General features: G+C 39.3%; 69 protein-coding genes and 2 tRNA genes (1 of these 71 only partly in view). 24 read left to right on the top strand and 47 right to left on the bottom strand.

Going from position 1 to position 54933, the window contains the following annotated elements; genetic code table 11:
* The 7 genes from recG to VMY36_03990 all read left to right on the top strand — a co-directional run.
* Positions 1-1980: ATP-dependent DNA helicase RecG (gene recG, locus VMY36_03960; protein HUV43024.1), on the top strand; the 1980-nt coding region annotated here is incomplete at its 5' end.
* Between the two features lie 15 nt (positions 1981-1995).
* Positions 1996-2199, top strand: coding sequence for a 50S ribosomal protein L32 (rpmF, locus tag VMY36_03965; protein ID HUV43025.1), 204 nt, complete (start codon positions 1996-1998; stop codon positions 2197-2199).
* 10 nt (positions 2200-2209) lie between these two features.
* A complete protein-coding gene (nusB, locus tag VMY36_03970; GenBank protein ID HUV43026.1) occupies positions 2210-2614 on the top strand; it encodes a transcription antitermination factor NusB in 405 nt (134 codons plus the stop codon).
* Entirely contained in the window at positions 2611-2847 is a 237-nt protein-coding gene (locus tag VMY36_03975) for a DUF1493 family protein (GenBank protein HUV43027.1), read from the top strand. Before nusB ends, VMY36_03975 begins: the two co-directional genes overlap by 4 nt.
* Entirely contained in the window at positions 2844-3542 is a 699-nt protein-coding gene (gene rnc, locus VMY36_03980) for a ribonuclease III (protein ID HUV43028.1), read from the top strand. The genes VMY36_03975 and rnc overlap by 4 nt, the downstream gene beginning before the upstream one ends.
* Positions 3543-3554: 12 nt before the next feature.
* Positions 3555-3782 carry a 30S ribosomal protein S16 gene (gene rpsP / locus VMY36_03985; protein ID HUV43029.1) on the top strand — a complete coding sequence of 76 codons (228 nt, stop codon included), beginning with the start codon at positions 3555-3557 and terminating at the stop codon, positions 3780-3782.
* Positions 3783-3789: 7 nt separating this feature from the next.
* A complete protein-coding gene (locus VMY36_03990) occupies positions 3790-4026 on the top strand; it encodes a KH domain-containing protein (protein HUV43030.1) in 237 nt (78 codons plus the stop codon).
* On the opposite strand, the gene pilO is transcribed toward VMY36_03990, so the two are convergent.
* From pilO to VMY36_04080, 18 genes are all read right to left on the bottom strand, one after another.
* Positions 4020-4748: a type 4a pilus biogenesis protein PilO gene (gene pilO, locus VMY36_03995; protein HUV43031.1), complete on the bottom strand. Its 729-nt coding sequence runs from the start codon at positions 4746-4748 to the stop codon at positions 4020-4022. The genes VMY36_03990 and pilO overlap by 7 nt on opposite strands.
* 6 nt (positions 4749-4754) lie before the next feature.
* Positions 4755-5297 carry a hypothetical protein gene (locus VMY36_04000; protein HUV43032.1) on the bottom strand — a complete coding sequence of 181 codons (543 nt, stop codon included), beginning with the start codon at positions 5295-5297 and terminating at the stop codon, positions 4755-4757.
* A 3-nt stretch (positions 5298-5300) separates the two neighbouring features.
* Positions 5301-6320, bottom strand: a complete 1020-nt coding sequence (gene pilM / locus VMY36_04005) for a type IV pilus assembly protein PilM (protein HUV43033.1) — start codon at positions 6318-6320, stop codon at positions 5301-5303.
* 7 nt (positions 6321-6327) lie between these two features.
* Positions 6328-7170 (bottom strand): pilus assembly PilX N-terminal domain-containing protein, encoded by an 843-nt coding sequence (locus VMY36_04010; protein HUV43034.1) that lies wholly within the window; start codon positions 7168-7170, stop codon positions 6328-6330.
* Positions 7171-7211: 41 nt separating this feature from the next.
* The gene (locus tag VMY36_04015) at positions 7212-7718 is read right to left on the bottom strand and encodes a type II secretion system protein (GenBank protein HUV43035.1); all 507 of its coding nucleotides are present in this window, start codon (positions 7716-7718) and stop codon (positions 7212-7214) included.
* Positions 7712-8083, bottom strand: coding sequence for a hypothetical protein (locus VMY36_04020; GenBank protein HUV43036.1), 372 nt, complete (start codon positions 8081-8083; stop codon positions 7712-7714). Before VMY36_04020 ends, VMY36_04015 begins: the two co-directional genes overlap by 7 nt.
* Positions 8084-8563 carry a type II secretion system protein gene (locus tag VMY36_04025; protein HUV43037.1) on the bottom strand — a complete coding sequence of 160 codons (480 nt, stop codon included), beginning with the start codon at positions 8561-8563 and terminating at the stop codon, positions 8084-8086.
* A gap of 12 nt (positions 8564-8575) precedes the next feature.
* A complete protein-coding gene (locus VMY36_04030; GenBank protein ID HUV43038.1) occupies positions 8576-9421 on the bottom strand; it encodes a hypothetical protein in 846 nt (281 codons plus the stop codon).
* Between the two features lie 3 nt (positions 9422-9424).
* Positions 9425-9817: a prepilin-type N-terminal cleavage/methylation domain-containing protein gene (locus VMY36_04035; protein HUV43039.1), complete on the bottom strand. Its 393-nt coding sequence runs from the start codon at positions 9815-9817 to the stop codon at positions 9425-9427.
* The gene (locus tag VMY36_04040) at positions 9814-10248 is read right to left on the bottom strand and encodes a type II secretion system protein (GenBank protein HUV43040.1); all 435 of its coding nucleotides are present in this window, start codon (positions 10246-10248) and stop codon (positions 9814-9816) included. The genes VMY36_04035 and VMY36_04040 overlap by 4 nt, the downstream gene beginning before the upstream one ends.
* Before the next feature lie 23 nt (positions 10249-10271).
* A complete protein-coding gene (locus tag VMY36_04045) occupies positions 10272-10748 on the bottom strand; it encodes a type II secretion system protein (GenBank protein HUV43041.1) in 477 nt (158 codons plus the stop codon).
* A complete protein-coding gene (locus VMY36_04050; GenBank protein ID HUV43042.1) occupies positions 10745-11188 on the bottom strand; it encodes a prepilin-type N-terminal cleavage/methylation domain-containing protein in 444 nt (147 codons plus the stop codon). The genes VMY36_04045 and VMY36_04050 overlap by 4 nt, the downstream gene beginning before the upstream one ends.
* Positions 11189-11190: 2 nt before the next feature.
* The gene (locus VMY36_04055) at positions 11191-12006 is read right to left on the bottom strand and encodes a prepilin-type N-terminal cleavage/methylation domain-containing protein (GenBank protein ID HUV43043.1); all 816 of its coding nucleotides are present in this window, start codon (positions 12004-12006) and stop codon (positions 11191-11193) included.
* Positions 11973-12734, bottom strand: a complete 762-nt coding sequence (locus tag VMY36_04060; GenBank protein HUV43044.1) for a prepilin peptidase — start codon at positions 12732-12734, stop codon at positions 11973-11975. The genes VMY36_04055 and VMY36_04060 overlap by 34 nt, the downstream gene beginning before the upstream one ends.
* Before the next feature lie 67 nt (positions 12735-12801).
* On the bottom strand, positions 12802-13401 hold the full coding sequence (locus VMY36_04065; protein ID HUV43045.1) for a type II secretion system protein: 600 nt from the start codon (positions 13399-13401) through the stop codon (positions 12802-12804).
* Between the two features lie 64 nt (positions 13402-13465).
* Positions 13466-14668 carry a type II secretion system F family protein gene (locus VMY36_04070; protein HUV43046.1) on the bottom strand — a complete coding sequence of 401 codons (1203 nt, stop codon included), beginning with the start codon at positions 14666-14668 and terminating at the stop codon, positions 13466-13468.
* Positions 14668-15726 carry a type IV pilus twitching motility protein PilT gene (locus VMY36_04075; GenBank protein HUV43047.1) on the bottom strand — a complete coding sequence of 353 codons (1059 nt, stop codon included), beginning with the start codon at positions 15724-15726 and terminating at the stop codon, positions 14668-14670. Before VMY36_04075 ends, VMY36_04070 begins: the two co-directional genes overlap by 1 nt.
* Positions 15727-15733: 7 nt before the next feature.
* Entirely contained in the window at positions 15734-17485 is a 1752-nt protein-coding gene (locus VMY36_04080; protein ID HUV43048.1) for a GspE/PulE family protein, read from the bottom strand.
* Positions 17486-17531: 46 nt separating this feature from the next.
* On the opposite strand from VMY36_04080, the gene VMY36_04085 reads away from it, so the two are divergent.
* From VMY36_04085 to VMY36_04110, 6 genes are all read left to right on the top strand, one after another.
* Positions 17532-18260 (top strand): hypothetical protein, encoded by a 729-nt coding sequence (locus tag VMY36_04085; GenBank protein HUV43049.1) that lies wholly within the window; start codon positions 17532-17534, stop codon positions 18258-18260.
* 118 nt (positions 18261-18378) lie between these two features.
* Positions 18379-20310, top strand: a complete 1932-nt coding sequence (locus VMY36_04090; GenBank protein HUV43050.1) for a DNA gyrase subunit B — start codon at positions 18379-18381, stop codon at positions 20308-20310.
* A 36-nt stretch (positions 20311-20346) separates the two neighbouring features.
* Positions 20347-20898: an inorganic diphosphatase gene (locus VMY36_04095; protein ID HUV43051.1), complete on the top strand. Its 552-nt coding sequence runs from the start codon at positions 20347-20349 to the stop codon at positions 20896-20898.
* Positions 20899-20918: 20 nt separating this feature from the next.
* On the top strand, positions 20919-23528 hold the full coding sequence (locus VMY36_04100; protein HUV43052.1) for a DNA gyrase subunit A: 2610 nt from the start codon (positions 20919-20921) through the stop codon (positions 23526-23528).
* Positions 23529-23579: 51 nt separating this feature from the next.
* Positions 23580-24368, top strand: coding sequence for an SIMPL domain-containing protein (locus VMY36_04105; protein HUV43053.1), 789 nt, complete (start codon positions 23580-23582; stop codon positions 24366-24368).
* 49 nt (positions 24369-24417) lie between these two features.
* Entirely contained in the window at positions 24418-25179 is a 762-nt protein-coding gene (locus tag VMY36_04110; GenBank protein ID HUV43054.1) for a LuxR C-terminal-related transcriptional regulator, read from the top strand.
* Here the strand turns inward: VMY36_04110 and xerA are convergent.
* The 5 genes from xerA to VMY36_04135 all read right to left on the bottom strand — a co-directional run bounded on the left by xerA (position 25124) and on the right by VMY36_04135 (position 29890).
* Positions 25124-26083, bottom strand: coding sequence for a site-specific tyrosine recombinase/integron integrase (gene xerA / locus VMY36_04115; GenBank protein ID HUV43055.1), 960 nt, complete (start codon positions 26081-26083; stop codon positions 25124-25126). The genes VMY36_04110 and xerA overlap by 56 nt on opposite strands.
* A gap of 10 nt (positions 26084-26093) precedes the next feature.
* Positions 26094-26888 (bottom strand): hypothetical protein, encoded by a 795-nt coding sequence (locus VMY36_04120; GenBank protein ID HUV43056.1) that lies wholly within the window; start codon positions 26886-26888, stop codon positions 26094-26096.
* Between the two features lie 933 nt (positions 26889-27821).
* Positions 27822-28316 carry a hypothetical protein gene (locus VMY36_04125; protein HUV43057.1) on the bottom strand — a complete coding sequence of 165 codons (495 nt, stop codon included), beginning with the start codon at positions 28314-28316 and terminating at the stop codon, positions 27822-27824.
* Position 28317: 1 nt separating this feature from the next.
* The gene (locus VMY36_04130; GenBank protein ID HUV43058.1) at positions 28318-29154 is read right to left on the bottom strand and encodes a hypothetical protein; all 837 of its coding nucleotides are present in this window, start codon (positions 29152-29154) and stop codon (positions 28318-28320) included.
* Positions 29144-29890: a YebC/PmpR family DNA-binding transcriptional regulator gene (locus tag VMY36_04135; GenBank protein HUV43059.1), complete on the bottom strand. Its 747-nt coding sequence runs from the start codon at positions 29888-29890 to the stop codon at positions 29144-29146. Before VMY36_04135 ends, VMY36_04130 begins: the two co-directional genes overlap by 11 nt.
* Before the next feature lie 79 nt (positions 29891-29969).
* Between VMY36_04135 and VMY36_04140 the strand changes: the two genes are divergently transcribed.
* Complete coding sequence (locus VMY36_04140; GenBank protein ID HUV43060.1) at positions 29970-30668, top strand: tetratricopeptide repeat protein; 699 nt, start codon at positions 29970-29972, stop codon at positions 30666-30668.
* Here the strand turns inward: VMY36_04140 and VMY36_04145 are convergent.
* From VMY36_04145 to VMY36_04165, 5 genes are read right to left on the bottom strand one after another with little or no spacing between them, the layout of a single operon-like run.
* A complete protein-coding gene (locus VMY36_04145; GenBank protein HUV43061.1) occupies positions 30665-31636 on the bottom strand; it encodes a hypothetical protein in 972 nt (323 codons plus the stop codon). The genes VMY36_04140 and VMY36_04145 overlap by 4 nt on opposite strands.
* Positions 31633-33351 carry a cation:proton antiporter gene (locus VMY36_04150; GenBank protein ID HUV43062.1) on the bottom strand — a complete coding sequence of 573 codons (1719 nt, stop codon included), beginning with the start codon at positions 33349-33351 and terminating at the stop codon, positions 31633-31635. The genes VMY36_04145 and VMY36_04150 overlap by 4 nt, the downstream gene beginning before the upstream one ends.
* Before the next feature lie 47 nt (positions 33352-33398).
* Positions 33399-34100, bottom strand: coding sequence for an RluA family pseudouridine synthase (locus VMY36_04155; protein ID HUV43063.1), 702 nt, complete (start codon positions 34098-34100; stop codon positions 33399-33401).
* Positions 34100-34513: a TraR/DksA C4-type zinc finger protein gene (locus VMY36_04160; protein ID HUV43064.1), complete on the bottom strand. Its 414-nt coding sequence runs from the start codon at positions 34511-34513 to the stop codon at positions 34100-34102. Before VMY36_04160 ends, VMY36_04155 begins: the two co-directional genes overlap by 1 nt.
* On the bottom strand, positions 34485-35267 hold the full coding sequence (locus tag VMY36_04165; GenBank protein ID HUV43065.1) for a prolipoprotein diacylglyceryl transferase family protein: 783 nt from the start codon (positions 35265-35267) through the stop codon (positions 34485-34487). The genes VMY36_04160 and VMY36_04165 overlap by 29 nt, the downstream gene beginning before the upstream one ends.
* A 48-nt stretch (positions 35268-35315) precedes the next feature.
* Here VMY36_04165 and VMY36_04170 point away from each other — a divergent pair, with 48 nt between their 5' ends.
* Positions 35316-35765 (top strand): hypothetical protein, encoded by a 450-nt coding sequence (locus VMY36_04170; GenBank protein HUV43066.1) that lies wholly within the window; start codon positions 35316-35318, stop codon positions 35763-35765.
* Here the strand turns inward: VMY36_04170 and efp are convergent.
* The 5 genes from efp to VMY36_04195 form a co-directional block, all read right to left on the bottom strand.
* Positions 35758-36318, bottom strand: a complete 561-nt coding sequence (gene efp / locus VMY36_04175; protein HUV43067.1) for an elongation factor P — start codon at positions 36316-36318, stop codon at positions 35758-35760. The genes VMY36_04170 and efp overlap by 8 nt on opposite strands.
* Positions 36319-36321: 3 nt before the next feature.
* Positions 36322-36407: transfer RNA gene (locus VMY36_04180), tRNA-Leu, on the bottom strand.
* A 39-nt stretch (positions 36408-36446) separates the two neighbouring features.
* Positions 36447-36578: a hypothetical protein gene (locus tag VMY36_04185; GenBank protein HUV43068.1), complete on the bottom strand. Its 132-nt coding sequence runs from the start codon at positions 36576-36578 to the stop codon at positions 36447-36449.
* Positions 36579-36812: 234 nt separating this feature from the next.
* Positions 36813-38135 carry a replicative DNA helicase gene (dnaB, locus tag VMY36_04190; GenBank protein ID HUV43069.1) on the bottom strand — a complete coding sequence of 441 codons (1323 nt, stop codon included), beginning with the start codon at positions 38133-38135 and terminating at the stop codon, positions 36813-36815.
* A 16-nt stretch (positions 38136-38151) separates the two neighbouring features.
* Positions 38152-38814 (bottom strand): MBL fold metallo-hydrolase, encoded by a 663-nt coding sequence (locus VMY36_04195; protein ID HUV43070.1) that lies wholly within the window; start codon positions 38812-38814, stop codon positions 38152-38154.
* Between the two features lie 79 nt (positions 38815-38893).
* Here VMY36_04195 and VMY36_04200 point away from each other — a divergent pair, with 79 nt between their 5' ends.
* From VMY36_04200 to VMY36_04225, 6 genes are all read left to right on the top strand, one after another.
* Positions 38894-39322: a hypothetical protein gene (locus tag VMY36_04200; GenBank protein HUV43071.1), complete on the top strand. Its 429-nt coding sequence runs from the start codon at positions 38894-38896 to the stop codon at positions 39320-39322.
* An 18-nt stretch (positions 39323-39340) separates the two neighbouring features.
* Positions 39341-40024, top strand: coding sequence for a hypothetical protein (locus VMY36_04205; GenBank protein ID HUV43072.1), 684 nt, complete (start codon positions 39341-39343; stop codon positions 40022-40024).
* Positions 40025-40237: 213 nt separating this feature from the next.
* Positions 40238-40309 (top strand) — tRNA-His (locus VMY36_04210).
* Between the two features lie 42 nt (positions 40310-40351).
* Positions 40352-41602, top strand: a complete 1251-nt coding sequence (hisS, locus tag VMY36_04215; GenBank protein HUV43073.1) for a histidine--tRNA ligase — start codon at positions 40352-40354, stop codon at positions 41600-41602.
* 18 nt (positions 41603-41620) lie between these two features.
* Positions 41621-41911 carry a 50S ribosomal protein L31 gene (gene rpmE / locus VMY36_04220; GenBank protein HUV43074.1) on the top strand — a complete coding sequence of 97 codons (291 nt, stop codon included), beginning with the start codon at positions 41621-41623 and terminating at the stop codon, positions 41909-41911.
* A gap of 6 nt (positions 41912-41917) precedes the next feature.
* Positions 41918-42610, top strand: a complete 693-nt coding sequence (locus VMY36_04225) for a peptide chain release factor-like protein (GenBank protein HUV43075.1) — start codon at positions 41918-41920, stop codon at positions 42608-42610.
* 6 nt (positions 42611-42616) lie between these two features.
* Here the strand turns inward: VMY36_04225 and VMY36_04230 are convergent, their stop codons facing one another.
* The 12 genes from VMY36_04230 to VMY36_04285 all read right to left on the bottom strand — a co-directional run bounded on the left by VMY36_04230 (position 42617) and on the right by VMY36_04285 (position 51972).
* The gene (locus VMY36_04230) at positions 42617-43810 is read right to left on the bottom strand and encodes a trypsin-like peptidase domain-containing protein (protein ID HUV43076.1); all 1194 of its coding nucleotides are present in this window, start codon (positions 43808-43810) and stop codon (positions 42617-42619) included.
* Positions 43770-45005 (bottom strand): S41 family peptidase, encoded by a 1236-nt coding sequence (locus VMY36_04235; GenBank protein HUV43077.1) that lies wholly within the window; start codon positions 45003-45005, stop codon positions 43770-43772. Before VMY36_04235 ends, VMY36_04230 begins: the two co-directional genes overlap by 41 nt.
* Positions 45006-45009: 4 nt before the next feature.
* Positions 45010-45813 (bottom strand): hypothetical protein, encoded by an 804-nt coding sequence (locus VMY36_04240; protein ID HUV43078.1) that lies wholly within the window; start codon positions 45811-45813, stop codon positions 45010-45012.
* A 4-nt stretch (positions 45814-45817) separates the two neighbouring features.
* On the bottom strand, positions 45818-46048 hold the full coding sequence (gene rpsR, locus VMY36_04245) for a 30S ribosomal protein S18 (GenBank protein HUV43079.1): 231 nt from the start codon (positions 46046-46048) through the stop codon (positions 45818-45820).
* Between the two features lie 32 nt (positions 46049-46080).
* Complete coding sequence (locus VMY36_04250; protein ID HUV43080.1) at positions 46081-46635, bottom strand: single-stranded DNA-binding protein; 555 nt, start codon at positions 46633-46635, stop codon at positions 46081-46083.
* A gap of 16 nt (positions 46636-46651) precedes the next feature.
* Positions 46652-46936, bottom strand: a complete 285-nt coding sequence (rpsF, locus tag VMY36_04255) for a 30S ribosomal protein S6 (GenBank protein HUV43081.1) — start codon at positions 46934-46936, stop codon at positions 46652-46654.
* A 57-nt stretch (positions 46937-46993) separates the two neighbouring features.
* Positions 46994-47800, bottom strand: a complete 807-nt coding sequence (locus VMY36_04260; GenBank protein ID HUV43082.1) for a DUF933 domain-containing protein — start codon at positions 47798-47800, stop codon at positions 46994-46996.
* 15 nt (positions 47801-47815) lie between these two features.
* On the bottom strand, positions 47816-48616 hold the full coding sequence (locus tag VMY36_04265) for a class I SAM-dependent methyltransferase (GenBank protein ID HUV43083.1): 801 nt from the start codon (positions 48614-48616) through the stop codon (positions 47816-47818).
* A 189-nt stretch (positions 48617-48805) separates the two neighbouring features.
* Positions 48806-49456 (bottom strand): hypothetical protein, encoded by a 651-nt coding sequence (locus tag VMY36_04270; protein ID HUV43084.1) that lies wholly within the window; start codon positions 49454-49456, stop codon positions 48806-48808.
* Positions 49457-50131: a hypothetical protein gene (locus VMY36_04275; protein ID HUV43085.1), complete on the bottom strand. Its 675-nt coding sequence runs from the start codon at positions 50129-50131 to the stop codon at positions 49457-49459.
* Between the two features lie 7 nt (positions 50132-50138).
* Complete coding sequence (gene cysS, locus VMY36_04280; GenBank protein ID HUV43086.1) at positions 50139-51515, bottom strand: cysteine--tRNA ligase; 1377 nt, start codon at positions 51513-51515, stop codon at positions 50139-50141.
* 1 nt (position 51516) lies between these two features.
* The gene (locus VMY36_04285) at positions 51517-51972 is read right to left on the bottom strand and encodes a hypothetical protein (protein ID HUV43087.1); all 456 of its coding nucleotides are present in this window, start codon (positions 51970-51972) and stop codon (positions 51517-51519) included.
* Between the two features lie 89 nt (positions 51973-52061).
* On the opposite strand from VMY36_04285, the gene VMY36_04290 reads away from it, so the two are divergent.
* Together VMY36_04290 and VMY36_04295 are read left to right on the top strand one after the other, a co-directional pair.
* Positions 52062-53414 (top strand): hypothetical protein, encoded by a 1353-nt coding sequence (locus VMY36_04290; GenBank protein HUV43088.1) that lies wholly within the window; start codon positions 52062-52064, stop codon positions 53412-53414.
* Between the two features lie 70 nt (positions 53415-53484).
* Positions 53485-53664 (top strand): hypothetical protein, encoded by a 180-nt coding sequence (locus VMY36_04295; protein HUV43089.1) that lies wholly within the window; start codon positions 53485-53487, stop codon positions 53662-53664.
* A 3-nt stretch (positions 53665-53667) separates the two neighbouring features.
* On the opposite strand, the gene recR is transcribed toward VMY36_04295, so the two are convergent.
* Positions 53668-54264 (bottom strand): recombination mediator RecR, encoded by a 597-nt coding sequence (gene recR / locus VMY36_04300; GenBank protein ID HUV43090.1) that lies wholly within the window; start codon positions 54262-54264, stop codon positions 53668-53670.
* Between the two features lie 127 nt (positions 54265-54391).
* Here recR and VMY36_04305 point away from each other — a divergent pair, with 127 nt between their 5' ends.
* On the top strand, positions 54392-54673 hold the full coding sequence (locus tag VMY36_04305) for a hypothetical protein (GenBank protein ID HUV43091.1): 282 nt from the start codon (positions 54392-54394) through the stop codon (positions 54671-54673).
* 145 nt (positions 54674-54818) lie between these two features.
* Here VMY36_04305 and VMY36_04310 read toward each other — a convergent pair whose 3' ends face one another.
* Positions 54819-54933, bottom strand: the end of a protein-coding gene (locus VMY36_04310; protein ID HUV43092.1) for a YbaB/EbfC family nucleoid-associated protein. The gene runs 170 nt beyond the window's last position; the window shows 115 of its 285 coding nt (coding positions 171-285); the start codon falls outside the window, past its right edge; it ends in the stop codon at positions 54819-54821.

Genomic DNA, 54933 nt, shown 5'->3' on the forward strand with positions numbered 1-54933 from the left:
AAAAAATTAAGTAAATTAAACATTAAAACTTTTGAAGATCTTCTCTATCATTTTCCCTTTCGTTATGTTGATTATTCTTTGATCTCACCCATAGGTCGAATCCAAGCTGGAGAAATTGTCAGTATTCAAGGAAAAATTATCTCAATTAAAAACGAATATACCCGTCAGGGTAAAAAAATTCAAAAAGCGGTGGTGGCTGATGCCAGTGGCGAAATCCAAGCCGTTTGGTTTAACCAACCTTTTCTCGTCAAAATCATCATTCCAGGCCAAACAATTGGTTTATCAGGTAAAGCCGATTGGTTCGGTCCCAATCTAGTTTTAGTTTCACCCGAATATGAAATTATCAAGGAAGGCTTAAGAGAAAAAAAAGAAACAGTCCATACTGGCAGATTGGTCCCCATTTATCATGAAACTTATAGTCTCTCTTCCAAATGGCTTCGCTCCCGGATAGCTCCGCTGATGAAAAAATTTGTTCCAGGTTTAAAAGAATTCTTACCTGTCAAAATTAGCAAAAAATATAAGTTAGTTAAATTCAATCAGGCTCTGCAAAAAATTCATTTTCCGGCCAATCAAAAAGAGGCCCAAGAAGCAAGAAAGCGCTTTGCTTTTGAAGAATTTTTTCTTCTTCAATTAGCCGCCTTGCAAAGAAAAAAGGCCTGGCAAAAATATCAACTAGCTTACAAATTCTATCTCGATCAAGAAAAAATTCTTGAATTTACCAATAGTTTACCCTTTACCTTAACCCAGGCTCAAAAAAAGGCCTTTAGGGAAATCTTTACTGATCTTGAGAAGGATAAGCCCATGAATCGCCTTCTTGAGGGTGATGTTGGCAGTGGTAAAACCGTGGTTGCCGCTGCCGCTATTTATCTTGCTTTTCTTAATAAAAACCAAGCCGCCCTGATGGCGCCAACTCAAATCCTTGCCAACCAACATTACCAAACTCTCAGTCAAATCCTTTCTCCTTTAGGCGTCAAAGTCGCCTTGCTGACGGCTTCCCAAAAGAAAACAGTAGGAAATTTTGATTGTCTTATCGGTACTCATGCCCTTATTTATCAAAGGGCTCAATTCAAGCAATTGGGTTTAGTTGTCATTGACGAACAGCACCGATTTGGTGTCGAACAAAGAGGTAAGTTGATTAAAAAAAACAAAGTACCCCACCTCCTAACCATGACCGCCACTCCCATTCCTCGAACCGTGGCTCTGACTCTTTACGGCGATTTAGATCTTTCTGTTTTAGACGAAATGCCTCCAGGCAGACAAAAAATTAAAACCTGGGTTGTCCCTCCCTATAAACGAGCTGCGGCCTACCAATGGCTCAGAGAGCAAATTAAGGATAAAGAAGATCAAGCCTTTATTGTCTGTCCTTTAATCGAAGAATCGGCTCATGAAACCATGCAATCAGTGAAAGCGGTCACCAGTGAAAAAGAAAGATTGGCCAAAGAAGTTTTTCCGGACCTGAGAATAGGCCTTCTCCATGGCCGACTCAAAAGTAAAGAAAAAGATAAAGTTTTTGAGAAATTTAGACAAGGAAAAATAGATATCCTTGTTTCCACGCCCGTGGTTGAAGTCGGAATTGACATTCCCACAGCCATAATTATGCTGGTTGAAGCCGCCGAGCGCTTTGGTTTGGCTCAACTTCACCAGTTAAGAGGTCGGGTGGGTCGGAGCGGTCAACAAGCTTACTGTCTCCTCTTCAGTGCAACGCCTAGTGAAAAATCTCTTAAAAGACTCAAAGCCTTAGAAAGAATTACAACCGGATCAGAGTTGGCCGAAATAGACCTAAAATTACGGGGACCAGGGGAAATCTATGGTACTCAACAACACGGTTTTTTTAATCTTCGCGTGGCCTCTTTTTCAGATCTAAAAATGATTAAAGAAACCCGCCAGGCAGCCGAAAAGATTATTAAAGAAATCAAGTACTATCCCTCCTTGCAAGCCAGGCTCAAAAAAGATACAATTAAAGCCGTTGAACCAAATTAAAGAAAATAAATAAACATGGGAGCCTTACCAAAAAGAAGAATTTCAACCGCCAGAAAGGGGAAAAGAAGAGCGGCGATTAAATTAAAAAGGTCGCAACTCATTAATTGTCCTAACTGTAGTCAGCCAAAAAAACCTCATCAAGTTTGCCCGGCTTGTGGCTATTATAAGGGAAAAGAAGTGGTTAAACCTAAAGTTAAAAAAGGAAAGAAATCAACCTAGAGTAAAGGTTATGAAAACGCCCTATGACCCCAGGCACATCAGAAGACAAAAAGCAATTAAAAACTTATTTCGTTGGAGTTTTCGATCTGATCAAAAGATTAAAAATGAATTGGCTAAGAAAATCCTTGTTAACAGCAAGAAGATTAACGAAATTATTGTTCAATCGGCCCCAGATTGGCCAATTGAACAAATTAATCGAGTTGATTTAGCCATTCTTCGATTAGCCATCTATGAGCTGGTAATTGTTAAAAAAGAGCCACCAAAAGTCATTATCGACGAAGCGGTTGAATTAGCCAAGCGTTATGGCAGCGAAAAAAGCTCTAGTTTTGTTAATGGGGTTTTGGGAACGGTTTTAAAAAAAGTCGAAAAAAAGGAAAAAGATAAAAAGACTGTTTCCCGGAAAAAATCAAAATGACCAAAGTTGAAGAAAAAATCATTAGTTTAATCTCGGAAAACCTAGGCGCCACTAAGGAAGAAATCACACCTAAATCAAGTCTTAGAAAAGATTTGGGTGCAGAAACTTTAATGATTTCTGATTTATTAGCCAAGATTCAGGAAACTTTTAATATCGACCTTGAAGAGATTGAGCCTGAAAAAGTCAAGTTTGTCGATCAATTGATTAATTTAGTGACTGCCGAAATCGAATGAAAAAAAATTTAGATATTCTTCAGCAAAATTTAGGAATAAAATTTAATCAGCCTCAATTACTGGCTCAGGCAATGGTCCACCGTTCTTATCTCAACGAAACAACCGGAGCTGATTTAGAATCCAACGAAAGACTGGAATTTTTAGGAGACGTCGTTCTTTCTTTTATTATTTCCAATTGGCTTTATCAGGAATTTCCCAATTATAAAGAGGGTCAGTTAACCAATCTTCGTTCTAATCTCGTCAGAACAACCACCCTGGCAAAAATTGCTGATCAACTAAAAATTGGCCAAAACCTCCTGATGAGTCGAGGCGAAAAAAGCTCTGGGGGAGAAAAAAACCCTTCTCTCCTAGCTAATAGTCTCGAAGCGGTGATTGGGGCCATTTTTTTTGACCAGGGTCTTGCTAAAACAGAAGCCTTTGTCAAAAAGCAATTTAAATCATTTTTAGAAAAAATTGTTGCCAAAGGAGAATTTAAAGACAGCAAAAGCCTCCTTCAGGAAAAACTCCAAGAAGAATTTAAAGAAACACCAATTTATAAGACCCTTAAAGAAGAAGGACCAGATCATGCTAAAATTTTTACGGTTGGTGTTTATAGTCAAGGTGATCTTTTAACTCAGGAAAAAGGAAAAAGCAAACAAGAGGCCGAAGAAAAAGCGGCCAAAGCTGCCCTTGAAAAAATAGAAGATAACCGTTAAAATTCTAGCATTATGGTTAAAATTAGACTAACTCGAACCGGCAAAAGAAACGCTCCCTCTTACCGAATTGTGGTTATGGATTCCCGGACTAAGCGAAATGGACGGGTAATTGAAAATCTTGGTTTTTATGATCCCAAAACTAAACCCACTACCATTAAATTCGATCGAAAAAGAGTTGATTATTGGCTTTCTCAAGGAGCCCAAATGACGGAAGTGGTCAAAAAACTATTAAAAAAATAGAGGATTCATGAAACAACTCCTAGAATTCTTAATCAAGTCAATTGTTGAAAAGCCTCAAGCAGTTAAAATTAAAGAAGAAGAAAAAGAAAACTTCGCTGAATATTCGATCAAGGTTGACCCTGAAGATATAAAAATTGTCATTGGTAAAAACGGTCAAACCATCCGCGCGATTCGCACCTTAGCCAAAACCAAAGCCATTAAACAAGGCAAAAAGATTAATCTTAAATTAGAAGAAAATCAGTAAGTAAAGGGATTTTCCTTGCCGCTCGTTATTAAGGGTAGACTCGTTTGGCTCAAAACCGTCAGGTAGCCTTTAATTTTCTGATAGACCTCTTCCTCTTCCGAACTGATGGGAATAATCGTCCGATCAGCTTTGCCGATAAATTCAGGTGAGGCAAGATAGTAAGTCTCCAATTCAAGCTTGCTTTCAAAAATATCTTCCTCTTGATTAAGACTGATTTGCCTAATCCGCATTAAGGGCGAGATTGACTCGACAGACTTAAAGAATTCATATAAATCTCCACGATCACCACTAACACTTAAACTAATTGTCAACGAAGGAAAACTTTCTTTGTTCCCCTTGGTTTGAATTTTTCCCGACTCAGTTGATATCTCGCCGATTTGAACATCCAGACCATGAATCTCTAAATCATTTTCACTAGCTAAACTTCTTAAGCTAGCAAAGATGAGGGGTCCGTTTTTATCAATAGGCAAAACTTTGACTATCTGATTAGCTCTTGCCTCTAGCTCACTTCGATCATAGCCTTGTAAAATGGCCATCTTCTGCGATAATTGAGCTAATTCATCCTTTTGTTTACCCAGTTCTCCTCTTACCTTTAAAATCTCACCAAGTTTTGGCTTGACTACCAAAACGCCTGACAAAACGATTAGAACAATGACAATCAGAGGGAAAAGAAATTCCCGAAACTTGGACAAACCTGGTAATTTATTGATTCCTATCTTCATTTTTATTTAATCAACCAAAACTTCAAAATTAAAATTATAGATACCGTCTTCTTGTCGGCCAGCGGAAACCAGAGTACTGCTGGTGACGTCACCATCATCAACCGCTTCTTTTAAACTCTTTAAAAAAGACGACAAGGCTGGCGCATTATCGGCTAAGCCTGAAAAAATTATTTCTCCATTAGAATTCCACTTTACACTTTCCAAGGCGATTCCTTGAATCATTAAATCATCTAAGTAATTAAGCCAATGCTCAGGTTGGGGAGTCTCAGTTCCCACTAATCTGGATAAGACTGAAAGACGCTGCTTAACCAGAAACTGCAATGACTCCATTTCTTCTAGACTGACTAACTCCGCCTTTTTTACGGCAATCTTTTTAGTCACTACTTGGGATTCGCGAGTGATTACTAGTCCGTATGAGAAAACTACAGCTACCAACAAACAATAAAGGACAATTAAAAAAATCGTGCCTATCTTCAAAAGGAAACTTTTTCTTTTTTCTGTGGGAGAAAGTTTATCTGCTTGGAGAAGATTAATTTCTTTTGCCGCCATTAATTAAACCTCTTTCATTGCTAAACCAATCGCGGTTGCATAAAGGAATGTTTGAACTTGACTAAGCTGTTTTCTCAAAGTTTCATCCATCTTAATCTGATTAAAAGCATCACCAACTTGAATCTCTAGGCTTAACTTTGAAGCCATAACACTGACTGCTTCCGGCAAGCCAGCCGTACCACCACTAAGGATAACCCGTTTGATTGTTTTTTGGGTTTCGGAACGAAAATATTCAATTGTTTTCTCAATCTCGTTAACAATAACATCAAGAATTGGACCAATGGCCCCCTTAACTTTACCTTCTAACTTCTTCGGGTCAACACCATAAGCCTTTTTGTAAGCCTCTGCCTGACTCGGATCTAGTCCCAAGCTGGTAGCAATTGCTCTCGTCAAGGCTTCACCACCAGTGCTGACGGAACGAGAAAAAACAACCAAGCCTTTTTCAACCACGGCCATGTCAGTCGCCTTAGCTCCTAAATCCACCACCAAAGCCGCTTCTCCTTCTGGCCCAACCAAACCCCTGGCCAGAGCAACAATTTCTGTCTCTAAACTGACCGGATTTAAACCAGCTGTCTTAAGAACCTTTAAAGTTTTTTCAACAAGTCTCGTTGGCGCCGCCACAATCAAAACTTGAATTTTCTCTTGATTATTAACATTAATTCGCCCCACTACTTGATGAGCTAAAGTCGCTTCCTCTAAAGGAATGGGTACGTATTGCTCTGCCTCCCACTTAATGGCTGATTTTAACTCCTCTTCAGACAAGGGTGGTAAATTAATCGTCCGGGTAAAAACCTGATCTTGAGGAAGGGCTGTGTTCACGTTATTAGTGGAAATCTTAGCTTCGCTTTGAAGTTTTTTAATTGCCTCGGCTAGGGCGGTCAGATCAGTATCCGCCTCTGAAGCCAGTCCTTTTTGAGTTGAGGGACTTGAACCAAAAGCCACTAAACGATACTCCTTGCCGCTTTTAGCTAGCTGGACAACTTTAAGATTATAGGAACCAATATCTAAACCAAAAAATTCCATGGGCAGATTATGATTTTATCAAATCCTCTTCGCTAAATAAGACGTAATCAAAAATGGCTGGCGGCGCTTCAAAGAGCTGACATTGTTCTACCTTTCGGCTAATACCCGCGCCTACATCCGAGGCGGTTACTTGGTAGCATTGACCTTGAAGAGGCAAGTCGGCATCGCCTCTAATCGCTAAAGCTTGTTCTACATCATTATAAATGAGTTTTAGTCTCAAGGCATAACTGCCACTAGGGATACTTACTGTAGCTTTAAAGGGAAAAGTAAAAGTCTGGTCATCAATAGTAAGCGATTCACCTGAACTAGCCAGCGTAAAATTGTTACTTGTCGTTCTGTTTGAATCAGGGTCAAAAGCAGATTTAGTCGTCTTAAACTCACCATCATTATAAATAATGGTTGCTTCTAAAGCTGGAGTGGTAGGTTCATTAGCTACTTGATCTTCATTACCCCAGAAAATTTCGATTGTCCCGCCATCCTGGTAAAAACCTGAAGAGGGGTTAAGGTCACCAGTAGTTTCATCGTGATCAATTAACCAAATTGTCTGAGTTTTACCAGCATCAATCTCTTTAGGAAACCGAAAACTGTTTTTACCACTTCCACCTAAAGAAATTGTTTCAGCAGCAATCGTAAAGTCTTCTGCTGAAAAATCCGGTAAGTCCTGACCAGCTAAAAGGCTTTCTAAACCCGCTTCGGCTACTGAAAAAGCCCTGGCTGATTCTTCTTGCTCTTGAGAAAGACGAATATCAGTCACTGAACGGGAAACAACTGACAGACCAATTGTCAAAGCTACGGCCATAATTAATAAAATTACTAATAAAGCTTGGCCTGAATTAGTTTTTTTCTTCATCTCTTCCATTCTAATGAGATAACTAGCTCTCTGTCAAATAATTACTCGGGAATATTCCTCAAACTGATCGTTGTTTTAAAATCAATCACCGCTCCTTCTTCTGGATGACCCACACTGGCACCGCTTAAGAGAGTGAAACTAATCGCCACCACATCGGGATCAAGATCCCCATCTTCCCGACAATCAAAAGCACAACTGCTAAGTGTCAGTCCGCCACTAATTAATTCGCCTGAGTTTGAACTGATGGTACTGCTATCACAACTAAATTCAGTTGAACCACCATCAGGATTTTTAATTTTTATCCTGGTCATCCCTAACTCACATGTCTGTTCATTACTGTTTTCTTCAAGATAACGGGCGTTTCTAATCATTCTTTCCATCACCCCTAGGGCATAATCACCGTTTTGTTTAACTGCACTGACGGTTTTTGATTTGGTTGAGCCCCTTAATAAACTAAAAAAGCTACCTGAACCAATAACCGCAATAATGCCAAAAAGACTAACCACCACCAAGATTTCAATTAAAGTAAAACCCTTTTTCTTTACCATCTGGTTAAATAAGTTTCTAAGTTTGACTTATGCGTCCCCTTAGCATCTACCCAGGTAACAGTCACAATGACCCTGACGCGATCAACAACATTAGACTCACAAGTCACTGTTCTGGTAAAACCCTCAATCTCCTCGAATGACGGACAGCTACCAGCAAAAAAAGAATCAGGATCGCTATCTCTAAAGGCTCTGACTTCTTCAATTGCCTCTCGGGCGTATTGAGTAGCCAGAGATTGTTTGCTAGCAAAAGTCATATTTCGAACAGAAATGGTCGTCGCCGTAACCAAAGCAAGAATCACCAAAACGGTCACGGCTATCGCCGCTAAAACCTCAATTAAAGACTGGCCTGATTCTTGTTTTTTCATTTATTCAGAGATTAAATCAATCTTACCATCAGGATAAACTTCTAAATTCTTTGTTGTCCCATAACCTGATAAAGTAATGGTAGCGCCTGATTCTTCTTGAATATCCGTTCCACCAGTAATCGGTTTAAACAAAATACCATCTTCCGGACTTTCTGTGATTTTTACTCCTGATGACAACTGAGTATCGCTAATAAGTTTCAAATCCAGACCACCACCACAACTTGAATAAAGAACGTAGTTACCCGGACTAAAGTCAACTAAAACACCATCAAAAACTCCTTCAGTACATTCTTTTTTACCTGACAAAGCCTTGCTTCGAGCATCAGTTAAATCAGTTTTCAATTCTAAAATTGCTTGTTCCAAGATTTGCTGACGATTAAACTTCATGTACTGAGCCAAACCAAGAGAGAACAAAATGGCCATCACTGAAACAACTACCAAAATTTCAATGAGAGTAAAACCTGACTTTTTCTTTATCATCAAAAAAGATTATCAGAACATTGATAGACAATAACACATCTCCGGTCCACCACAATTAGAATCATAATAAAGACACTGGCCCTCTTTTTCTGTAAAACATCTAAGAGCATCAAAACAATAACCGCCAGTAGGAACATATGGTCGACATTCACCCGAGTAACAATATCCGTCATAATTTCCGTAATCACAATCCTCATAGTTGTCAACATTCTCACGTTGACAACTACCAGCGACACAACTATCGATGGTACATTCTTCTTCATCATCATTACAATCAAGACACAAAGCCCCTCCGGTGCCACATTCTTCAAGCGTTGTCCCTGCTTCACAAACAGAACCAGACCAGCAACCAGAACAAGGAGTAGGGGAGGGCGAAACAATTTCTAATTTTCCAGCAGGAGTAACGAGCACCCCCGCCGTATTACCAGCTCCACCACTACCAGCCACTAAAACAATTGTTTCATCTTCAGATAAATCAGTGCCACCGGTAAAACTTTTAAAAAGAATTTCATCAGGATAACTACCTAAACTAACCTGTTCTATCTTGTAAGTAGTAATCAAAATTAAAGCCGTTTTGTTGTTGCAGCTTGAATAGAGACTGTATTCTGCGTCCCCAAATCTGACTAAAATTCCATCAAAGACACCTTCACAATCTTTTTTACCAGAAAGAGCCATTTCTCGAGCATAAGCCAGATTGTTTTTAAGGCCTAAAACAGCCTGACCTAAAACCTGTTGACGATTAAACTTCATGTACTGAGCCAAGCCAATCGAGAAGAGAATCGCTAAAATAGAAATCATAACTAAGAGCTCAACCAAAGTGAAACCAAAAACCGAAGATTTTGAGCAGGCTCTCTTCATGTTCTAAGGGGGGCCTACTTTATAATTACATGCTGCACTTCCACATGAATCAGCAACACCACAAAGATCAGAGCCAGGATTTTCTAAAGCGGTACATAATTCATAACTATTAGCGCTACCACTGTAATAGTAACTTCGGCCATCAATCGGATCTTCAGGCATCGGCGATAAATAATCAGAACAGTCTGAAGTCGGATCTGATCCTACTGGATAAGAACCAACATCATTCCGGCACATCTCTAAACCACTCCTAATCTGCTCCAGGTCAGACTTTCTTTTCCCATCCCGGGCTGATTGCCTGGCTCCCTGATAAGAAACCAAAGCCAAACCAGAGAGAACAGCGATAATCGTCACTGCCACTAAAAGTTCAATTAGAGTAAAGCCTTTTTTGTTCATGGACATGTTGCAAACGTTGGTTCAGTGTCATCGTCAGTGGTGTCTGATTTGCCACTTGAACAAACATACCACCAGCCAGCTGTTTCCAAATCAGCATATAAAATATAAGCTGTTCCTTGTAAATCCGAGATGTAATAATATTTTTTTCCAGTAGTCGGGTCAGTAGGACAATCGGAAATAAACTCATCCAAATCAGCCCCACTTCCACAAAAACCAGCCACATCATACTTGCTGGTATGAACAGGATAAAGACCATTATTACTAGCCGCATAATTTTCCAAACCATTCCGATATTGGGATAAATCCGACCTTCTTTGGGTATCTCTGGTCTGTTTTTGGGCACCAGAATAACTGACAAAAGTCAGAGAAGCCAAAATACCAATAATCGAGATAACGACCAATAATTCAATGAGAGTAAAACCTTTTTTCATTTTCACCTCCTTTTCCTTAAAAGCTAATCAGCACAAACGACATACTGAGTTTCATCACAATCTTCTTCATTTTCGAAAATCCCACAATGAATCTGAGACTCGCAAATATCGCTATCAGATTTATTTTCTAGGTCCGCCCAAAGTAAAAAATCCTGTTCAGTCGCCTGGGCATAACTGTAACTAGCGTCAGGATCAGGATCTTCAGGTAAAGTCTTCATATAAACCATGTCGCCACAAGCAAATTGAGAACCCCAGTCAAAAGTCTTGCTTTCGGTCCCTTCACAAGCAACTATCTGATCACCACTTGCTTCTGGATATCCATCATAATCATTGTAATATAATCTCAAGGCCTTTTTGACTTGATCCAAATCAGACTTTCGCTGAACATCCCTAGCTCTAGCTCGAGCCGAATTGAAATTGACCATCACCAAAGCCGCTAAAACGCCAATAATCGAAACGACGACTAATAATTCAATTAGAGTAAAACCTTTTTTATTCATGGCGCTACATTAGCACTAGAAACACCATAATTACATTCCTCACCGCCACAACTTGTTCCTGAATAAGAACCTGAATCGGGTATAGCTGCATCCTTCACATTTTCTAATCTAGCATAAATTCGGTAGGAAGTTCCATCCGCAGAATAATAAGCGTAATTACCAAATTTAGGATCTTTAGGAATCTCTTTCATATATAGAGTCTCATGCTCATCACTCCAAGAACCACCCCCACCAGGAAAATCTGCGGTTAAAGGATATCCGCCCTTATCATTGTAATAAGCTTCTAGAGCCCGTTGAATTTGACCCAAATCATGTTTGCGCTGAGCGTCTCGGCTTTTGATTTGGGAACTCCGAAAACTCGCCAAGCCAATCGTGGACAAAAAGCCCAAGATGGCGATGACAATCAAAAGTTCAATTAAGGTAAAACCTTTTTTGCTCACTATTAATCAGCCTTACAAGCTAAATCTAAAATACACTTATCATCTTCTGGTCCCGGACTATCTCCTTTGTCACAAAAATAGTAATAAGGACTATAAGTATCAGGACAACAAGATCGACAAATTTCTTTCCAGCACCAAGGTGTTCCTTCTACTGTTTTACAGGTTGGTATTGCCTCTAAAGGTATTTCTGGGGGAAATTCACCAGGTGGCGGCTCTTCAGATGGTTCTTCTCCAGGAGGTGTTTCACCAGGTGGCGGTTCTTCTCCAGGAATATAGACCCAAAATTCGCCTGGCAAACGAGCTACTTCGGTGACATTAGGACTACTTACCCAGTAATTATAATTGCAGCCTGGCCCGCAACCGCCACTGGGGCAGTCAACATTACTATCACAACCTACTTTAGCAATAATCGGATCATTTTCATTCTCTAGTTTGGTATAAATTTTATACCATTTATTGCAACCACTCCCTTCCTCAAAGGTATACATATAATTGTAGTAGACATTATTAAGGGGATCACAAGGAATTTCGGAAAGATAACCCTCAAAGAATTCACCCTGGGTTGGACCACAAACCACCATCCCTTCAGGATAGCAAACACTATCATTAGCGTAATCTTCAAGTAAATTCTGCCAAGTCGCTAAATCAGCTTTGCGCCGTGCGTCCCGGCCTTTCAGTAATTGAAGTCGATAAGCCCAAAGAGCGATTAATAAAAAAATAGCAATAATCGCCACCACAATCATAATCTCAATCAGAGTAAAACCCTTAACTGTCTTCTTTCTTCTTAAATTAAGAATTTTCCGAGATAAAGCTCCCATATTTTTTGACCCCAAAACCAGCTCAACCAAGCCGTACTGGCTAAAAAGGGCCCAAAGGCAAGATGTTCCCCTAAGCGCTTTTTACCCACTAAAATTAGTATGACACCAAAAACAGCCCCAGTCAAGAAAGCCAAAAATAACGCTACCAAAATCTGGGGAAAACCCAAAAAAAGACCTAAAAATCCAACTAATTTAACATCACCCATCCCCATACCTTTCCCCCGAGTCGCCACCGCCAGTAAAAGAAAAAATAAACTCGCTCCTAAACCACTCAAAATTGAGGTTAAATCATGGCTCACCAGAAAAGAATAAGAAAGAGCTAAAACAATGCCAAAATAAACAGCTTCATCAGGAATCGTCTGATAAAGAAAATCAGAAGCGGCAATGACAATCAAAGCATAAGAAACTAATAAAAGATAAAGAATATTAACCAAAGGCAAGGAAAAATAAAAGACAATTAAAAAAGTGACCAAACCAGTGGCTAGTTCAACCAACGGATACTGCCAACTAATAGGGGAGTGGCAAGAACGACAACGACCTTTAAGAAGAAGAAAAGAAAGTAAAGGCAGATTATCTTGCCAAAGAATCTTTTTCTTACACTTAGGACAAAAAGAACGCCCCCGTAAAGGCGATAATTGATGATTCAGGCGATAAACAACGACGTTCAGAAAACTACCAAGACACAGTCCTAAAAGAAAAACGATTATTCCAACCACTAAACCTGCCATAAGTCCACTATAACACATACCTAAATATGTTTTAAACAACTCTCTTCCCTTTAATTTTTAAACCGGCTTATGGCAGGCATTGATAACAAGCCGTTGCCAAATTTGAACTTGCTGCGCCTTTACAATCAGCATCAGGACAAGCTTCAGTCTCTGGAAAATCAGGTGGTATAGTACCATAATCAGGATCGGCAACACAACGCTTATAAGCTTCCGTCCTAAAAGATGATGATTTAGGAATGAAACAAATATAAGTGCTATAGCCACCACCCGTCATTTTGTAAATAGACAGTAAATTAGCACTCGCTGCTACGATTCTATTAACAAAAGTTAACTTTAGCTCTTCTGTTCCTGCAGCTGAAAGATTTTCCAACATCGGTTGTGCATCGGTGCCAATTCCTTGATCAATTGCTATTATTTGTGTGAAATCGACAAAATCGTTATCACTACTTGCATTTAACATCCAAGGATAATAACCCTTAGAAGCATAATAACGATCAATCGCACTAATCAACTGCTCTGAATCTGATCGAGTACCGGTATCCCGACCTCGGTTGATTTGTTCAATCGGGTTAATGGCCGCCAAAACGGCTACAGCCAAAATACCCAAAACAGCAATAACAATTAACAACTCGATCATCGTAAAACCTCTAGGTAGATATTTTTTCATCTTTTCTCACCTCCTTTCTTTTAAAAGATAATTAATAATGCTTAAACTTAACAATCTTGCTGATTTAAAATTGAGAAGCAAGATTGTAAATCGGCATGATAACGGCAATAATCAAAAAGCCGACACCCACTCCTAATACAATCATGATAAGAGGCTCAATTGCGGCTGTCAATCCCTTAATTGCCATCTCGGCCTCTTGTTCGAAATAAGTAGAAACTTTTGTTAAAACCTCATCAATTTTGCCTGTCTCTTCACCCACAGCCACCATCTGAGATAAGATCGGGGGAAAGATTTCTTCTTGACTCAAAGCACTGGCCAAAGAAATTCCTTTTTCCACTTTTTCCGTTACTTTTTCTAATGAATGCTGATAAAGAGGGCTAGAAAAAGCCTTCATCGTAATCTTTAGAGCATCAACAATTAAAACACCGGCTCCCACTAACAAGCTTAAAGTCCGGGTAAATTCAGTTAACATGGTTTCCTGTCTCAACTTGCCGATAATCGGCAAACGAAAGGTAAGATTATCAATCATTCCTCTAAATTGAGGGTAACGATTAAGGATTCTCAAACCAAAAACAGAACCAGCCAAAAGAGCCAAAGCTAAATACCAAAATTTAGTAAAAAAAGTAGAGATGTTTAACAATATCTTGGTGGCGATTGGCAAATCAGCCTGAAATTCTTCATAGATCGTCATCATTCTTGGCAAGACAAAGATAATCATAATCATCCCAACACCACCCATAGCTAGAATAATAATCGCCGGATAGATCATCGCGTTTTTAATCTTACCCTGAAATTCTCTTTTCTTTTCTAAGTTATCAGCTAAACGCGCCAAAACCTTGTCCAAAGAGCCAACCGCCTCACCAGCGTTAATCAGGGCCACGTAAACCTGATCAAAAACCTGGGGATGTTTCCCCATGGCCTTAGCCAAAGTACCACCACTCTCTACTTCCCGCCTAATCTCCGCTACCACTTTAGCCATTGACGGCTTTGCCTGTTTCTCCAGAATGTCAAGAGCAACCGTTAATTGGAGTCCAGCGGTGGCCATTGTCGACAACTGACGGGTAAAATTCACTAAATCCGTGATGCTTATTCGACTAAAGAGAGGACCCGCTTGAGCGGTTAAACTTTTGCGAAAAGGAGCAATTGAAATAACGAGAAAGCCTTTTTCTTGAAGAATTTTGGCAGCCTGTCGTTCATCCCTCGCCTCAACAACGCCACTAACTTCTTTATCTTCTTTGTTTTTGGCCCGGTAATTAAACTTTTTCATCAACGTCCTTTGACCGATTTCATTAGCTCTTCTGGACGAAAGGCGTAATTCCTGGCAACATCAAGACTAATTTTGCCTTCTTTAACCAGCCTTGACAAATCCATTTCCAACACCTTCATCCCAACTTCGACTGAAGTCTGAATAATATTATCAATCATATGAGTTTTGCCTTCTCTAATCACGGTTCTGATAGCCGGTGTGGCCACTAGCACCTCGGTCGCCGGAATTCTGCCTCCTTCTAAAGAAGGCAGTAATCTTTGAGAAACGATCGCCTCAAGGGTCGCTGAAAGCTGCATCCTAACTTGTTCTTGTTGATGCTCGGGAAAAACATCAATGATTCGGTCAATTGATTGGGCGGCTGAATTAGTATGAAGAGTTGAGAAAACCAAATGACCGGTCTCGGCAATGGTCAAAGCCATACCCATCGTCTCTAAGTCTCTCATTTCGCCAATCATAACTACATTAGGATCTTCTCGTAAACAAGAACGCAAGGCGATTGACCAGGAATGAGTATCATCTCTCAATTCTCTTTGAGAAACAATCGACTTCTGATGTTTAAAAACATATTCAATCGGATCCTCAATCGTAATAATATGTTCACTCCGATTAAGATTAATCTCCTCAATAATCGAAGCTAAGGTGGTTGATTTACCATGACCCGTCGGGCCAACTACCAGGATAAAACCTTGCTTTAACTTGGTAAAAGCATGACAAATATCAGGAAGGTTAAGTTCATCGATGGTCGGAACTTCCATCGAAATAAGACGAAGAGCGGCGGCCAATTCACCTTTTTGATAGTAGGCATTAACTCGAAAACGACCCCGGTCACCAAAAGCAAAAGAAAAGTCTAGTTCTTTGTTAACTAATAAAATCTCCTTTTGTTCTTCGCTAACCAAACTGAAAATTAACTGCTCGGCCACTTCCTTACTTAACGGTTCTAAGCCAGTAATCGGCGACAAAACACCATGAATCCTAAGCATCGGCGGCACCTTGGTAATCAGATGGAGATCCGAAGCTCCCTTATTAAACGTAATTTCTAATAGCTTTTCAATTTCCATAAATAATTTAATCCTCAGCGACCCTGAGAACCTCTTCTATCGTAGTAATTCCCTCTAAGACTTTCAAGTAGCCATCTTGTTTCATGGTAATCATTTCTTCTTGAATAGCCTGTTTTTCAATATCCGAAGCTGAAGCCTTTTCCATCGTCAGTCTGCCAATTTTCTCAGTTACTGGCATCACCTCAAAAATCCCAACCCTACCTAGATAACCAGTATTATTACACTTAGGGCATTTTTTACCCCGATATAATTTAGGATTATCACCAGATTGATAAAGATTGCCTAGTATCGTTTTAAAATCAGCTATCACTTCGGCTGGCGCTGGATATTCTTCTTGACAATCAGGACAAATTTTCCTAACCACTCGCTGAGCTACCACACAAGTCATGGCTGAAGCCAATAAAAATGGTTCAGCTCCCAGATCAATTAATCGAGGAATAGCACCAGCCGAATCATTAGTATGGAGAGTCGAAAAGACGAGATGACCAGTTAAGGCAGCTTGAACAGCCAAACCAGTTGTTTCTTTATCTCGAATCTCACCGACCATAATAATGTCCGGATCTTGACGAACAAAAGATCGCAAGCCATTAGCAAAAGTCAAACCAGCGGCGGGATTAACTTGAACCTGATTAACTCCTGGGATTTCATATTCAACCGGATCTTCTAAAGTAATGATGTTAACCTTAGACGTATTGATTTTAGATATAGCGGAATAAAGAGTGGTGGTTTTGCCTGAACCAGTTGGACCACAAACAACAATAATTCCATGAGGTCGAAGAACGGCCTCTTGAAGACTTTTTAAAGCCATTCCCCTTAAACCTAATTCGGTTAAACTAAGAGCTCCACCGCTCTTTTTTAACAACCGCATGACAATCTTTTCCCCATGAACCGTCGGTAAACAGGAAACTCGAAGATCAACTTCCTGACCATTGGCTTTAAAAGAAAAACGACCGTCCTGGGGTAAACGCTTCTCATCAATCTTCATGCCACAAAGGATTTTAATTCGAGAAATTAAACCCTCATGAACGTTTTTTGGTAAAACTAGTTTTTCGTGCATAATACCGTCAATTCGATATCTAATTCTGGTTTTTTCTTCTTCTGGCTCAATGTGAATATCAGAAGCTCTGCCTTTGACCGCGAATTCCAAAAGAGTAGAAACAATCTTGGCAATTGGCGCTTCTCGAATAATTTCGCCTAATTTAGTCAAATCAACTGGGACGCTTTTAACCGGCGCACCTGTTTCCTTAAGAGCTGCTTTGACTTCAGTTGACAAACTCTCCTTGTAATTAATGGCAATCGCCTTGTTAATTTCTTCAGACGTTGACATATAGGGCTTAACTTTGGCTTTTGATTTCCGGGCCACAAATTCAATGGCCTGAAGATCCATGGGGTCAGCCATGGCCAAGGAAAGCTGATTATTAACAGTATCGTAAGCAAAAGGCAAAACCGAATAACGCTCGGCGACGGCCCGGGGGAGCCTACCTAAGGCTTCTGGCGAAGCGGCCGTTTCATCTAAATTAACAAAGGGAATATTGCGAACTTGAGCTTCAGCTTTGGCAACTTGTTCTAAGGAAGCATAATTAGTTTCTAAAAGCAGCTCTTTAATCGCTTTGCCGGTATTAGCCTGTTCGATTTTTATTTTCTCTACTTGTTCTGAAGAAAGAATCTTTTGGCTAAGCAAAACATCTAAAAAACCAGAACCATCTTCTTCTTGAGGATCAGTTTGGACACTCTGTTGCTGTTGGGCAGGTTCAGCCATGCTTCTATGTTATCTTGTTTTCTGCTAAAATGTCAAACTAACAAGCATGTTTGTTTCTCAATTAATCGCGGGCGGGCTTTTGGAAGAAAGAATCAAAAAGGTTCAGCAATTGCTTCAGCCCCATTTCAACCAGCCAATTGATTTAGATAAACCCCCTTTTGACCTGTTGGTGATTAGACCAGTCGATTCGATTGGTATCGACGAAATAAGAAAATTAAAAAGATTTCTTAGCCGCCGGCCTTATCAAGCCGAAATTAAAGCTGGTTTGATTACCGAAGCCGAGAAATTAACCTTACCAGCCCAAAATTCCCTTTTAAAAACTCTTGAAGAACCACCAGAAAATTCTTTGGTTATTCTTCTGGCTAGTCAGCCAGCTAATCTTTTGCCAACCATTATTTCGCGAGTGAAAATCACTCGTCTTCCCACTAAAAGTCAAATTAGTCTTTCTCCAGAAGAAATTAACCAATTGACGGAAACTTTAAAGCAAATCTTAAACCTTGAAATAGGGGAGAGGCTTAAGCTAAGTTTGACTTTAGTCAAGAATAAAGATCAAGCTCTCCAATTAACAGAAAATTTTCTTTTCCTTTGGCGCCAGATTTTAAGAGATAAGGCAGGTTTAAATCAAAAACAAACCAAATCTTTAAACCAGCTAAACTTAAAACAAATTGAAAAGGCCTTAAAAAACACAGAGCAAGTCAGAAAAATGCTGGTCGCCAATGTTAATTTTCACCTGGCAATTGAGAGTCTTTTTCTCTCTTATCCCCGTTTAAACTAAGGCTTAATTTTGTCCAAATTAGGTTTGCATCAACCTCTGAAAACTGATAAAATAGAGTTATTAAGGTAGGGGTTACAAACTTCCTTTTCTCCCTGCCAATTTTATGTCTATCAGACAAATGCTAAAGTCAAAAACTAAAGCCAAAAACAATAATATTCTTTCCACCTATACTTCGGCCCAAATCAAAGTCCTTGAGGGTTTAGAACCAGTCAGAAAGCGCCCAGGGATGTATATTGGCTCGACTGACAAAAAAGGCTTTCATCATCTGATCACCGAAGTCGTCGACAACTCGATTGATGAATCTCTAGTTGGTTTTGCCAAGAACATTAAAGTTGTTTTAAAGAAAGACGGTAGTGCTCAAATCCGAGATGACGGCCGGGGGATTCCGGTTGATAAACACAAATCAGGTCTTTCCGGTTTGGAAGTAGCCATGACCAAACTCCATGCTGGGGCCAAATTTGACGAAGGGGTTTATAAAGCCTCGGGTGGTCTCCATGGTGTCGGTGTCTCCGTGGTTAACGCTCTTTCTCAATGGCTTAAAGTTGAGGTTCACCGTGACGGCCACGCCTATGCTCAAGAATATAAACGAGGCAAACCGACTACCCGACTAGAGAAAATAGGTAAAGCCAAAGATACAGGAACAATCACCACCTTTATCCCTGATAAAAAAGTTTTTAAAGACATTGAATTTGATTATCAGTTAATTGAGCAGACTATTAGAGAAAGAGCTTATCTGATTCCTGGAATTAAATTCCATTTAGAAGATGAACGACAAAATATCAAGAAAGATTTTTACTTTGAAGGTGGAATTAGCTCCCTGGTTAAACACCTTAATCATAGTAAAAAAACAATTCATAACGTCATTTTTATTAAAGGCGAAGATGATGGTATGGCTATGGAAGCGGCGATTCAGTACAACGATGGTTATTCTGAAAACATCCAGTCTTTTGTTAATGTCATCAACACTCGAGATGGCGGCACTCACCTGACCGGTTTCAAAATGGCTTTAACTAGAGCCATTAACGATTACGCCAAGAAAATTGGAGCTATCAAAGAAAACAACGGCTTTATCGGTAATGACACCCTTGAAGGCTTAACCGCCGTTGTTGCTGTCAAAATTTCGATCAACAAAATTCAATTTGAATCCCAAACTAAAGCCAAACTCAATAACCCTGAAGCCCAGGGTTTAGTCGCCACCTTTATCAAAGGAGGCCTGGATACTTTTTTCGAAGAACATCCGGCTGATGGTCGGAGGATCATTGAAAAGATCGCCCTGGCGGCCCGAGCCAGATTAGCGGCCAGAGCCGCTAAAGAAGCGGTGATCAAAAAAGGCGAGTTAACCGGCTTAGGTTTACCCGGTAAACTAGCTGATTGTCAAGAAAGAGATCCCAGTCATTCTGAACTCTACATTGTTGAGGGTCCTTCAGCTGGTGGTTCGGCCAAGCAGGGGAGAGACCGACGCTTTCAGGCGATTCTACCTTTAGGGGGAAAAATCCTTAATACCGAAAGAGCTCATTTAGACAAAATTATTAAATTTGAAGAGCTTAAAGATTTAATTATTGCCCTCGGCATGGGAATAGGCGAAACGATTGACATTAAAAAGATTCGTTACCAAAGAATCATTATTATGTGTGATGCTGATGTTGACGGCCAACACATTGCTACCCTTCTTCTGACTTTCTTTTTCCGCCACCTGCCTTCAATCATTGAAAAAGGTTATCTTTACATTGCCATGCCGCCTTTGTATCGCGTCCAGATTGGCAAAGAGTCTTTCTATGTTTATAATGAAGAGGGAAAGGATGAAGTGATTGCTGAACACGGTCAAGGCAAACAAAAAATTAGCGTCCAAAGGTTTAAAGGTTTGGGAGAAATGAACCCTAAGCAACTTTGGGAAACAACCATGAATCCAGACAAAAGAATTTTAAAGAAAGTAATGATTGAAGATACTCAACGAACCGATCAAGTCTTTACGACTTTAATGGGATCAGACGTCCCACCCAGAAAAAGATTTATTCAAACAAGAGCAAAAATGGCTAATCTAGATATTTAATATTTATAATTATTCAAATCATATTTAAGGAGAAAAATGACTAATCAAAAACACAATCTTTTTCATCTCGTCTCAATTGGCGACAATCTGCCAAACGAAATAAACTGCCTGGTGGAAATCCCTAAAGGCGGGACTAATAAATATGAATATAACCATCACCACGGTTATTTTCACCTTGACCGGGTTCTTTATGAAGCCGTCTATTATCCGGCTGAATACGGCATCATTCCTCAAACCTGGAATGACAAAGACAAGGATCCCCTTGACATCATGATTTTGTCAAGCTTTTCCACCTTTCCTGGTTGTGTGATTAAATGCCGCCCGATTGGCGTCATTCGAATCGAAGATACCGGTGAACAAGATGATAAAATCATCGCCGTTCCGGTCGACGACCCTCGTTTCTCGCAAATCAAAGAGCTAAAAAATCTCCCATCTCACTCAAAAAAAGAAATTGAGAACTTCTGGGAGAATTATGCCGAACTCCAACCAGATAAAAAAATCAAAATTGAGGGTTGGGGTGAAAGAAAAGCGGCTCGGGCTCTAATTAAACAAGCCGCGGCTAATTACCAAAAAAAATTCCCAATATAAGAAACATTAAGAATTAAAAAATGGCAAGCAAAATAGGTAAAGTTAAGCCGGTTGAAATAACGGATGAAATGCAGAAGTCCTATTTGGACTATGCCATGAGCGTTATTGTTTCCCGAGCTCTGCCTGATATCCGTGATGGTCTGAAACCGGTTCATCGTCGAATTCTCTTTGCTATGAGCGGCATGGGATTAAGCCATACCGCCAAACACACTAAGTCCGCTAAGATTGTCGGTGAAACCATGGGGAAATATCATCCCCATGGTGATATGGCTATCTATGATTCTTTGGTCCGTCTTGCCCAAGATTTCTCGATGCGTTATCCCTTAATTGACGGCCAAGGTAATTTCGGTTCAGTTGATGGTGATCCACCGGCAGCAATGCGTTATACCGAGGCGAGAATGAGTAAAATCAGCGTCGAAATGCTGACGGACATTGAAAAAAATACAGTTGATTATGTTGACAACTTTGACGGCTCTCTTCAAGAACCAGTTTTTCTCCCCGCTAAAGTTCCAAACCTTCTTTTAATGGGAGCTGATGGTATTGCCGTTGGCATGGCCACTAAAATCCCACCTCACAATCTTAACGAAGTAGTTAATGGTCTTTTATTTCTGATTGATAATGGCAAAGTTATCCTTCCAGAAAGCAAAAAAACAACCAAAGAAAAAGAGACATTTGAAATCAAGAAAATCCAATTAGAGGTACTTGAAGAAATTAAAGAAAACAATAAAATTCCGGCTCTCCAAGCCAGTTTTGAATCAGAAGTTACCATCGAAGAGTTGATGAAAGACATCAAAGGACCTGATTTTCCCACCGGTGCTCTGATTTTTGACAAGGACCAAATCCTCCAAGCTTATTCTACGGGCAAAGGTAAAATTTTAATGAGAGCCGAAGCCGAAATTGAAGAGACGAGGGGAGGCAAATTCCGAATTATTGTTAGCCAAATCCCTTTTCAGGTCAACAAAGCCCAGTTAGTCGTCAAAATCGCTCAATTAGTAAAAGATAAAAAGATTAAGGGCGTCAGTACTTTAAGAGATGAGTCTGATCGCCAAGGAATGAGAATTGTCATCGAGTTAAAAAAGAGCGCCAAACCAAAAGTCGTTCTCAACTCTCTTTATAAACACACCCCGATGCAAACCAGTTATCCTGTTAACATGGTTGCCCTGGTTGATGGTGTTCCCCAAACCCTAACCTTAAAACAGATCCTGACGGAATTTGTTAAACACCGTCAGCAAATTGCGACCCGGAGAAGTATTTTTGAATTAGAAGCTGCCAAGAACAGAGCCCACATTCTCGAAGGTCTAAAAATCGCTCTTGATAATCTCGATGCCGTCATTACCACCATCAAAAAATCAAGAACCGTTGAAAACGCCAGAACAAACTTAATGAAGAAATTCAAGCTTACAGAAATTCAGGCCAACGCCATTTTGGAAATGCAACTCCGTCGCCTGGCTGCCCTGGAAAGGAAGAAGATTGAAGATGAATATAAGGAAATCGGTAAATTAATTATTTATCTCACTGACGTCCTGACTCATCCTGAAAAAATTATTACCATTATTAAAAAAGAATTGAATGAAGTCAAACAAAAATATGGTGATCCCAGAAGAACAAAAATCTATCGTCAAGAGGTAGAAAGTTTTTCTGAAGAGGATCTGATTGCTAAAGAAAAATGTCTGATCACCGTTACCAAAACTGGCTACATTAAACGCTTACCAGTAATCACTTACCGTTCCCAGAGACGCGGCGGTAAAGGCGTTACCGGCATGACTACTAAAGAAGCGGATGAAATCAGCTACTTCATGACCGGTGAAACCCATGACCAAGTTTTGTTTTTCACTAATAAAGGCAGAGTCTATGCTATTAGGGCTTGGGAAATTCCTGAAGGTTTAAGAACTGCCAAAGGCCAAGCCGTTATCAACCTGATTAACATTGAACAAGGCGAAGATGTCCAGTCCGTCCTCAACCTGCCTAGCGGCTCAACCAAAAACAAATATCGTTATCTGATTATGGCGACTAAAAAAGGAACGGTGAAAAAGACTTCTCTAAGAAATTTCAAGAAGATCCGTTCCTCTGGTTTAATTGCCATTAAACTTAATCGAGGCGATGAGCTTTGCTGGGTCAAACCAACCACCGGCAAAGATCAAGTTCTATTAGTTACCCGTAAAGGCAAATCAATTCGTTTCAATGAAGCCGATGCTCGCCCTATGGGTAGAGACACGATTGGTGTTAGGGGAATCTTGCTTAAAGAGGATGACCAAGTAGTCGCTATGGAAGTCTTTCCCGCCAAAGCCAAAAAACCTAAAGACCGGCGTTTAAAACATTTTCGAGATGTTTTGGTAGTTATGGAAAAGGGATTAGGCAAGCGCACCAATATTCGCTATCATCCTATTCAAAAACGAGGTGGGGTTGGTGTCAAGGCTGCCAATGTGACGGAAAAAACAGGTAAAATTGTCAGTTATCAATTAGTCACTCAAAAAGACAAACAAGTGATACTCTCCAGTAAAAGGGGTCAGGTCATCAAATTACCCTTAAAAAATATTCCTCAATTGGGCCGGAGTACCCAAGGAGTGATTCTGATGCGTTTTTCCAAACCCGGTGACTCGGTAGCAGCGATGACTTGTTTGAAAAAATAATTAATAATATAATAATTGATAATATAAAATAGTATATTAAGAAAAACAAAAATGGATTTGAAAAAAAAATTCAACTGGAATGAATTTCTTAAAACTCCTTACGCCACGATTGTTGGTTCGGTTTTAGCCATTTTCTTAATTGCCTTTCTTTTTTTTCGTTTTGTTGGCCCAATCCCAGTTTCAGTCACCCAAACCACGGTTGAGAAAACGGCCACTTTTGATGTTTCGGATGAAGGTAAAACAACCGCCATTCCGGATACCGCCACCGTCAATTTAGGTATTGAAATTCAAAAAACCACTGTCCAGGAAGCCCAAAAAGAAGCCAATGAGAAAATAAACAGCATTACTAATGAATTAAAAAAGATTGGGGTTAAAGAAGAACTAATCAAAACCATCAACTATAATCTCTATCCCAACTATGATTATCAGTCTGGTCAAAGGATTATTGGCTACATCATTGACATTACCCTGGAAGTCAAGGTCAAGGATTTTGACAAAATCAACCAGGTGATTGACACCGCCACTCGTCTTGGTGCCAACCAAATCGGTCAACTAGATTTCACCATTGACGACCAAAGATTAGAAGAATTAAAAATGGAAGCCAGAAAAGAAGCCATTGAAAAAGCTAAGAAAAAAGCCATTGAGATTGCCAGAGCTGGAGGATTGAAACTGGGTCGAATCGTAAACATCAGTGAGAACACAACCTCGCCTATTCTTCCCCTTTATAAAAGCGAAAGTATTGGTCTTGGCGGAACAGAAGAAGCGACAGTGCCTACCCAAATTCAACCAGGTGAATCAGAAATCTCAATCACTGTCACCTTGAGCTACGAGACTCTTTAATTAAAAAATTTAAGAAACAATAAAAAAACTGCCCAAAAGGCAGTTTTTCATGACAAAAGAATCTAAATCAGAAGGGTCGGGGATTGGCAAAGAATTAGAACCAACTTCTCCCCACCTAGAATTTTACATTGCTGGCGATTTTGAACAAAGAGAGCAGATAAGAGAAATTATGGCGGAAATTGAAGGCATAGGTCACCGAATAATCTATGATTGGACGGATCATTTACCAATCCAGCCTTATGAAGAAAATAAAGAGCTAGCAACCAAATATGCTAAAGAAGATCATCAAGCTGCGGCTAATTGCGATGTCTTTGTTCTTTTTCCTGGTGAAATTGGAGGCACAACCCGTTTTTCAGAATTAGGCATGGCCATTAACTCAAGAAAAGTTAAAAGAATTTTCGTGGTCGGTCCTGGCGAAAACCGCTCAGTCAGTTTTTTTGATCCAAAAGTAGAAAGACTTAAATCACCAGAAGAATTAATAGAAATCATTTCTTCAATGAAAATAGAAGAACCTCTTCTGACAGAGCGTCAATTAGAAGTTTTAAAACTAGTTGCTCAAGGACTAACTAATAAAGAAATCGCTGATAAGTTAGGAATTAGCCTTTATACAGTCAAATCACATCTATATAGTGAAGAATCTCCTTGTGGTATTTGTGAGAGATTAGGAATTCAGGGTGTAGAAGCAAGAGGAAGAGACAGAACGAGAGTCGTAATCGAAGCCCTTAGAAGAAAGGTTATTAGTCTTGACGAAATAACTATCTCCCCTTACCATGAAACATTTCATGAACATTCCGTAGTTGACGATTGGTAACATGAGTATAGATTTGAGTCGTCTGGATGTTTTTATGACCCAACATTTCCTGAACCGCCCTAATATCCGCTCCAGCAATTAATAAATCAGTGGCAAACGAATGGCGAATGACATGAGGAGTGACTTTCACCGGTAATTTTGCCTTTCGAGAATATTTATCAACGATTCTTTGAACTGAACGCGCCGTTAATCTCATCTTCTCACCACTCTCCTCAACTTTCTGACTGCCTCCAAGTCTAATAAAAAGAGGCTTCCAACTATCTTCCCGATTATCAAGGTACTTTTTTAACCATTTAACCGCTCTTTCCGACAAAAAAACCACCCGGGCCCGACCACCTTTGCCAATTACTCCAAATTCTCTGCGTTTTAAGTCAATCTGGTCCCGACTTAACTTGACTAATTCACTGACTCGCAGCCCGGTTGAGAACAAGGTCTCTAAAATGGCCTTGTCCCGTAAGCCAGTCTTCTTTGAAGGCAAAGGCTGGGCTAAAAAACGTTCAACTTGCTCGGTAGAAAGAAACTTTAATGACCTCGACTCGATCTTAGGCAGATCAACTTTCTCTGGCGCTAGGGTTTGGTAGTCATTCTTAACCAGCCATCTTAAAAAAGATCGCAAAGCTATCACATGATAGGCTTGAGTGCTACGTGAGAGGAGTTGACCATTGGGCGCGCTAAATCGGGCCAAATATACCCTATATTTTTTAATTTTTTCAAGGTCAATGGAACTTGGTTTAGCCTTGAAATTATTCCGCTTAAACCAATTAGAAAAACGTCCTAGATAATGACGATAATTGCGAATCGTTAGGGGAGAGGACTGGCGTTCAATCTCTAAGTGTTCTAAAAAGTCTTCAATCAACCGATCAAGCTCTGTCCGAGAAGTTTTTTCTTTTGATTCATCAGTCATTAATAATAAATTACACTAAACGAGAAGACCTGTCAATATTGTGCGACATTGACTGATTTATGTGCGACATTAACTGATCTAAACTTTCACCCCGAGCCAAACAACGAACCACTTTATAACAATTCCATAAGTTGTAAACCAGATTTTCTTGAGGAACTCCTTGATTATACTTGTAAAAAAGAATAAAAATTTTATTTTTAATATCAGCGGCTAAAGGATGATCAAGAAGCAAACCCATATCATCAAAATGAGCGTTAAGTCCAGGAAAATCTTTATACTTACCGTTAGTAAAGCTTCCACTAGCCGCTCTTAATTTAAACTCTTCACCCGTCATTGTTTGCCAATAATATTCGTCACGAATCAAAAGATGACCACCATTAGCCCAATCACCTTTAACCCAGTTAATACCAGCTGTTTCTAATTGTCTTGCCGTTGTCTCTTCAAGGCCTGGAGGACGCGAAGTGACTATAAAGGGACGATGAAAACGATAAACGCCGTTAAGCATTTCAACTGCTCCTGGAATAACTGGCGATTTTTCGTAAACCCGATGTCTGTCAGGTGAAAAATAAAGTTCTTCATGGAAAGCAACAATTTCTTCCTCTGGAAGACCGATTTCTTCAAGAAAAGCCCGGATATACCAAAAATCCCTAATATCAGCTTTTTGAAAATTAGTGCCGTATCTTTGATTAAGAACTTCTAACGAAGGTTCGGCCAAGTCAAAAATAAAATCATCTAAATCAAAACCAACAGCCAAAGCAGTTGGTAATCTTTTTTCTTTTCCAGGAAAAATTTCTGAATAAGCCATAAAAATTGGACAGGAGAAAAACCATTTAAACAGAAAAAAAGCTCTTTGTCAAACCTAATAAGCTCTTTAGAGGCTCTCTGAGGCCTTTTTTAAAAGGGGCTAATCAACTTAATCATTAAAAATAATTGGTTGATCAAAATGATTAATTTTTCAGAATTTTTTTAAGAATTTTAATAATAAAAATAGACAGACATCCTATAGTAGGGGAGAGCCCTTATTTCCATAAGTTCGGGTTTTGTTGGGAAAGCTATTTTTAGAGATTTGACCAAAAAAACAGAGAAATATAAAAGAGAAATAGTGGCCATCGAAAAGAAACAGAAATAAAGATAACGAGAAGGGTTTTAAAAAACACCTTTTAAACCCTCCTCCAAAAGCTAGCGGCTATAACGTCGCAAAAGTATTATTGTACGACATTACGCATTGCCTAACTTCCTCAATTCTCTTCTAAAGCCTATGTCTTCTCTGGGGAGTATAAGAGAGGAACCTTGTTATCTAAACACCCTAGAGCCATGATTACTTATCTTCTTCCTATCACGGGTCCTGTTTTAACCCTTTCCTAGTTATCCACAACCCTAACAGTCAACTATATCAAAACATATCAGGATTACTATCAATTTTTATGGAAATATCGCTCTTTTTTATACTTTTCAAGGCTAAAATAGCCTTTCTTTTAGAGAGACTCTTAAGAGAGAGGTAGGCCTACTCCGAGGCCTTTCATTAACGATCATTCCTAGAGAGGAGGTCCTGCCTAATTCTTCAGCATTAGCAGTCAAAGATTTTTCTTGCTGTTTTGTGAAAATTATAGGTCTTTATTCGTGAAAAACTAACTGTTTATTATGGGATATTTCTCTCTTTGTTCAGCTCTTTTAGTCACCCTACTCCCCTTTTTCTGTGTCTGTCAAAAAAATTTTGGAATTTTTTTAAATTCTTAATTTATTTTTTCTTAGGAGATTCTCCTAAAGTAATCGATTCTTCTTGATTACCCATATCTTTAATACCAGCCACTACCCCACCCAAATCTCTTGCTTTCTTAATCACAGGATCTTGATTTAAATCATTTAATTCTTCTTTTGTAGGTCTTCTAAATCCAGAAGCTATTCTTTCTTCAGGCACTGCTTTTTCACCTCCATTCTTAACTTTAGAAGGGGAACGTTTTTGGGTTTTTGGACCCTTGATAATCCTCCCGTCTTCTCCATAAAAAACTCTTGGTTTTTTTCTTCCTGGAACTGTTGGCACCCATTCTCCTCCGGTTTTACCAAACCAAGAAGTGTGTTCTACATTTACCATTGTTGTCCAGGGTAACTGTTCTCCACCTTCCTCAGCCAACCTTTTAGAGGCGCTAAAACTAAAATCTTCGTAAATCGCTGCTCTGCCTGGAACATTAATTCTTTTAACTAAATCTTCTCCTTTTTCCTGCCGTTCGCTCATTCTAACCTCCCCATTGAGTGGTTAATATTATAACAGCCAAAACAACAATCCCAACAAGAAGATATTCATTAATCGTTTTTTTAAACAAATGTTGGCTAAGATGATGCTGGGTCAAACCCAAAACGACATACATAATCGTAATCAAGGCCAAAGAACTGGCAGAGACCGTTACCGGCCAAAAAGATAGGGCCAAGGCACCTTCAGCAATAATCAAAGATAGTGCCACCGAATAAAACCAAATTTGCTGGCTAATTTTTTCCTCAAGATTAATTGACCAAAGTCCTTGAATAATCAGAGGTAAACTGGCAATAAAAACTAAAACAAAGTTAAGCCAAAAAGAAAAACGAAAAGAAAGAATCGTATTATAAAGAAAGAAACCGGTTAAAAGGGTTAATAAAAAACCTACGGCGTGAGCGGCTCGAAGTAATTGGATGTTACGGATAGCGGCGACAGCAAAAATATTTTCGGTCAACAACAAAACGTAAAGGCCTAAACCGTAAAGAAAAGCGACTGGCAAACGAGTCAACCAAGAAGAAGGTAACAAGAAATAAAAAAGCCCGACACCACCAGTAAATAAAGTAGGTAAAATCAAAACCGTTAACCACTCAATTCCATTAAGCCCTTCTCTTAATGACCAAGCCGATAAAATATAAGTCAAGACCGTTAAACCAAAAATAGCTTGATAGCGCCAAGAAATATTGGCAAACTGAATGGCCAGTAAACCAATTGAAAGCAAAAAAGCGCTAATAATGAATCTTTGTCTTTTAGAAATAAGAATTATAAAATTTGGTCTTTTAAAATTCTGTATTTTCGAAATAGTAATTTTTTCAAACTTCATCAATTTGTTTTAAAACCTCTTCGGGAATATTAAAATTAGCAAAAACTCGTTGAATATCATCATGTTCGTGAAGGCTGTTCATTAATTTAAGCACTTTATTGGCTTTAGCTGGATTAATAATCTTAATTTCATTTTTAGGCTGTTTAACTAACTCAGCATTCAAAACCTTAAAATTGGCCTGACTTAACTGTTCTCTAATTTCAGCTAATTTACCTTGCTTGACATAAATCTCCAAAGCATCGCTCACTTCTTCAACATCCTCGACTCCCAAATCAATAATTTTTAAAATTTGTTCATCAGTCTTACTCGACTTCTCGACCGTGATCAAACCCATTGATTTAAACTGATAATCAACTGCTCCCGAACCACTCAAGCTCCCCCCTCCCCTCTCAAAAATGTTCTTAACATCAGCTGTTGTCCGGTTGCGATTATCAGTCGCTGCTTCAACAATAATCGCCACTCCCTCTGGACCATAACCTTCATAAACCACCTCTTCAAGTTTACCCTCTCCTCTTCCTGTCACCTTGGCAATCGCTCTTTCAATATTTTCTTTAGGCATATTTGCCTGTTTGGCTCTTTCCACTTCCAGCCTTAATTTAAAATTCTTTTCTGGGTCAGTTCCTTCACCTGCCGCCAGCGTAATCGCCTTAGCCAATTTAGAAAAAACCTTACCTCTTTTAATATCGGTGGCTTCTTTCTGATGTTTAATGGTCGACCATTTAGAGTGACCTGACATTAAGTCTAATTTTAGCAAATTTAGGTTAAAAAAACACGGACTTGACACTTAATCGTGATTTATTATATTGTCGAAACCAATGATAAACAATAATCTGGAAAAACAAGCGATTCAAGCAGCCAATAATGGCAATTGGCAAAAAGCAATTAAACTTAATCAAGAATTGATTAATGATAATCATAAAAACATCCCCGCCCTAAACCGTTTAGCAAGAGCTTATTGGGAATTAGGCAAAATTAACCAAGCCCAAAAAACCTATCGTCAAGTTCTCACTCATGACCCATACAATCCAATTGCTAGCAAAAACCTTCAGCGTTTAGGTAAAAAAAACAAAAAATCACAACAGAAAAAAACCTATTTAAGCGGTAATCTCTTTATCGAAGAGCCAGGCAAAACAAAGACAATCAAATTAATCCGTTTAGCCTCAAGTCAAGTTCTTTCTGATCTAAGTAATGGCCAAAATGTGAAATTAGTCCCCAAAAAACGAGCCATCAGTGTGACTAATGAAGAAAATGTTTATCTAGGAACGGTCCCCGATGACCTCTCTATTCGCTTAATCAAACTCATCAAAGGTGGTAATCGTTATCAAGTTTCAGTTAAAGCAGTTGACCGTTATCATTTAGAAATCTTTGTCCGAGAAGTTTTTAGAAGTAGCCGTTTTCATAATTTACCCTCTTTCTCGCCCTCTGGCAGTAATTATCTCTCTTACCTTCCCCTTAAAACTATTTATCAGGATGGTCCCGAAACTACACCTACGGGTGAAGAAGAAGAACCTTAACTTTCCTCGTTCTGACCTAAAATAATAAGAATATCCCAACGTGAATCTTCACCTAAGTTAGATTGAATTTGACAGTCAAAAATCTTGGCTAATTTTTGACTGGTATAAGACTTTTTGACTGCCGAGGTGGTTTTAATCTGACAACCCTCTACCTTTTCTGGCCAATCACCTACTTCGATAAGTCGGCCGCCAATATTGGTAATTAACCTGGCTCTTTTAGTGGCCAAACCGGTTTCGCCACTGGCGTTCATCATCGCAATTGCTAAACCTTCTTCACGTAAACGATAATCAGTAAAAAGATTATTGACCACCCGACTAATCCGTTGATTATCGATTCTCTGTGCCTCTTGACCATCTGGTAAGATAAAATCCTCGGCGACTGTCGTTTCACCTAAATCAATCATTTCAATTTTGTGACTCCTGGTTCGGGCAACCATTAACCAGAGTCGAAATAAATCCCAACGACTGAGGTTAGTCAAAGACTTGTCCTTCAAAGTCAAACCAATCAAACGAGAGAAAAAACTCTTAATCCCGGCTGACATCTGCCAGTTCTCCCTAACATCTAACCAACCATCTATTGGCATGCCAAAATAAAGTTCGATACTGTCAGCCAATAATTCTATTCCTTTACCTTCAAGTTCACCTAAAGGATAAATTTTTTCGATTCGATAGGGACCATACTCCCCGGCCGCTTCAATATAGGTACCATCAGGAATTGTCAGGAAGCTCATTGTTTGGGATCCCGGATCAAAAGAAGCAATAGCGACTGGCTGAATATTTAAAACCAAATTCAGTCTATTATCCCCATCCCAGACCGAGTTCCTAAAAAGATTCAAAATTCGCCAACCAAAACCGACAAAAAGAATCAAGGAGATAAAAACCAGAATATAAATAATTACTTTCCTTGACTGATTCTCTTTCCTTTGTTTTTGCTCACGTTCCCAGCGAGGTTCTTTTTTCTTTTTCATTCGACACCGTGTTCAATTTTAATTCTTTTAATTTTTTTAGCAATTTCCTCTTTATCAATCCCGAAAAAATGTAAGGATCGGTGAATAATTGATAGCGCCGCTTCAAACTCAGGTTGAATAATTGAAGCCACGCCTAGGGCCTTTAAGCGCGACTGGTCACTAGCGTGATGAATCCGAGAAATAATCTTAATTTTGGAATTAAGGTTTTGACAATTGGTGACCACCATTTCTTGGGTGATCTCATCGGGAATCGCCAGAATCACCACCTTGGCTTTATCTACTTGAGCGTAATCAAGAACATCAATATCAGCCGGATCACCATAAAGGGCAGGAATCCCTTCCTTCTTTAGGACGTTAATTACCTGATGATCATAATCAATAACAATAAAAGGTATTCCTAGCATTCTTAAAGCTCGGGCAATCCAGCTGCCAACCCGGCCATGGCCACAGATAACCACATGATTTTCCAAAGCTAATCCGGCGGCCAGGGGTCGCGAAGAATCATAGCGGGTAAATAAATATTGATAAAGTTTAGGAAAATGTTTTTGGCTAATTTTTCTTAAGCGAAGATAAAATTTAGGGGCAAGGAAAATCAAACCTGGGGTTAACAAAAGAGTTAAGGTAGTCACTGACAAAATCAGGGAATAGAGGTAACTGTCAATCAAACCTCGATTCAAACCCAAAGAGGCCAAAATAAAAGCAAACTCGCCTACCTGAACCAAACCAAAACTCACCAAAATACCTGTCCGGGCATGATAGCCAAGATAAAAAGTGAGAATCAAAATAATTAAAAATTTAAAGAAGATAATTCCCAAAGACAAGCCTAGAATTGGCAGTAAATTGACTAATAAAAACTTAGGGGTTAAAAACATTCCCAAAGAAACAAAGAAAAGAATGGCAAAAATATCTCTTAAAGGCCGAATTTGACTAAAAATAGCGTGGCGTTCGCTTGTCTCGGAAATAATAATCCCAGCCAGAAAAGCCCCCAAAGCAATGGACAAACCTAAAGCGGCGCTAGCTAAAGCCAGAAACAAACAAATGGCGACTACCGCCAAAAGTAATAACTCCCTTGATTTAAGATCCGCAATCTTGCCAATAACAAAGGGTAAGACATTTTTTCCTAAAAGAATGGTAACTATTAAAAAACCAATCGCCTTAATAACTGAAAGAACAAACTCGCCCCAGCCACCATTACCGACGCCGGCTATCGCCGGTAAAATAACGACCATCGGTAAAACGGCTAAATCCTGAATCAAAAGCCAGCCTAACATGATTTCTCCATGAAGGGTGTCTAGCTCACCCCTTTCGGAAAGGATTTTGACGACCACGGCTGTTGAGGAAAGAGAAAAGGCAGCCGCCATAAACAAAGAAGAGTAAAAATCAAAGCCAAAAAGAGGTAAAACCAAAACTCCTAGAAAAATGACGCCTAAAATTTCCAGAATGCCGCCCCAGAGAACAATATCCCGAACCCGATAGAGCCGCTTCAAAGAAAGTTCTAAACCAATCGTAAACATCAGAAAAGCCACACCGATTTCCGCCAAGCCCGAAAGAATCTGGCCTGCCTGAAGATAGTTAATCATCCAAGAACCAAGGAGAATCCCAGCCAATAAGTAACCAATAATCGTTGATTGCTTAAGTTTCTTCGCTAAAAAACCGCCCAAAAAGGCTAAACCACAAACAATGGCAACGGTCCAAACTAAAGAAAGATTAACCATCAATATAATAATAGTCTAAAAGGAAAAAGAAAGAGAGTAAAGTCTTGTTACTTATTATTCAAGCTATTCAAAACTCTTTTTAAATCTTTTGGAAGTGGACTGTTAAACCCAATTTTCCTTCCAGTATCTGGATGAATAAAATTTAAATAGGAAGCATGAAGAAATTGGCGAGGACACCACTGACGGTCTTTCCTGGCAATTTTCCGCCCCGCATATTTTTCATCAGCGACAACCGGATGACCTAAATGTTTCAAGTGGACTCGAATCTGGTGGGTTCGACCAGTCTTGGGAAACAATTCTAGTAAACTGTAATCAGAATAATATTTTTTCACTTTGTAACCTGTCTTGGCTGGCCTCCCTCCCAAAAAAACCCCAAATTTTTGACGATTATAAGGACTGCGAGAGATTGGGACTTCAATTACACCCTCTTTTGGTTCAATCTTTCCATGAACTAAGGCAAGATAACACTTCTCTACTTTTCTTTCTTTAAATTGTTTTTGAAGATTTTCAAAGGCTTTTGGTGTTTTGGCAATTAAAAGCAAACCACTAGTTTCTTTGTCTAAACGATGGACAATCCCAGCCCGATCACCGACTCCCCTCCCCTTAATTTTTAAATAATCACCAACCCAATCTTGAATTGTCTTTTCTTTAGTTGTTTCGGCTCGATTAACGACCATCCCGGCTGGTTTATCGATCACAAGAATAACTTTGTCTTCAAAAATAATCTTGGGGCTTAAAGAAGTTGTCACTACTTTCCTTTTTTCTTTTCGCAATCAACACAGACTGTTGTTTCAGGCATAATCATCAAGCGATCAGTGTCAATCATCTTACCACACTTCTCACAAATACCATATTTGCCAATTTTAATCCGACTTAAGGCCTTCCTAATCTGAATTAATTTGCGATCAACTTGATCTCTTATGGCCTTCGCTCGCTCATGACCAGATTGTTCCTCAGCATCAGCATCGGGAGCCGCGTTATCAGAAAGACGACGGTTATCTTGAAAAGGATCAGCTTCACTTATTTCTTTTTTCCTTTTCTGAAGTCTTTTTTCTTCTCGACTAAGAAAGCTTCTGACTGGCTCTAAAACCTTAGCAGGAAAAGTAATTACTTGTTTGACCTGTTGAGCCACTCTAATTTTTCTTTTCTTTGGTTTCGCCAAATGTCCTCCTTCCAGAACGAATATAAATTATAACAGCGGTTAAGATTGTTAAAATTAAACTCAAGCCAATCTCAAGCCACTGCCAGTATAACAAACCTTCACGCCAAAAAGCAACCAAAAAATTAACTAACATCATCATAAAAATAAACAAAAGAGCTACCAAACCATAAGCCTTGCTTTTGTACCATTCCCAGGTTCGCCAATGTCTCTCAATCCTCATCAAGAAAAGCCAAAGAACTGAAAAAGCAACGGCCACCACCAAAGGCAGGGGTTGCCTCTTTACTAAACTACCAACAATATAAATACCCCAAGGCATGGTGGTTGGCTTGCCAAACCCAGAACCATCAAAAAAAGCCCCAACCTGAACCAAGATAAAAAAAGGCATTAAACCGTAAACAAACTCATCCAAAACCTGCCAAAAATTTAAACTCTCTTTCCGGCTAAACCAAAAAACAGTCAAAAGGATTCCTCCCGCTCCTCCCCAAAAAGACAAGCCTGGATATTTATTGATTAAAAGCCAATTGCCAGGTTCAAAACCTAAAAGAGAAATGTTTTGAATGACAAAAAAGATTCTAGAAAAGATAAGGCCAGAAAGAGAGGCTAAAAGAATCAAATCAATAATTTCCTCCTCATCGATCCCCAAATCTCTTAATCTTCGCCAAATCAAAAAACTTGACAAGAAGAAACCAATTGCTAAAAATAAGGCAAAAGTATAAAAATTGATTGGACCGATAGAAAAAAGTAAAGGTAACATTTTATTTTGACAATGATTATTATAGATATTATACTAAATTGACGTCAAATGTTATCAACTACCCATTCACTGGCATCGGCTCTAATCGTCAGTCGAATTCCTTCTCCCTTCATCAGTTTTCCTCTCGTGATTATCGCTCATTATATTATGGATGTCATTCCTCATTGGGATACCGGCAGTGGTTTAACTCACGGAACCAAAACCAAAAAGAAAGCCATCATTGATACCCTGATTGACTTAGCCGTAGCCGCTATGGCTGTCTTCCTTATTTTCCAACTAGGAGAAAAGTTTTCAATTAAACTCTGGTCAGGCGTCATCTTAGGATTTTCGCCTGACTTAATTGAAGCCCCAGCCTTATTCCTAGATTATCGTCCTTTCCCGATTAAGCAACTAGAAGAATTCCATAATTCGTTCCACCGAAGACTAAAATTTCCTTACGGCTTAATTCCTCAATTATTCCTAATCGCGATTATTCTCTTAATCGTTTACTTCACTTAACCCTTTTAATATAAGTACCTGACCGGGTATCAACCTTAATCTTATCTCCCTTTTTAATAAATAAAGGAACTTGAATAATTAAACTATTGACTAAAGTCACTGGCTTGGTCGAAGCGGTGGTGGTATCACCCTTAACTCCAGGAGGGGCACTAATCACTTCTAAAACAATGGAATTGGGCAATTCAACTGACAAAGGCTTGTCTTCATAAAAAATGGTTTTAACCTTACCCTCTTCAGCCAAATACTTCACTCTCTCTCCTAGAACTGATTTGTCGAGAGAAAATTGTTCAAAGTTCTGAGGATCCATGAAATAAAGATTGTTGCCATCCTGATAAAGAAACTCAAGAGTTTTAACCAAGGTTTCAATTGGCTCAACCTTAGCCCCGGAAATAAAGGTCTTTTCCGTAATCGCCCCTGTCCTTAAATTCCGGGCTTTAACTTTAATATTGGCGTTCCCCCGGCCTAGCTTAGTGTGTTTGTACTGGAGAACCTGGAAAGGAACCCCATCGAGTTTAAAAGTAGTTCCTGATCTTAAATCATTAACAGAAATCATAAGTGCCGAGGGCGGGAGTCGAACCCGCACGGTGCTTTCACACCACTGGTTTTTGAAACCAGACTGTCTACCAATTCCAGCACCTCGGCGCAATTACTATTTTATCAAAATAGGGATTAAATTTGAAGCTATCTCTTTCTCTCGGCTAATTTCTTTTCTAGTAAGTTCTTGTTTACCCTAAAAGTCCAAACTAAATATTGATCATCGCCACATCTCAATAACAAAGTCTCGCCTTCATCATTGATAACCTCCGCTTTCATTGATACTCTTAAACCCTTCTCACAAACCTCATCTGCTCCCTGCTCCTCAATCGTCAAGTGTTCTTTTGGGACTCAAGGAAGAGCTGGCTCGCCAAGACCCACTACTACTACTGGAACCAAAACATTACCAAACCTCAAAGAATTTAAAGAAGTAACCTCACAAGGGATTTCTAAAGATTGACCTCTTTCTCTAGGATTACCCATAATTATCACCTCTTTTCTGAATTAAATTAACTATTCCTCTTCTCTCTTAGTTTCCATCCCATAGAACCTGATTCTTTCACCTCGGAAACGAAGTTTCATTCGACGTAAAGGCCCATTACGATGTTTGGCGACTTCCAATTCAATACTCTCGACATCTTCATCATCTTCCCGCCAAATAAACATCACCACATCCGCATCCTGCTCAATGGCGCCCGATTCTCTCAAATCAGCTAATTGCGGCCGTGGACTACCTCGTTGTTCAACCGCTCTTGATAACTGAGAAACTGCTAAAACCGGTACTTTTAATTCCCTAGCCAAATTTTTTAAACCTTGAGAAATTTCCGAAACTTCTTGGACTCGGCTCTCCCGCCGACTCGAACTCCTCATTAACTGAAGATAATCAACAACAATTAATTCCAAACCATGTTCGGCCATCAATCGCCTCGCCTTAGTTCTCATCTCCAAAACCGATAAAGCTGGCGTGTCATCAATATAAAGGGGGGCTTCAGCCAAAACTCCCATCGCCTCTGATAATTTTGTAAAATCTTCTTCATCTAAGCGTCCTGTTTTCATTCGCCAAGCATCAATATCCGCCTGAACTACCAAAGCCCGATCAACCAATTCTTCACTACTCATCTCTAAAGAGAAAAAACCGATTGTTAACTTCTCTTTAACGCTAACATTCTGGGCAATATTTAAAGCCAAAGCGGTTTTACCAATGCCTGGCCTGGCAGCCAGAATAATCAAGTTAGAAGGCTGTAAACCAGCCAAAGTGTTATCAATATCTTTAAAACCAGTTGGCACCCCTCTCAAACCCCCAGCTCTTTTATGAAGCTCATCCAAACGATCAAAAGATTCAGCCAAGGCTTCCTTAATCGGTTGGAAAACTTGACGCAGATGTTTTTGGGACAAGGCAAAAATTAACTGTTCGGCTGTATCCAAAACAGCCGTCGCTTCTTGGCCCTCATCAAAAGCTGATTCTGTCACCTTTGAAGCGGCGGAGATTAATTCTCTTTTAGTGAAATCATCTTTAACCATCCGTCCATATTGTTCAATGTGGGCGGCGGTTGGCACGGCATTAACCAAACTAGTCAGGTAAGCTGAACCACCTATTTTTTCCAAATTCTTATCTTTTTTTAAACGTTCTTTAAGAGTGACAATGTCAATTGGCTCTCTCAACTCATATAAGTGAAGAACTGCTTCGTAAATCAAGCCATTAGCTTTTTTGTAAAAATGTTCGGGGCGCAAAAACTCAGCCACTGTGACAATCGCATCTTTATCAATCAAAATAGAGCCTAAAATACAGGCTTCAGCTTCTTCACTGTGAGGTGGAATACGGATCTCTTCAGCCATAATAACTAATAGTCGTTTAAGATTTTCTCTTTAAAACCACTATTTCTCTTTCTGGAAGCAGTTTATCTTTAGAAACAATTAATCTGTCCTTAGTTTTGTTTCCCTCTTCACCAATCGCTTTAAGAAAGTCGTTAACCGTAATCTTAACACCAAAATCTTTTTTCATCCCTGGTGCAAGATAGTGCATCGGAATAATAATCTGGGGCTCGATTTGACTAATAACCTCAATCGCTTCATTATCATCGATAGTGAAAGTCCCACCAACCGGAATAAACAAAATATCAACGCCATTAAGTTGTTCTAATTGGGCTTCATTTAATTTCTGGCCCAAATCACCTAGATGGGCTAAACGTAAACCATCAAGACTAATTAAATAAATTGTATTCTCGCCTCTTTTTCTTCCACTAGACTTGTTATGATAACTGGCAATACCAAAGATAGACACATCACCAACCTCGTATTCTCCTGGCCCATCAACAATAAAAGGATCTTCTCTTTTAGTCGTTCCCTTAATCGCCGTGATATTATTATGATCATGATGCTGATGGGAAACAGTAATAATATCTGCGGTCACTCGAGGTATTTTAAAACCAACCTCATCTCCATAGGGATCAGTGACAACAATGTTCTTTTTACCTTTAATCCGGAAGGATGAATGACCCAGATAAGTAATTTCCATCAAGAAAAAATCTAACACAAAACTAGTGCCTTGACAAGGGGATAATTTTGGTCTATAGTCACTTTATCTGCCACTTTAAATGAGAAAAGAAGTCCTCATTGCAATTATTATCGGTTTTGGTTTGGGTTTAATTATTACCTTTGGCATCTGGACGGCAAACAAAGCCCTTAAAGAAACGGCACCAACAACAACCGCACCAGCTGAAGAAGAAGTTGAAATTAAACCAACGCCAACTCCAACTCTAGAGTTAACCATTATTTCTCCTAAAAATAATACTATCAGTGACCAGGAGTTAATTGAAGTTTCTGGACAAACAATTCCTCAAGCCATTGTCGCTATCACTTATCCTGAAGGAGAAAAATTACTAGAAGCTGATGAAGATGGTAGTTTTTCCACCGAAATTTCTCTTAGTGGTGGTGATAATCAAATTAAAATCTCTGCTTTTAATGATGAAGGTGACGAGGCGACTGAAAGTTTAACTGTCGTCTATTCAACCGCGGAAATATAAAGTATATAATAAAATATAATGAAAAAACCCATTTTACTTTTATCAATCTTTCTATCTTTTAGTCTTTTTTCAGTTGGGGCTTTGGCTCAAGAAGATGAAGATGCTCTTTCTTCCCCAATTCCCTCACCTGATGATGAAAGAATCAAAGAACAAGTTCAAGAAAGAATTGAAAATGTTCTTCAAGCGGCTGATGAAGAGAAAAAAGGCGCTTTGGTTGGTACTTTAAAATCAATCGCCAATTCAACCCTAACCATAGAAATAGAATCAGGTGACGCCCAAGTTAAAATCGATGATGAAACTGTTATCATTAATCCAGATAGAGACGAAATCGAATTAGAAGATCTCTCAGTCGGTAGTAAAATAATTGCCCTGGGTTACACTGAAAGTCAAACAACTCTTAATAGCAAAAGAATTATTGTTATCGAAGAATTCCAAACACCAGAAACCGAAGTCGTTTTCGGTGTGGTTACCGATATCTCTCAAGAAGAAAAAGTTCTGACCATCAAACATCCTAAAAATGAAAATATTTATATGATTGAAATTGGCAGTCAGACAACAATCACTAAGAAAATTGATGAAGAAATCGAAAAAATTAGCTTCAGCGATATCGAAGAAGATGACCGTTTGGTAGTGGTGGGTATCCCTGGAGAAAATGGCGAAAAGATGGTTACGGCTGATTTGATTCGGGTTGTCACCAATTAAACTCCTTCAGAAACCTCAACCCCCGAAGAAAAATAAACTTGACAAATAAATCCCTAAATAATAAAATATGTCCGAGATGACATCTTTATCTCTTCACCATCATTGCCAAAACCGCGAATAATCGTTGGTTGGTTTTGTAATGGAAGAGAAAAGATGATTTAATTAATTAAAGTAAAGAAAAATAAACGAAACCAGCTAACGGCTGGTTTTTTGGTGGCTGTAGCTCAAGGGTAGAGCGACTGTTTGTGGAACAGTAGGTTGCGGGTTCGAATCCCGTCAGTCACCCAAATTGTCAGTCATTATTAAAAATGTTATGATCAAATAAAGATGGCTAAAAATAAAACTCAAACCTTAAAAGGCTTTCGGGATTTTTTACCGAAAGAGATGGTTATTCGCCAAAAAGTCATTGACACCCTAAGAGAGGTGTTTGAGTCTTATGGTTACGAACCTCTGGAAACACCCTCATTAGAATATGCGGAAACCCTTCTAGGCAAATATGGCGAAGAAGCCGATAAACTTATTTATACCTTTAAAGACCAAGGCAAACGTGATATTGGCCTTATTTATGATTTAACTGTCCCCGCTTCAAAAATCCTGGCTCTCTACTCTCAAGAAATTGGTCTGCCTTTTAAACGCTATCAAATCCAAAGGATTTGGCGGGCCGAAAAGCCTCAAAAAGGCAGATACCGCGAAGTCCTTCAGTGTGATATTGACTCCTTTGGTCTGACTTCTCCCCTAGCCGACGCCGAGATTATTGCCATTATTTATAAATGTCTAAAAAAACTAAATTTCAAAAAATTTATTATCAAAATTAACAGTCGCCAGGTTCTCTTAAAATTGATGTCAGACTTAAAGATAAAAACAGAGAGTAGACAATTATCCCTCTTAAGAACGATTGATAAATTAGAAAAAATAGGGATAATTAAAACCAAAAAAGAACTTAAAGAAAAAGGTCTTTCCGATCAAGAATCAGAAAAACTTCTTGCTTTGATTAAATCAGCTAAACCGGATAAAAACCTTCAGCAACTCTTTGATTATCTAAAACAACTAAAAGTTGATGAAAAATTTTATCAATTTGATCCCACTCTGGTGAGAGGACTTGATTATTATACTGGTCCTGTTTTTGAAACTATTGTTGAAGAACCAAAAATAGGCTCAATTACTGGTGGTGGTCGCTATGACAAACTTATTTCTAATCTTGGTGGACCTGACATTCCTGCCACCGGCACCACCATTGGTCTGGATCGTATCTGTGATGTCATTAAAGAAAAAAACCTTATGCCTGAACTTACTTCTACATCTACCAAAGTCCTGGTAACCGTCTTTAATTCTGAATCATTAAAGAATTCAACTGAATTAGCCAATAAATTAAGACAGGCCAAGATTAAAACCGAACTCTATCTTGATCCGGAAACAAAACTAGATAAGCAGCTTAAATACGCTGATAGAAAAGGCATCCCTTATGTGATTATTCTTGGTCCCGAAGAAATCAAGAAAAAAATATTCACCCTTCGGGATATGAAAGCTAAATCTCAAGAAGAAGTAAATTTGAAACAGCTTCTAGATAAATTAAGCTAAATTTGTTAAAATTCCCTTATGAAATCAAATCATCCTAAATGGTATCCAGAGGCAAAAGTGACTTGTACCTGCGGTCACACTTTTACGACCGGCTCAACCAAACCGGAAATTCGGGTGGAAATTTGTTCAGCTTGTCATCCCTTTTTTACGGGTGAAATGAGATATATTGATACTCAAGGACGAGTCGAAAAATTTCAAGCTAAACAAAAAGCCGCCCAAACTCAAGATTGGAAGAAGAAAAAGAAGACCCAAGAAGAAAAAGAGGAACGCCCCAAAACCCTAAAAGAAATGCTCCAAAAGAAAGGCTAAATTCTGATGAATCAAGATATTGCCATCATTGAAATTCGCGGTGCCGCTGGTGGTAATGAGGCTAAAATTTGGGCTGATGACCTTTTACGGATGTATCTTCGCTTTGCCGAAAAACAAAACTGGCAAATTAAAACTCTAGGTCAACGAGTTTTAAGAATAAAAGGGAAAAATGCTTACGAACTCTTGAAAAAAGAGGCTGGTGTTCATCGAGTCCAAAGAATCCCAACAACAGAAAGACACGGCCGAATCCATACTTCAACCGCCACTGTGGCTATTTTGCCAGAAATTAGCGAAAACCAGATCAAAATTAATCCCCAAGATTTAGGCTGGCAATTTTACCGTGCTTCAACCCAAGGTGGCCAGAATGTCCAAAAAGTCTCCTCGGCAGTAAGATTGATCCACAAACCTTCAGGGATTGTGGTTACCTGCGAGCAAGAAAGATTTCAAGAACAAAATCGAAAAATTGCCCTGGATCTTTTAAGAGCCAGGCTTTGGGAAAAAGAACAGGCCAAGAAACAAAACCAATTAGGTGATTTGAGGAGAGAAGCGATTGGTCGAGGCGAACGTTCTGAAAAGATAAGAACCTACAATTTCCCCCAGAATCGAGTCACCGATCATCGCTTGAAAAAAGGCTTTCATAATCTCGAAGCCATCCTTGATGGAGATCTGAGAAAAATTATTGGTGGTTTTAAAAAGTAAAGACTCTTATTGATTAGATTCTTCCAAGGTAACCTTTAAATCACTCTCTTCTCTATTCCGCCAAATCTTTAGATTAACTTGATCACCAATCTTTTTCGAATTAATTAATTTGGCCAAACCTCCTTCTTCTTCTCTGACTGGTTGACCATCAAAATCAGTAATAATGTCTCCAGTTTCAATCCCGGCTTTAGCGGCGGCTGAATCAGCCACCACTTCAACTACATAGGCACCTTGAGGAACTTCATTCATCAAAGCCAAATCCTGATCAATCATCTGATAACGAACTCCTAGAAAAGGACGAGCAAACTGACCAGTTTGGTTAAAATTGTCAATCGCTTCTTTAATAACATTAATCGGAATAGCAAAACCAATGTTTTCACCAGCCCCAACCGCCACATTGATGCCAATCACTTGGCCAGCGGAGTTCAAAAGTGGCCCTCCAGAATTGCCAGGATTAATGGCAGCATCAGTTTGGATAACGTTATCTAGTTGCTCAACATAGCCTTCATAAGGCGAACCGGCCGTGATTCCTCTACCCAAACCAGAAACAACTCCAGTGGTCACCGTATGGCGAAATTCACCCAGAGCCGTCCCAATGGCAACCACAAATTGACCGACCTTTAACTGATCCGAATCACCCATTTCTATTGGCGTCAAACCCTTGGCTTCAATTTTCAAAATCGCCAAATCATTAACCGGATCCCGGTAAATTTTCTGAACATTATAAGCTTGGTCATTATTAGTGATTACTTTGTATTCTGCTTGTAAATTACTGACCACATGTTTGTTGGTCACAATTAACCCTTCTTGAGAGATAATAAAGCCACTACCAATATCTTGTTCAACTTTTTTTGGTTCGCCTTGGTTCTGGGGTAAAGTAAAACCAAAGGGTGTCAGTTCAACCCCAAAAGGACTGATAAGACTTTCTTCAATGGCTATCCGCACGGTCACCACCGAAGGGCTGACTTTTTCAGCTACATCAATGACGACTGATTCTTCAGTCAAAATCCGCTGGCGGGTAATCAAGGGTCCTAATTGTCCTGCTTCTCGAGGAAAGAAACGATCAAGAATTTTGTAACCAAAAAGGCGGTCAGAAATCGCCCCACCTAAAACTGAAGCAACAATAATAATGGCAATGGCTAAGCCGATCAGGATTTTTCTAATCGACCAAGAGTTCAATTGCTTTTTGGAGTTGTTCATCAATTTCGGTCTCCGGATCATCTGCTAGCTGATTATTGGGAGTAATTCCTTGTTTGTCAATAGATTTACCTGAAGGTAAAAGCCACCGGGCGGTGGTGATATGTAAACCCGAGCCTCCGGGCAAATCTTCGGCTTCCTGGATGGTGCCCTTGCCAAAGGTTTTCTCACCCACCACTTGAGCCCGATTAGATTCTTGAAGAGCCCCAGCCACAATCTCTGAAGCCGAAGCGCTCCCCTGATTAACCAAAACCGCTAAAGGCTGATTTAAAAGTCTACCGGCGCGATTAACTGAATAAGTCTCTTGATGACCACTAGCCGCTTCTTGTAAAACCACCACCCCGGACTTAAGAAACTCTGAAGTAATAAAAACCGAACCGCTTAAATAACCACCCGGATTGTTGCGCAGATCAAGAATAATTCCCTTAACATCAGGTTTTTCTAAAATATTACCAACCGCCTGATCCCACTCTTCATTGGTCCGATCACCAAATCTCATTAATTTCAAATGAGCCAGCAAACAAGATCCTTTAGGTAGGCAACCACCATCAACAAATTCTATTTCAATACTGGGAACAACAATTGTCTCCCGGACAATCGAAACTTCATAAGGCTCCATCTCTCCTTGATGAATGAGGGTCAATCTGATTTTTGTTCCTTCAGGTCCTCTAATAAGATTGACCGCTTCAGGCAAACTCATATCAATTGTCTCTTTGTCGTCAATCTTAAGAATCAAATCGCCGGCTTTCACTCCCGCCTTTTCCGCTGGCATCCCAGCTAAAGGCGCAATCACCGCCAATTGTTCATCAAGATAGCCAAGCTGAATACCAACCCCCTCAAAAGTCCCATTCAGACTTCCTTTAGCTTCTTTATTTTCATCTGGAGAAAGAAAAACCGTGTAAGGATCGTCTAAAGAATTAACCATGCCCCTGATCGCTCCGTAAATCATCGCCTGAGGCTGAAGGACGTTTTTATCTAAATAAGAAGCAAAGACTCGATCCCAAGCCGTCCAGAATAAAGAGAAATCAAGACTTTTATCAACCGGTCCGGTTCGATCAATGCTAATTCGCCTTGGCCCACCGAAGTTGATTGTTAATCCTTGGCCGCCTAATCGATAACCTATTCCCCCCGCCAAAAGAACCAAAGCAATGATAAAAATAATTAATCTAATTTGTTTTAAATTTAGTCTTAATCTCATTTTATTATTTAGGAATTAAAACTCGCTTTTGCTGACCATCAATTAAAATCATCTTACCATTAATGCCTTTTAATTCTTTCCAAATTTCCTCATTAATTTTATCGTTTTCTCCTAAAATTACTATTGGCAAAACATCATCTTCTTCTTCAATTTCCTTAATTAAAGATTTTTCAACAAAACCGCCAACAATAAAGCCAGCTAGACCTAAACTGGTGCCCTTGTACCATAAGCCTTTTGGCAATTTTCCTTGAAAAGCCATAATCTGTTGTCGACAGGAGGTGTCAAGAGAAAATAAATCATAATCCTCATCATCAATCACCATTGAATAGCCAGTCGCTTTGCCACCCTTTCCCCAGGTTCCCTTGATCTCTAAAGCCGCAAAAGACAAACCCACCGAATCTGGGGAAAGAGCACTGATCCTACTGTCAAAAGGGGCTTTCAGTTTTTCTTCAACCATCTCTTTTTTTATCCTCAAAACCCCGTCCTCAGTCAAAGAATCTAAAATCCCATCTAAAGGTGCCATAAATTTTTCACCCTTACCTAATAAGCTCTGTTTTTGGGCAACTAATTCTCCCTGTTTGACCTCTTCTCCCAGTTTTTTTACCAAACACTTCATTGTTTTTTCTGGCGAGACGCTAATTAATTTATGGAGATGATAGCTCTTGGTCTGAAAAGAAGCTTTTCTTTCAGCGATTTGCTGTCCTTCTTTAACTTTTTGGTCTTTAGAAACTTTTAAATCAACCCCAGAAAGAAGAGGTAAAGTGACGGAAGCAGTAACTTTTTCTAGACTAACTTTTGGGGCAGTCATTTCTTTAAGGCTGAGTCGTAAAAGGAATTAAACCTAAATACCTCGCTCTCTTAATCGCTTGGGCTAAACGACGCTGGTGTTTAGCACAAACACCAGAACGAATTCGAGGAATAATTCTACCTCGATCATCTATAAAATTCTTTAGAATTTCGATCTCTTTATAATCAGGCTTTTCATCTGATTCGCAAAAAGAACATTTTAAGCCCCTAACGGGACGTTTTAATCTTGGTCTCATAAGATTTTAAGAGTTCTATTAATTATTAATAATTAGAAAGGTATGTCTTCGGCTTTGACCTCTTCTTCTTTTTTCTTTTCATCAGCCTTTTTGGTTTTTGGCTGATCAGTGGCTGACTTGGTTGCCTTTGAGATCGGTTCTTTTTTCTCAGCCTTAGCTGGACCAGCTTCTTCCTCAGAAGAAACTTCCTCTTTCATTTCGACTGGTTCTTCAGGCACCGCCTCTTCTATTGCTCCCCCGTCAGGCACCTGCCTGGAATCAAGAATCAGCATCTCGTCAATAACAATCTCGGTTGTCTGACGAGGATTGCCATCTTGAGCCGTCCATTGCCTGGTTTTTAATCGGCCTTCAACATAGATCTTTCTGCCTTTAAATAAAAGCTGAGAACAAATCTCAGCCAGTTTGTTCCAGGCAACAATCCGGTGGAACTCAGTATCTTCTTTTTGATCACCGGCCTCGGTCACCCAAGAACGATTAGTCGCCAACCCTAAGGTACAAACGGCTGTCCCTTGAGGGGTGTACCGCAATTCGGGATCCCGAGTTAAATTACCAATTAACTGAACTTTATTGAGCGATCTAGCTGCCATATTCCTCCTTTAGCGCTCATTCCTTTTTGACTAGTAAGTAACGAATAATCTTGTCTTTCAATATTAATTGATCCCTAATCTTTTTAAGAATACCTGAAGGCAAACCTATTTCCAATAAAAAATAATACCCCAGGGTTTTTTTCTTAATGGGGTATGCCAATTCCATCTGCCCCCACTCACTTTTTTTCTTAACCTTACCTTTTGCGTCTTCAACAATCTTTTGGGCTTGATTGACTTGTTTTTTTCGATCAGCTCCAGATAAACCTGGATCTATCACTAAAACTAACTCGTAATCACGCATAACTTTTTATCCTTAATTCCCCAAGATTTTACCATAAATTCTTTCTTCTCACAACCACTAAACATTAAATTTAAATTCAATTACATCGCCATCCTTAACCAAATAATCCCTGCCCTCTAATCTCACTTTACCCTTGCTTTTAGCCCCTAACCAGCTACTAGCCGCTATCAAATCAGCAAAACCAACCACTTCGGCCTTGATAAAACCCTTAGCCATATCAGTATGAACCTTCTCGGCCGCCACAAAAGCAGTCAAACCTTTTTTCAAAGACCAGGCGGTTACCTCCTTATTCCCTTTAACAGTATAAAAGGTAATTAGATCTAGAAGTTCATAGGTTTTTTTAATCAACTCATTAACCCCCTTACCTGTTTTGGCATTAATCACCAAATCATTACCATTATCACTGTCAAAATCATCAACATTAATCACATAAAGAGTCGGTTTTTTGATTTCCCCTAATTCCAATTCCAAATCAATTATCTCTTTATCTCTCTGAGGATCAATTGAACCATAATAATGAGAAACAGAGTCATCTTTAAAAGCCCGAATAATATGAACGACAGCATCCACTTCTCTAATTTTAGCCAAAAATTGATTACCCAAACCTTCACCCTGATGAGCATTCTTAACCAAACCAGCAATATCAATAAACTTGACCACCGCCGGAATCACCTTTTCAGGTTTGATAATAAGAGCTAATTTAGCTAATCTTTCATCAGGTACTTCTACCACTCCAATATTAGGTTCAATGGTAGTAAAAGGATAAGAAGCCACATTAGCCACCTGCTTTTTAAGAAGAGTATTAAAAAGAGTCGATTTACCACTATTAGGAAGACCGACGATACCGACTTGGAGTGATGACATAATGGGGCTATTGTATCACTTCTTTCTCGCCAATATAAAAAACGCTCCATGAATATAAAGCTCTAAGTGTAGCCAGCTTCCTGGCTCTGGCTGTTGCCCATCACCATAAAGCTCGTTATAGCTTGGTGATTCTTCAACATGCTCTATTGTAAATCTGTTCTCAATAAGACCATTAAATATCTCCTCCATATAATGTCTAAATTCTGTGACCTCTTTACCTTCTCTCTTTTTTTCTTTAACAGAATAAGGTACAGTTATCCGATACCCTTTTCCATCCCAAGCAGTGTCGTGTTCAATAAATTGCGATAAAGGATTTTCGGCATCAATTCTATATAAACCTTTTGATTTTAATACCCGCGCAACTTCGGAATAAACTTTTCTTACATCTGGAACATAAGCCATTGATGGAGCTTGAAACACCAGGTCAAAAGAATCACTTTTTAGCATAGATAAATCACCCATATCTGATTGGATCGTTTTAATTCTGTAACCATAGTGTTCAGCAGCTCTTTTATCACCTTCAAGCTGTCCTTCAGCTATATCTACTACAGTTACATTAGCACCTAGTAGACCAAAAACTGCTGATTGCTGGCCACCGCCTGATGCAAGACATAAAATATCTTTACCTTCTACATTTGTAAGGATACTGACTGGAAACATCTGATCAAGAGGCTTAGGAGGATTTTTAAGTTTGCCATCAGCATACTGTCTAACTATATCTGGATCTAAATCCAACCAAGGACGAGTAAAACCATTATCTTCCGCCACCATTTTCTCCCACCACTCCTTATTTGCTTGAATTTTTGGATCTTGCATATCAACTAATTTGATTATAGCACTAGAAATTATTTATAACTTATCGGGGGAACTTTGGTAGCTATAATTCTCCCTAAATAATCCCTTTTGATAATTTCTCTTTCTTTTCTGGCTCTTGGAATAGCTACTTTGAAGTAAAAATCAAATTGTGGGTTGGCGAAAAGTGCATCCCGACCTCTAAAGCCATTTTTAATGAAGAATATAATAACCGCTGGTTCTGGTACTTTGGATAATGTTTTTCAAATCAAGGAATAAAGATTTCACCTGGTCAACAATTCCTAGAGTCCTGACCAATCTTTTTTCCTGAACCTCAAAATAAGAATCAGAGTAAATCCTTAAACCCGATCCTGGAGGTGGTGGTGTGGTTCTAAAAGTGCCTCTTAACTCATAAACCTCACCTGGTTGCCAGTCACCACAATCATAACGACAGGCATTACTAATTCGCTGACAAAATGATTCTTTGCTTGGCCCCAGTAAGCGAAGATTGCCTGATGACTGAGAGATAACCGTTGTCCCTGAATTACTAACCACCAAATCTCTTTTATGCTCACAACCACAGCAGGGATCATCAGACGGACATTCTTTTCTTTCACAAACCATATCTCCTTCGGTCACCCTCCCTTGAATCACTATAAATTTATCTTGGTATTGAGCCTTATCTCTTGAAATCTCACTAGGAGAAACATAAACTGCGCTCAATTCTTCTTCTTCAACAACTGGTCGAATCCAACTCTGACCTAACCAGGTAGCGCTCAAAACCACCAAAATCGCTGGAATAATCAAAATAAACAAAATACTAAGACTAACTAAAAATTTCTTATCTTTTAAAAGATTCTTCATTTATTTCAAAATTAATTTTATTCTACCAGAATCATAAAAGGCTTCATAGCCAGTCAAAGATTTTACCTGAACTCGATAAAGATTCTTTCCCTGCCAAAAACTTAAAGAACCAGATTCCACTAAAGCAAAACTCTCACTAACAGCCGAAACCTCGCTTCCCTGAACGCCAACATTGTGGGTGACATCATAAAGCCTGGCAAAAGCCTGGCCATTGCCGTGCTGGACCCGGATAAAAGCCTCAAAGTAAGCCTTGTCAAGATTAGGATAATCACTTAAATCCAAATAAATCTCGGCATTAACGACATCAGCCCAATCCCGACTGGTGGTTGAGCCGCCACCACCTAAAGGAATATAAATGACGGTTGGTTGAGAAGTTGAGCTGGTTGAAGAAGGAGTCACTGGTGTTGGTGTGGTTGTTTCTTTTCCAGAAAGAGTCGCCCCCAATTCCGCCACTTTCTGACCAATTAGTTGTTGACAAATTGGGCCACAAGTATCAACGACGGCGGTCACCGAACCATCTAAAGACGAACCTGTCTCCGCCGAAGTTAAAGGCGAAAGAGCTTTCTCTGATTGAGGCTTTTGAAAACGGAGCCAAAGAACATCCAAAGCGACTAAATTAATCACGACCAAGCCCAAGAAAACGAGAAAGATGATGGGCAGGGTTCTTTCTTTCATAAAACTTTCATAAAACTGGTTTTAACTTTATTCCTTTAGCGGTATCTTCCAGTTGCCAGCCTAGTTTTTTGATTGCTTGCCTTAGCTTATCGGCCTCTTGCCACTTTCCTTTTTTTCTTAACGCTTCCCTTTTCTTAACCAAAGCCTCCACTTTTTTAGGCGGTTTGGCTAACCGATAATCAGCTAAGCCTAAACCTAAAACTTGATCAAATTTTAACAGAGTCGCTTTTTTCTCCGCCTCCGGATAGTTTGATTTTAGCAAATCCCAGACAACGGCTAAAGCCCTGGGCATTTCTAAGTCATGATTAATTGCTTCTAAAAATTTCTTTTCAAATTCAGGAATGGTTTTTTTGCCAACTGGCCAGGCCACTATTTGCTGACGTAATTTATTAAGGGCTTTTTCCGCCCCAGTCAAAGATTTCCAGGTAAAATTAAAGTTCTTCCGATAATGAACTGTCAAACACAAATAACGAAAAGCTAAGGGGTCATAACCCTTATCAATTAAATCCTGAATTAAATAAACATTGCCTTTAGATTTACTCATCTTGACCCCACCAACCAAGTTATGACGAATATGGAGCCAATAGCGAACGAATTTCTTGTCGGTGGCTGCTTCTGATTGGGCAATTTCATTCTCATGATGAGGAAAAATATTATCTTCACCCCCAGTATGAATATCCAGAGTCGGACCTAAATACTTCATGGACATCGCTGAACACTCCAAATGCCAACCAGGATAACCTGTTCCCCAGGGCGAATCCCAATGCATTAAATGTTTTGGGTCTTTAATCCATAAAGCAAAATCAAAAGGATTCTTTTTTCCAGGGACGGCTTCCAACCTCGCCCCTGATTGAAGTTCATCTAACTTCTTTCCAGAAAGCTGGCCGTAATTTTTAAACTTGGCAATATCATAAACAAAATATTTATCCCCAGCCCAATAGGCATAACCTTTTTTCTCCAGTTTCTTAACCAACTCAATCATCTCCTTAATGTGATCAGTCGCTTTGGGCGCAACATTAGGTTGAAGAAGGTTTAATCTCTCCGTATCTTTAAAAAAAGCCTGGGTGTAAAAAACAGCGATTTGTTCAGGCGTTTTCCTCTCTCTTTTAACGGCTACTTCCATCCTGTCAAGGCCAGTATCCGCGGCTAAATCGTCTTCAGTCAAATGACCAACATCAGTAATATTCATCACCTGTTTGACCTGATAACCGTTATATTCCAAAGTTCTCCGCAAAAAATCAGAGATAAGATAACGCCACATATTGCCAATATGGGCATACCAATAAACCGTTGGTCCACAGTCATACTGACGGACAAAGTCCGACTTCAAGGGTTTAAATTCTTCAATCTTTTTACTTAAAGTGTTGTAAAGCTTAATTTTCATTTTAAATTCCCCCTTTAATCTCACCGGTTCCCTGGCTCTTTCTCACCCTTAAAGGTAAAAAGGCTGAACCTCGCGCTGTCCGACTCGGTGTTTCCGGTAAAGGTTTTTCTTTTTTGGCTGTCTCTATTAGTTCTTTTTGTTTTTCCTGTTTTTCAATTTCCTCTTGAGAAATAACAGCCTCTCTAGGTCTACTAGCCAAATCTCTTTTCCTTTGACGCCAGAAAGCTAATTCTTTTTCTTGCTTTTTCTCAGATTCAGTTTTCTTTTTTCTAATCACTTCTTGAGAAACGGAAGGTTCTAAATTTTCACCCCAGCCTTTTGGTAAAATACCTATTTGTTTAGCCGCCGTTTCTAAGATTTTACCAGGTTGTTTCAGCCCTTCTTTAAGAATCTCTTCACCTAAATCTCTTGCTTGTTGAGCTGCTTGTCTGGCCAAATCCCGAGTAAATTTAGGCATCTTGAATTAATTCTAACATAAATTAGTTTAATCTTGTTAGAACTGCTATAATAAAATCAAGCTGCCTGGTTGGCAGTTTTTTTAGATAAATGAGAGATATTGATTTTGGACCCCAAGAAATTCCTAACCAAAATAACCAAGGAGAAACTCAACCCTCCAGAGATGTAGACAAGCGTCTTTTAGTAAGCTCTTATGAGATTTTTAAGAAATTTAAGGAATTACCTCACAGGTTTGCTTGGCCAAGAAGTTTAGAAAGAGGTCTTAAAGGAGAAGTTTATGAGTATCTCCAAGATTTTTGTGATGTCATGAACTTAGCTTCCGAAAGTGATCTGGGAGCTTTCCCACGATTTCATCAAGAAAGAGTTCAATTTTTAAATAAACTTGCAGATCATATAAAAAGGAGGCGAAGATATCGACTTCTTAACGATTTTACTGAAAGAGTATCAGTCTTATCAGATCTTTATCCTGAAATAGCTAGCATTGTAACCATGGGGAATTTTGACCTCTACCTTCTTCTTTGTGATGAAGATCAGATTTTAGCTGGATCTAAGAATGGTCTTTGGTATAAGGAAATTAATCTCGAAAACCATTCGCCAGAAGAAAAAGAATCTACTTGGGAATCAATTGTACTTCAAATGAGCGCTTTTTTTCGAGGTTTAGGTAGATCAGCTATTGAGCTTGTTCCTGACCATTTTATTACCAGAGAAGACCTTAAGGAACTTAATCTACCTCAACCAGCCAAATCAATTGAAGAACTTTTAGAAGAAGCTTACTACCGCCAAAGATACACGGTTTCGCCTGAAGGGGCTGAAGTCCGCCTTCAAAACGCTGGTGACCTTAAAACAATAGTCGTTAAACAAATAGGTAATATGATTATGGCCAAAGCCGTTACCACTCTAGGAGAAGCGTTGGTTATTGTTGATCTTGATCGAGCGACAGCTATTTCACCGGAAATCATTGTTAAAAAAGAACCAGTTTTAGCTAATATCCTGGCTGAAGTTTATCGTGACTTAGTCGTTGCTGTCGAAATCCCCAGTTCTGGCAAAAAAAGAAAAAGAGCTTCAGTAGGAATTCCAACTGAAGAAAGAACTCCAAGAGAACCAACTTATATTTATATCCCCAGAAAAAGATGGGTAAGAGGCGAAGAAACAGAAATGCCAATTCGGACTCCCTATGAAGGACCTCGAAGACCAAGGCAGTTTCACGAAGTTACTGGCCATAAGCGTCACGTCAACATGACCGAAGCACACCGTTTGGCCTTAATAGAATATGAAGAAGAAACCGGTCTGAGAATTTTAGATTTCCTTCCTGAGGGTTGCACTTTCGTTCGTCGCCACTTCAGAGGTGGTACAGAAGCAGACATCAAAAACCTTCCTACTTTTATTAAAATAAAAATCCAAACCAAATTAGAAGAAAGTCTAAACCTTCCAGATCTTCAATAAACGGCTCTTGACAAAGATGAAAACTATCCTTAATCTGAAAATAGTTAAAAATTTTCACAAAGGAGAAAAAATGACAGAAGATACTAAAAAAGAAGTAGGTACTGAAGAAAGCTTAAGAGAAAGAACAAAAAGAACAAGTTCTATGCCCGCTTATTTTAGGGCAGGAGCATTTTCTTCTGTTGACTTAAAGAACGCGCCAGAAAACCTTCCCCCCTTTATGCCTAAGGATTGGGCGAAGGTCAGCAGCTAAAGTTTAATACTTTCTCCTACCTTCAATCGCTCGAGATAAGGTAACCTCATCAGCGTACTCTAAATCAGCCCCAACCGGTAAACCATGAGCTAAACGAGTCACCTTAATTTCCAAAGGTTCAATTAATTTGGCAACATACATGGCCGTGGCCTCACCTTCCATATTAGGATTGGTGGCCAGAATCACTTCTTTTACTCCTCCATCTTTTAAACGAGGCAATAATTCCCGGATATGGAGTTCGTCCGGACCAATATTATTTAAAGGTGAAATAGCGCCATGAAGAACATGATAAACGCCTTTGTATTCACCAGTCTTTTCCAAAGCCAAAATATCCAAAGGCTGTTCAACTACACAAATAAGGGACTTGTCCCGATTCTGACTAGAACAAATGGGACAAGGATCAACTTCAGCAATATTCAAACAAATTGAACAAAGAACCGTGTTTTTCTTCAAAGTCTCTAAGGACTCAGCAAAATCATCTAACTGTTTTTGAGGAACATGAAATAGATAAAAAGTTAACCTCTGGGCTGTCTTTGGCCCAATCCCTGGTAATTTTTCAAAAGACTCAATTAATTTTCGGACTGGCTTGGGAAGATTCATCAGAGAAATTATAACAAAATAAACTAAGAAACCAAATAATCCTATAAGATTGACTGTTGAATAAAAATCACTTATAATGCCTTTCAAATTGGCCTGATACACCATCATAAGGAAATGAAGGGAGAAGATGATGGCAAAAATCTACGTCCAAATCCATGGGCCTAGGCCCCTGGACAGTATCAGCCAGGCAGTGCATGAGATCATCAAAAAAAGCCAAGGAGAGGCTTCGGTTGAGACTCAAGCATTTGAGCCAACTCTGAAGATCGGAAATACAGACGAGAGAGTCATCGAGGTAACCATCTTCAGAGATAAAGCTCTGCCAGAGGGTTCTATTATGGAAGCCATAGAGAATATCAGGAAACAAAGGTTTCCACGAACCCAGATCTTCATCAGCTTCAGACAGAGCTGATGAAGAAAAAGCTAGGCGGTAGCGAACATTGTGATTCCCTCCTCCGGGAAAACCACAACAATCGCTGCCGCCTATTCAAACTTTTCCCATAAAAAATTCGCCCAAAAAAAGGCGAATAAAATTCAAAAAAATAATAATCTTTTCTTTACTTCCCTAACAAACCACCTAGTCCCCCACCCATTTGCTGTAGTTTTTGGGCGGCCACTTCTTGAGACTTTTTAATCGCTTCGTTTAAAACTTCAATCAAATCGTCTTTTTTT

Source organism: Patescibacteria group bacterium, assembly GCA_035529375.1.
Taxonomy (GTDB): Bacteria; Patescibacteriota; Microgenomatia; order PFEM01; family JAHIFH01; genus DATKWU01.

Excerpts from the sequence above, each read along its gene's own strand:
- recR (HUV43090.1), bottom strand. The coding sequence starts at position 54,264 with ATGAATCTTCCCAAGCCAGTCCGAAAATTAATTGAGTCTTTTGAAAAA.
- efp (HUV43067.1), bottom strand. The coding sequence starts at position 36,318 with ATGATTTCTGTTAATGATTTAAGATCAGGAACTACTTTTAAACTCGAT.
- dnaB (HUV43069.1), bottom strand. The coding sequence starts at position 38,135 with ATGGCTGAAGAGATCCGTATTCCACCTCACAGTGAAGAAGCTGAAGCC.
- VMY36_04270 (HUV43084.1), bottom strand. The coding sequence starts at position 49,456 with ATGAAGAATCTTTTAAAAGATAAGAAATTTTTAGTTAGTCTTAGTATT.
- VMY36_04000 (HUV43032.1), bottom strand. The coding sequence starts at position 5,297 with ATGGCGGCAAAAGAAATTAATCTTCTCCAAGCAGATAAACTTTCTCCC.
- VMY36_04025 (HUV43037.1), bottom strand. The coding sequence starts at position 8,563 with ATGATAAAGAAAAAGTCAGGTTTTACTCTCATTGAAATTTTGGTAGTT.
- VMY36_04085 (HUV43049.1), top strand. The coding sequence starts at position 17,532 with ATGTTTGTTTCTCAATTAATCGCGGGCGGGCTTTTGGAAGAAAGAATC.
- xerA (HUV43055.1), bottom strand. The coding sequence starts at position 26,083 with ATGACTGATGAATCAAAAGAAAAAACTTCTCGGACAGAGCTTGATCGG.
- VMY36_04235 (HUV43077.1), bottom strand. The coding sequence starts at position 45,005 with ATGAGATTAAGACTAAATTTAAAACAAATTAGATTAATTATTTTTATC.
- VMY36_04135 (HUV43059.1), bottom strand. The coding sequence starts at position 29,890 with ATGTCAGGTCACTCTAAATGGTCGACCATTAAACATCAGAAAGAAGCC.
- hisS (HUV43073.1), top strand. The coding sequence starts at position 40,352 with ATGGCTAAAAATAAAACTCAAACCTTAAAAGGCTTTCGGGATTTTTTA.
- VMY36_04080 (HUV43048.1), bottom strand. The coding sequence starts at position 17,485 with ATGGCTGAACCTGCCCAACAGCAACAGAGTGTCCAAACTGATCCTCAA.
- rpmF (HUV43025.1), top strand. The coding sequence starts at position 1,996 with ATGGGAGCCTTACCAAAAAGAAGAATTTCAACCGCCAGAAAGGGGAAA.
- VMY36_04110 (HUV43054.1), top strand. The coding sequence starts at position 24,418 with ATGACAAAAGAATCTAAATCAGAAGGGTCGGGGATTGGCAAAGAATTA.
- VMY36_04145 (HUV43061.1), bottom strand. The coding sequence starts at position 31,636 with ATGAAAAAGAAAAAAGAACCTCGCTGGGAACGTGAGCAAAAACAAAGG.
- VMY36_04090 (HUV43050.1), top strand. The coding sequence starts at position 18,379 with ATGCTAAAGTCAAAAACTAAAGCCAAAAACAATAATATTCTTTCCACC.
- VMY36_04290 (HUV43088.1), top strand. The coding sequence starts at position 52,062 with ATGAGAGATATTGATTTTGGACCCCAAGAAATTCCTAACCAAAATAAC.
- VMY36_04240 (HUV43078.1), bottom strand. The coding sequence starts at position 45,813 with ATGACTGCCCCAAAAGTTAGTCTAGAAAAAGTTACTGCTTCCGTCACT.
- VMY36_04150 (HUV43062.1), bottom strand. The coding sequence starts at position 33,351 with ATGGTTAATCTTTCTTTAGTTTGGACCGTTGCCATTGTTTGTGGTTTA.
- VMY36_04105 (HUV43053.1), top strand. The coding sequence starts at position 23,580 with ATGGATTTGAAAAAAAAATTCAACTGGAATGAATTTCTTAAAACTCCT.
- VMY36_04060 (HUV43044.1), bottom strand. The coding sequence starts at position 12,734 with ATGGCAGGTTTAGTGGTTGGAATAATCGTTTTTCTTTTAGGACTGTGT.
- VMY36_04120 (HUV43056.1), bottom strand. The coding sequence starts at position 26,888 with ATGGCTTATTCAGAAATTTTTCCTGGAAAAGAAAAAAGATTACCAACT.
- VMY36_04130 (HUV43058.1), bottom strand. The coding sequence starts at position 29,154 with ATGAAGTTTGAAAAAATTACTATTTCGAAAATACAGAATTTTAAAAGA.
- VMY36_04185 (HUV43068.1), bottom strand. The coding sequence starts at position 36,578 with ATGAAAGCGGAGGTTATCAATGATGAAGGCGAGACTTTGTTATTGAGA.
- VMY36_04305 (HUV43091.1), top strand. The coding sequence starts at position 54,392 with ATGATGGCAAAAATCTACGTCCAAATCCATGGGCCTAGGCCCCTGGAC.
- rpsP (HUV43029.1), top strand. The coding sequence starts at position 3,555 with ATGGTTAAAATTAGACTAACTCGAACCGGCAAAAGAAACGCTCCCTCT.
- VMY36_04015 (HUV43035.1), bottom strand. The coding sequence starts at position 7,718 with ATGGTAAAGAAAAAGGGTTTTACTTTAATTGAAATCTTGGTGGTGGTT.
- VMY36_03975 (HUV43027.1), top strand. The coding sequence starts at position 2,611 with ATGACCAAAGTTGAAGAAAAAATCATTAGTTTAATCTCGGAAAACCTA.
- VMY36_04285 (HUV43087.1), bottom strand. The coding sequence starts at position 51,972 with ATGCCTAAATTTACTCGGGATTTGGCCAGACAAGCAGCTCAACAAGCA.
- VMY36_04030 (HUV43038.1), bottom strand. The coding sequence starts at position 9,421 with ATGAAGAGAGCCTGCTCAAAATCTTCGGTTTTTGGTTTCACTTTGGTT.
- VMY36_04075 (HUV43047.1), bottom strand. The coding sequence starts at position 15,726 with ATGGAAATTGAAAAGCTATTAGAAATTACGTTTAATAAGGGAGCTTCG.
- VMY36_04250 (HUV43080.1), bottom strand. The coding sequence starts at position 46,635 with ATGGCAGCTAGATCGCTCAATAAAGTTCAGTTAATTGGTAATTTAACT.
- VMY36_04065 (HUV43045.1), bottom strand. The coding sequence starts at position 13,401 with ATGAAAAAATATCTACCTAGAGGTTTTACGATGATCGAGTTGTTAATT.
- pilO (HUV43031.1), bottom strand. The coding sequence starts at position 4,748 with ATGAAGATAGGAATCAATAAATTACCAGGTTTGTCCAAGTTTCGGGAA.
- nusB (HUV43026.1), top strand. The coding sequence starts at position 2,210 with ATGAAAACGCCCTATGACCCCAGGCACATCAGAAGACAAAAAGCAATT.
- VMY36_04125 (HUV43057.1), bottom strand. The coding sequence starts at position 28,316 with ATGAGCGAACGGCAGGAAAAAGGAGAAGATTTAGTTAAAAGAATTAAT.
- VMY36_04265 (HUV43083.1), bottom strand. The coding sequence starts at position 48,616 with ATGCAAGATCCAAAAATTCAAGCAAATAAGGAGTGGTGGGAGAAAATG.
- VMY36_03990 (HUV43030.1), top strand. The coding sequence starts at position 3,790 with ATGAAACAACTCCTAGAATTCTTAATCAAGTCAATTGTTGAAAAGCCT.
- VMY36_04165 (HUV43065.1), bottom strand. The coding sequence starts at position 35,267 with ATGTTACCTTTACTTTTTTCTATCGGTCCAATCAATTTTTATACTTTT.
- cysS (HUV43086.1), bottom strand. The coding sequence starts at position 51,515 with ATGAAAATTAAGCTTTACAACACTTTAAGTAAAAAGATTGAAGAATTT.
- VMY36_04020 (HUV43036.1), bottom strand. The coding sequence starts at position 8,083 with ATGAAAAAACAAGAATCAGGCCAGTCTTTAATTGAGGTTTTAGCGGCG.
- rnc (HUV43028.1), top strand. The coding sequence starts at position 2,844 with ATGAAAAAAAATTTAGATATTCTTCAGCAAAATTTAGGAATAAAATTT.
- VMY36_04100 (HUV43052.1), top strand. The coding sequence starts at position 20,919 with ATGGCAAGCAAAATAGGTAAAGTTAAGCCGGTTGAAATAACGGATGAA.
- rpmE (HUV43074.1), top strand. The coding sequence starts at position 41,621 with ATGAAATCAAATCATCCTAAATGGTATCCAGAGGCAAAAGTGACTTGT.
- VMY36_04140 (HUV43060.1), top strand. The coding sequence starts at position 29,970 with ATGATAAACAATAATCTGGAAAAACAAGCGATTCAAGCAGCCAATAAT.
- VMY36_04225 (HUV43075.1), top strand. The coding sequence starts at position 41,918 with ATGAATCAAGATATTGCCATCATTGAAATTCGCGGTGCCGCTGGTGGT.
- VMY36_04055 (HUV43043.1), bottom strand. The coding sequence starts at position 12,006 with ATGGGAGCTTTATCTCGGAAAATTCTTAATTTAAGAAGAAAGAAGACA.
- VMY36_04195 (HUV43070.1), bottom strand. The coding sequence starts at position 38,814 with ATGGAAATTACTTATCTGGGTCATTCATCCTTCCGGATTAAAGGTAAA.
- VMY36_04205 (HUV43072.1), top strand. The coding sequence starts at position 39,341 with ATGAAAAAACCCATTTTACTTTTATCAATCTTTCTATCTTTTAGTCTT.
- VMY36_04170 (HUV43066.1), top strand. The coding sequence starts at position 35,316 with ATGTTATCAACTACCCATTCACTGGCATCGGCTCTAATCGTCAGTCGA.
- VMY36_04200 (HUV43071.1), top strand. The coding sequence starts at position 38,894 with ATGAGAAAAGAAGTCCTCATTGCAATTATTATCGGTTTTGGTTTGGGT.
- VMY36_04230 (HUV43076.1), bottom strand. The coding sequence starts at position 43,810 with ATGAACAACTCCAAAAAGCAATTGAACTCTTGGTCGATTAGAAAAATC.
- VMY36_04040 (HUV43040.1), bottom strand. The coding sequence starts at position 10,248 with ATGAAAAAAGGTTTTACTCTCATTGAATTATTGGTCGTTATCTCGATT.
- VMY36_04295 (HUV43089.1), top strand. The coding sequence starts at position 53,485 with ATGACAGAAGATACTAAAAAAGAAGTAGGTACTGAAGAAAGCTTAAGA.
- VMY36_04010 (HUV43034.1), bottom strand. The coding sequence starts at position 7,170 with ATGAAGAAAAAAACTAATTCAGGCCAAGCTTTATTAGTAATTTTATTA.
- rpsF (HUV43081.1), bottom strand. The coding sequence starts at position 46,936 with ATGCGTGATTACGAGTTAGTTTTAGTGATAGATCCAGGTTTATCTGGA.
- VMY36_04095 (HUV43051.1), top strand. The coding sequence starts at position 20,347 with ATGACTAATCAAAAACACAATCTTTTTCATCTCGTCTCAATTGGCGAC.
- pilM (HUV43033.1), bottom strand. The coding sequence starts at position 6,320 with ATGGAATTTTTTGGTTTAGATATTGGTTCCTATAATCTTAAAGTTGTC.
- VMY36_04260 (HUV43082.1), bottom strand. The coding sequence starts at position 47,800 with ATGTCATCACTCCAAGTCGGTATCGTCGGTCTTCCTAATAGTGGTAAA.
- VMY36_04035 (HUV43039.1), bottom strand. The coding sequence starts at position 9,817 with ATGAACAAAAAAGGCTTTACTCTAATTGAACTTTTAGTGGCAGTGACG.
- VMY36_04070 (HUV43046.1), bottom strand. The coding sequence starts at position 14,668 with ATGAAAAAGTTTAATTACCGGGCCAAAAACAAAGAAGATAAAGAAGTT.
- rpsR (HUV43079.1), bottom strand. The coding sequence starts at position 46,048 with ATGAGACCAAGATTAAAACGTCCCGTTAGGGGCTTAAAATGTTCTTTT.
- VMY36_04275 (HUV43085.1), bottom strand. The coding sequence starts at position 50,131 with ATGAAAGAAAGAACCCTGCCCATCATCTTTCTCGTTTTCTTGGGCTTG.
- VMY36_04045 (HUV43041.1), bottom strand. The coding sequence starts at position 10,748 with ATGAATAAAAAAGGTTTTACTCTAATTGAATTATTAGTCGTCGTTTCG.